This is a genomic window from Acidovorax sp. WCS2018Noco2-16 (assembly GCF_031843945.1).
Taxonomy (GTDB): Bacteria; Pseudomonadota; Gammaproteobacteria; order Burkholderiales; family Burkholderiaceae_C; genus Paracidovorax.
Map to the genome: position 1 here is coordinate 113871 of NZ_JAVTJJ010000005.1, position 56721 is coordinate 170591.

The window sequence follows — 56721 nt, forward strand, 5'->3', positions numbered from 1 at the left end:
GCTCGGGCACGATGGCGGCGAACACCGGCCAGCGCATGGCCAGCCCGATGCCGTTGGCGAAGGTCAGCGCCAGCAGCAGCGGCGCCGTCATGCCGCCCGCCAGAATCGCCACGCACAGCAGCAGCGCCACGACGGCCACCCAGAATTGCGTGGCGATGAAGTAGCGGCGCCGGTCCAGGATGTCCGCCAGCGCCCCGCTGGGCAGCCCCAGCAGGAAGACCGGCAACGTGGACGCCGTCTGCACCAGCGCCACCAGCACGGGCGAGGTGGTCAGCGTGGTCATCAGCCAGGCGGCCGCCACGTCGTTCATCCACATGCAGGTGTTGGCCGTGACCCAGGTCAGCCACAGCATGCGAAAGACTGGCACCGACAGCGGCCCGAAGGGCGAGAGCGACGCGCGCTGGGCGGCGCTGCGCTGCAGTTCGGCGGCGGCACTGGCCTCGGCGGCAGAGGCGGTGCGAGCTGCTGCAGAGGGTGCAGTGGGGGCCGGTTCGGTGATCGGAGGCGTGGGGCTGGGGTGGTGCGGGGGCAGGGGCATGTCTGCCCGATTCTGCGGGAGAGTGCGCGCGGGCGCCACCCATCGCCGTGACGACCCGCGCTACGGCTCGGGTTTCATGGCGTGCGTGGGCACCTCTGTTTTCAGAAGTCCACCGTGGCCGACACCAGCACGCTGCGCGGCGCGCCCTGCAGCAGGGTGCCATAGGTGGACGAGCCCGCCCAGTAGTCGCGGCCGGTGGCGTTGCGCACGGTGGCGCGCCAGGTGGTGGTGCGGCCGGCCAGGGCGGTGCGCCAGCGCAGGCCCACGTCCACCGTGGTCCAGCCGGGCAGGCGCTGCAGGTTGGCCTGGTCGGCGAATTGCGAGCGGGTGTGGGTCAGTGCGCCGGTCAGCGTCAGGCCCGGTGCGGCGCCCAGGTCGTGTTCGGCATTCAGCGCGAACTGCGCGCGCGGCACGCCCACGACGGTGCGGCCCTGAGTTGCGGCGCTGGCGGTGCGGGTCAGTTCCGCGTCGATCCAGGTGGCGCCGCCGTACAGGCGCCAGCCGGGCACGGGCTCGCCCTGGGCCGTCAGCTCCAGGCCGCGGTTGCGCTGCTCGCCGTCCACGCTGAAGCGGTTGTCCACCAGCACGCCGCTGGGGCGGCGAATCTGGAACACGCTGGCGGTGGTGATGAGGCGGCCGTGGTCGAACTTCACGCCCACTTCCTGCTGGCGCGCGCGGTAGGGCGCGAACGCCTCGCCCGCGTTGACGGCGCTGCTGGGCGCGGTGTCGCCTTTGCTGAGGCCTTCGATGGAATTGGCGTAGATCGACACGCCCTGCCACGGCTTGACGACCACGCCGGCCATGGGCGTGGTGGCGCTTTGGCCGTAGGTGCCGGTGCGCAGGCCGGCGGTGTCGAAGTTGTCCGAATCGACCTGCTGGTGCCGCACGCCCAGGGTGACCAGCAAGCGGTCGTCCCACAGCGAGAGCGTGTCCGCCAGCGCCACGCCCTGCAGCACGTTGGCCGAGCGCAGCGGCACGGCGCCGGGCGCGGCCACGTCCTGCGCGGGCCGCTCGATGGGCGCGTACAGGTTCGATGTATAGGCCGAGCCGGCCACCGAGCCCATGCGGTAGCGGTCTTCGTAGCGGCTCCACTGCAGCGTGGCCTGGTGCGCCACGCCGCCGGTGGAAAAGCGCCCGCGCAGGCCGGCTTCGGCCACATGGCGGCGCACGTCGAAGCGGGCGCGGGTGGGCGTCACGCGCGTGTCGCCCGCCGCGTTGGTGATGGTGGGTGTGTTGAAGAGCCGGTCCACCTCGGAGCGCGCCGCGCCCAGGCTGCCGAACACCGACCACTGCGCGTTCAGGTCGTGCCGGGCCTTCAGCAGGGCCGATTGCTCGGTGCTGTCGTACCACTCCCAGCGCTGGGTGGTGTTGCGGCGCGCGTCAGGTGCGGGCGGCACCGCCAGCCCGGCGGCCAGCGACGGCCGGCGCGTGGGCGCGTCGACGTCTTCGCGCTGGTCGATCAAGTCCAGCGTGACCTGGGTGCGGTCGCTGGTGTAGTCCAGCGCCAGCGCACCCAGCGTGGCTTCGCGGCGCTGGTGGTCCATGGGCGTGCGGCCGTCGCGCCAGCTGCCGTTGAAGCGCACGCCGAAGCGCCGGTCGTCGCCCAGGCGGCGTGCCACGTCAATGTGCCCGCCGGCCTGCGACCGGGTGCCGTAGTCGGCGCGCAGGCGCGTCAGGTCTTCGGTCGCGCGCTTGGGCACCACGTTGATGCCGCCGCCCACGCCGCTGTTGGGCGACATGCCGTACACCATGGCGGCCGGGCCTTTGAGCACTTCCACGCGCTCGGCGTAGTCGGTCAGCAGCCGGTAGTTGGGCGCCACGCCGTAGAGGCCGTCGAACGCCACCTCGCCGATGTTGTTGTCGCCGATGGCAAAGCCGCGAATGAAGAACGCGTCGGCCACGTCGCCGCTGGGCGCCACGCTGCGCACCGACGGGTCGGCCGACAGCGCCTCGCCCAGCGTGGTCACTTGCCGGTCGGCCAGCGCCTGGGCGGTGTAGCTGGTGATGTGCAGGGGCGCGTCCATCACGTCCGTCTGGCCCAGCAGGCCCAGCCGGCCGCCGCGCGCGACCTGGCCGCCGGCATAGGGCGCGGGCAGGTCGTCGGGCGTGAGCGGGGCGCTGGCGGTCACGCGCACTTCGCCCAGCGCGGTTGCGGCGGCGGGGCGTTCGGTGGCGGTGGCCGTCGGGCGCAGGGTGTAGCTGCCGTCGGCCGCCGGCACGGCCTGCAGCGGCGCGCCGGCCAGCAGCGCGGCCAGCGCCTGCGCCACCGTGTGTTCGCCAGATACGCCGGGCGACGACAGGCCGTCGGTGAGCTGCGGGCTGAAGCTGATCAGCGTGCCTGATTCGCGCCCCAAACGGCTCAGCGCCGCGCCCAGCGGGCCGGGCGCAATGGCGTAGCGCTGGCGCGGTGCATCGGGGCTGGCCGTGCTGCCCGGCTGGCCTTGGGCCTGGGCAGCAGGCGCGACCAGGGCGGTGCCCAGCGCCAAGCCGGCGCACAGCAGGGGCGCGGCCAACCACGGGGCGGTGGTGTGCAGAGTGTGGGGAGCGATGGAGGTGGCGGTGGCGGGCGCGGTCATGGCAAAGGCATCTTTCAGGCAGGCGGTAGAAAAGCACTGGGGCCGGGCGGTAGCGGCGGGACGGGTTTGCGCCTTCCGCTCTGGCCTTGCTTTCCTTGACACGCACCGCTGCGCGTTTGGCCGTCTTTTTTTTCAGGATTTGAGTGAAAAAGGCCTGTAGCGCTTATCCATCAAGCGCTGATAGCTATTAAGTTAGTAGCAAACGCTGCAGGCGACAGGGATCAGCCACCGCGCGCCGCCACCGTCACCCACCAGCGCGTGCGCAGCTGCACCTGCACCGGCAGCGCGCGGGTCAGGGCGGCCAGCACGCGGTCGGTGTCCCCCAGCGGGTAGGCGCCGGACACGCGCAGCGCGGCCACCTCCGGCGCGCAGCGCAGCACGCCGGTGCGGTGGCGCGACAGCTCGGCGATGAAGTCGGCCAGCGGCATCGCGTCGGCCACCAGCATGCCCTCGCTCCAGGCGGCCGCGCCTTCGGGCAGCGGCGCAGGCGGGCTGGCGGCGGCCGCAGTCAACTGCGCCTGCTGGCCCGCCTGCAGCCGCAGCGTGGCGGTGGGCGCGGCGGCGGGGGTCAGTTCCACGGCGCCTTCCAGCACGGCAATCACGGCGATGGGGGCGATGGCAGTGCTTGCGGCGCCGCGTTCCAGCTGTCGCACCGTGAAGCGTGTGCCGATGGCGCGCACCGTGCCCGCCGCCGTGCGCACGCGCAGCGGCCGGCCGGTGGCGTCGGGCGCGCTGTGCACCAGGATCTCGCCGGCGCGCAGCACGATCAGCCGCTCGGCGCTGCTGTAGCGCACGTCCACGGCGGAGGCGGTGTTGAGCAGCAGCCGCGTGCCGTCGGCCAGCACCGTTTCATGGCGCTCGCCAGTGGCGGTGGACAGGTCGGCCGCCAGCTGCTGCCAGGGCGTGGTCTGCCGCGCCGCCAGCAGGCCGCCGGCGCCGGCCGTCAGCAGCGCGGCCAGCTGCACGGTGCGGCGGCGGCTCAGGCCGGGCGCGGCCAGGGTGGGCAGGGCGACGGCGGCGGGCACGCCGCGCAGCTGGCCGTCTACCTCGGCAATGCGCTGCCACGCGCGGACATGGGCCGGGTCGGCTGCCATCCAGGCCTGCCACTGCTGGCGTGCGCGGCGCGCCTCGGGGCTGTCGCCGGGGTGCAGCTCCAGCAGCCAGTGCACAGCCTCGCGCGCCACCCGGGGTGAAACGGCGAAGTCGCAGGCGTCGTCGTCGTGGGCGACGGGGTAGGCGGCGGTCATGCCTTGCCACGCGACGGGGCGTGAAAGTAGCACCGCGCGGCAGCTGCGGCCAAGTGCCGCCGCACGCTGGTGCGCGAAATGTCCAGCTGCGCGGCGATATCGTCCTGCGTCAGCTCTTCCAGCCGCCACAGCAAAAAGGCGCGGCGGGCGACGGTGGGCAGGCCGTCCAGCAGCCGGTCGATGGCGAGCAGCGTTTCCAGCACCATCAGGCGCGTGTCGGGCGGCGGCGCTGCGGGCTCAGGGAGCAGCACCAGCGCGTCGAGGTAGGCGCGTTCGATCTGACGGCGCCGCAGGTGGTTGGACAAGAGGCGCTGGGCGATGGTGGTCAGGTAGGCGCGGGGTTCGGCCCACTGCGCCGGCGGCGCGGCGCCGCGCGCGGCAAGCACGCGCACGAAGGTGCCCTGCGCCAGATCCGCCGCGTCCCAGGCGCAGCCCAGCTTGCGGCGCAGCCGCGCCACCAGCCAGCCGTGGTGCTGCAGGTACAGGGCCTGTACCGGGTCTGTGGAGGCGCCGGAAAGAACGCCCGAACCAGCGCCGTCGAGAGCGGACATGCGGAGCACCTCGGAAAGCAGTGAATGCGAATGGATCGCATTTTATGGGGTGGCCGTGAGGTCGCTTCTGGTTGGGCGCGATGGCCGGCGTGGTGATGTCGGGTTTCAGCGTGTCAGGACACTGGCCCCGACACCTCGCGCAGCGCGCGCAGCATGCTGGCCACGGCCGTGCGGTCGGCGGTGTTCTCGCGCCAATACATCGACACCGAGCCGAACCCCGAGAGGCGCACCGGCAGCACGCGCAGCGCCCCCATGTGCGAAAAACGCAGCGCCGCGCGGTGCGAGGCCATGCCGATCATGTCGCTGTGCCCCAGCAGGGTGAGGTTGAGCGTGACGGAGTTCGATTCCACGCTGCCCGGCGGCAGCGCCTGCCCGACCGTGGCGAGCGCATTCTCCAGCGCGTTGCGGATGGGCGTGCCGCGCGGCCAGACGAGCCAGCGGTAGGCCATGAGCTCGCTCCATTCCAGCGCCCGCTCCAGCCGCAGCAGCGGGTGCTGCGGGCGGGCCACCAGGTGGATGGGCTCCATGTAGAGCATCTCGGCGTGGATGTGGGTGTCGTGCAGCTCGGGCGCCGAGCGGCCCACCACCACGTCCAGCTCGCCGTGGGCCAGTTGCTGCATCAGCACGTTCATGGTGCTTTCGGCCAGCCGGATCTGCGCGCGCGGCAGACCCTCCAGCAGGCGCAGCACGGCCATGGGCACCACGTCGGAGGCCGATGCACCCGAGGTGCCCACCACCACCAGGCCGCTGCCGCCGTCGCGCAGGGCCTGCATGTCGTCGCGCGCGCTGTCCAGGTGGGCCTCGATGCGCCGGGCATGGGCGATGAGCGCCTCGCCCTGGGGCGTGGGCCTCAAGCCCCGCGCATGGCGCTCGAACAGCACCATCCCGAGGTCGTCCTCCAGCTCCTTGAGCCACTTGGAGAGCGCGGGCTGCGCAGTGTGCAGCTGCTGCGCCGACTGGCTCATGTTGCCGGTCTGCGCCAGGCTCAGCAGCATGTGCAGCTGGCGCAGCCGCAGTCGGTGGGTCCAGTCCATTGCGGTCCTCAAATGCGGGCTAGGTATATGCAAAAGATTATGGATGAGACCAATAAATGATTTTACGGACTATCGCTGTCTTCGAATAATCCGCTCCATGGCCTGCCGCCAAGCCCTTGTCAGGGCGGTGCGCAGGGCCGCTGCAAAGGAGACAACGCATGGACACCACCACTCTGGCCCGGCCCGCTGCGAAGGGCGCCCCCTCGTTGGAACGCCAGGCCTACTACGAACGCATCGCTCGCCAGGGCATGGCGCCTCTTTGGGAATCGCTGCACAGCCTGGTGCCGCGCGAGCCGCGCCCGCAGGCCATGCCGGCCTTCTGGAAGTACGAAGACATACGCCCGCTCGTCATGCAGGCGGGCGAGGTCATCAGCGCCGAGGAGGCCGTGCGCCGCGTGCTCATCCTGGAAAACCCCGGCCTGCCCGGCAGTTCCAGCATCACCTCCACGCTCTATGCGGGGCTGCAGCTCATCCTGCCCGGCGAAGTGGCGCCCAGCCACCGCCACACGCAGTCGGCGCTGCGCTTCATCGTGGAAGGGCAGGGTGCCTACACGGCCGTCAACGGCGAGCGCACCACCATGCACCCGGGCGACTTCATCATCACCCCGTCGTGGACCTGGCACGACCACGGCAACCCCTCGGCGCAAGAGGGCGGCGAGCCCGTGGTGTGGCTCGACGGCCTGGACATTCCACTCATCCGCCACCTGGACGCGGGCTTCGCCGAGAACTACCCCGAGGCCGCGCAGCCCGTGAACCGCGCCGAAGGCCACAGCTTCGCCGCCTTCGGCCACAACATGGCGCCCGTGCGGCACCGCGCGGCGGAGGACCCGACCTCGCCGATCTTCAGCTACCCCTACGACCGCAGCCGCGAGGCGCTGGAGCAGCTCTTTCGCCAGGGCGAGCTCGATGCCTGGGACGGTGTGAAGCTGCGCTACGTAAACCCCGCGACCGGCGGCTGGCCCATGCCCACCATGGCCACGTTCCTGCAGCTGTTGCCGGCGGGGTTTCAGGGCCGCACCTACCGCAGCACCGACGCCACCGTGTTCAGCGTGGTCGAAGGCCAGGGCTCGGCGCGCATCGGCGACAGCACCTTCCAGTTCGGCCCGCGCGACACCTTCGTCGCGCCCTCGTGGGCACCCGTACAGCTGGCCGCCACGCAGGACGCGGTGCTGTTCAGCTATTCCGATCGCCCGGTGCAGGCGGCGCTCAACCTCCTGCGCGAACAGCGCTCCTGAGCGGGGCGCGGCCCACAGAGCCCTGCTGGCGGCGTTGCCGCATCTTGCCGTGGCGCCGCCACTGTTTGCGATGCGGCGCCTGGCCAGAAGGGCTCTGTGAACCGCTCGCGAACGTGACCCTCCTTCCCTTTTGAACGACCCATTTCTCCGAAAGAAAAATCACCATGGCCTTCGTGTTCCCCGCGTGCCCCACTGTTTCCGTGCCCGTCGTCGGCACCCCTGATGCCTTCGCCGTGCGCCGTGTCTACTGCGTGGGCCGCAACTACGCGGCCCACGCCCGCGAGATGGGGTTCGACCCCGACCGCGAGCCGCCCTTCTTCTTCTGCAAGCCGGCCGATGCGGTGATTCCCGTGGCGTACGGCGAGACGCTGCGCCTTCCGTACCCGTCCCGCACCGACAACTTTCACTACGAGGCCGAACTGGTGGTCGCCATCGGCAAAGCCGGCAGCGACATCGCCCGCGAAAACGCGCTGGAACATGCCTGGGGTTACGCCGTAGGCCTGGATATGACCCGCCGCGATCGGCAGATGGAAATGCGCCAGATGGGCCGGCCGTGGGAGATCGGCAAGGCCTTCGATGCCTCCGCGCCCATCGGCCCGATCCACCGCGCCAGCGACGTGGGCCACTTCGAGCAGGCCGGCATCTGGCTCACCGTGAACGGTGCGGACCGCCAGCGCAGTGATGTGTCGCACCTGATCTGGTCGGTGGCCGAGACCATCGCCGACCTCTCCACCTGGTTCCGCCTGGAGGCGGGCGACCTGATCTACACCGGCACTCCCGAGGGCGTGGGCCCGGTGGTGCGCGGCGACCGCATGGCGGTGGGCGTGGATCGACTGGGTGAGCTGGCGGTGGACGTGGTCTGACGGAGCCTTGCATGCAGCTCTACAGCTTCTTCAACAGCTCCACCTCATACAGGGTGCGCATCGCCCTGGCACTGAAGGGGCTGCCCGCCGACCACCACGGGGTGAACATCCGTACCGGTGAGCACCGCGCGCCGGACTATGCCGAACTGAACGCCTCGCGCGTCGTGCCCACGCTGGTGGACGGCGACTTCGCCCTGGGCCAGTCCATGGCCATCCTCGACTACCTGGACCAGCGCCACCCCGAGCCGCGCCTGATCCCGCTGGAGCCCCGGCTGCGTGCCCGCGTGCTGGAGCTGGCCCATGTCATCGCCTGCGACATGCACCCGGTCAACAACCTGCGCATCCTGAAGTACCTGCAAGGGCCGCTGGGTTTGAGCGCAGCGCAGAAGGACGCCTGGTACGCCCACTGGGCGGCCGAGGGCTTCGAGGCTGTGGAGCGGCTGCTTGCCAGGCACGGTGACGGCGGCGGACCCTGGTGCTTTGGCGACCAGCCCACGCTGGCCGACGTGTGCCTGGTGCCCCAGGTCGCCAACGCGCTGCGCGCAGGCTGCGACCTCCAACCCCATGCGCGTGCCATGGCCGTGTACGCGCACGCCGAACGGCACCCCGCCTTCATCGCGGCCCGACCGCAGGAGCAGCCCGACTACCAGCCTTGATTTTTTCTGTGGTCCCCGGCCCATGAGCCACCCCCATCCCTACAAGACGGAGAGAGACAAAATGACCCCATCCATGACCGCCGGCATTCCGGCGGCAGACCGTGCCGCCTTCGGGCCGCTGCAGCTGCGCGTGACGCTGCTGTGCGCCATCGTCGCCATGCTCGACGGCTTCGACACCCAATCCATCGCCTACGTGGCCCCGCGCATCGCGGAAGACTGGGGGCTCAAGCCCTCGGAGTTCGGGCCCATCTTCGCGGCCGGCCTCTTCGGCCTCATGGCCGGCGCCTTCCTGCTCAGCCCGGCCGCCGACCGCTGGGGCCGCAAGAAGATCATCCTGCTGTCCACCTTCATCTTCGGCCTGTTCGCGCTGCTCACGGCCTGGGCCACCAACATGAACGAGCTGCTGGCCTACCGCTTCATCACCGGCGTGGGCCTGGGTGCGGCCATGCCCAACATCATTGCCCTGACCAGCGAATACGCGCCGCAGCGCCTGCGCGCCACGCTGGTCACGGTGATGTTCTGCGGCTTTCCGCTGGGCTCCACACTGGGCGGGCTGATCTCCAGCTGGCTCATCGCGCATTTCGACTGGCACTCGGTGTTCGTGCTGGGCGGTGTGCTGCCCCTGCTGCTGCTGCCCGTGCTGGCCGCGCTGCTGCCCGAATCACTGCGCTACCTGGCCGCCAGCGGCGCCGCGCCCGCGCGCTACGAGCCCATCGTCAAGAGCGCCTACCCGGGCGAAGACCCGGCCACGGTGATGGCCGGGCTGCGCGACGAGGCTGCTGGGGTGCAGGCGGGCTTCTCGGTGTTCGAGCTGTTTCGTCACGGCCGCCTGCACACCACCATGCTGCTGTGGCTGGCGTTCTTCATGAACCTGCTGGTCATGTACTTCCTGGTCAATTGGCTGCCCACGCTGCTCAAAAGCGCCGGCCTGCCGCTGGAGAAAGCCATTCTTTCCACCGCCATGCTCAACCTGGGCGGCGTGGTGGGCGCGCTCGCGCTGGGCCGGCTCATCGACCGCTTCAGCGCCTACACCGTGCTGGGCGCGGCCTATGCCGCCTCGGCCGGCTTCATCGCGCTGATCGCCTTCAGCGGGCAGAACCTCACGGGCCTGCTGGCTGGCGCGGCGCTCTCGGGCTTCGGCGTGGTGGGCGCGCAGATCGGCTGCAACGCGCTGGCCGCCGCCATCTACCCAACCCACATCCGTGCCACCGGCGTGGGCTGGGCGCTGGGCGTGGGCCGCATCGGCGCCATCGTCGGCCCGTTGGCAGGCGGCGCCCTGCTGGCCGCGGCGTGGACGCCTTCGTCCATCATCCTGGTGGCCGCCGTGCCGGCGGTGCTGGCGGCGGCAGCGGTGGTGCTGCTTGGGCGCGTGCGCAGGGGCGCCTGAATCAAGCACCTATTCAAGTCAAAACGGCCTGTAGCGCTTGTGGGTCAAGCGCTGTGGAATCAAAAAGCATAGCAAAATGGTCGCAGGCAACCGACGAAAGGCACGCATATGGAATGCGCCATCCGCATGTGGACTACCGATGCCGTTCCTGCCGCGCAGCGGGCGGCGCATGTTCTTGGGGGCAGTTACCACGACAGGTCGAAGCAAGGCCGCATTTCAGTTCTCAGGAGTTTGCCTGCTCCGAGCTTGGCTGAGCTCCATCTCCTTGCGGCGCTGACTCAGCCCAAATGTGCGCGGGCTCCATCTCAAGGTCGACCGAGTAGCAAGCGTACTGAGCGTCCAACAACACCTCAGCAACAGGCGTTAACTTCTGCCTGAAAAATCCCAGCTGCGACTCGAGAAGTTCTTCAGGCTGCTCGACAGCTAACGCAACAAGCGTGTCTGTCATCTCGCGAAGGAGAGGCGGCAAAGTCTTGTCAATTCCTGCTTTACTAGCCACCAAGCGGGCGACCACATCAGCCTTGGACGTTCGCTCCAATACCGGTCGGTCATCGAGTCCCAAGCCTTGTGCGGCAAAGACTGCAAAGTCCATTGCTGCTTCGCAGAAGGTGCGCCACCTAGTTGTCGCGGCCTCGGGCATTGGCAGGAGGCCCGCCTGCTCAATCCATTCACGCGCCCGCTCTTCCGCCGGAAACGGTCTATCGGACCCGCCTAAGGCACACATTGGCACATGCATGCCTTTTACGACAGGCATGACCGTCAGATGCATCGACGCGTCGACTAGCTTGCGCCAACTGGTCCATGCACCGTCAACCCTTGCAAGCCAGTGATGGATGCGGTCTAGCTCAACGGTGACCAAGACTTCCAGCATCGGCCAAACTAACGTCTCATCGGTCGAACTCTTCACATGCACTTGAGTGCCGGGGTGCATGCGCCAAAAAGCGTGGCGCAAATCTTTCTCAATACTGCTCCTGAGCGTTCGCTTCTTCTTCCTTGCCGAAGCACATGCGTCGGATAGAGCTCGACCAGAGGGCGCTCTAAACTTGCGGTGTAGCACGAGTGGATTTTTCTGTCGCTGCACAGCCTCACCGGCTAACGCAAGCAGATCCCGCACCACCTCGGAGAGTTCCACTAATGGCTTGCTCGCGCTACTTCCATGCGGCATCAAGTGCCAAGGCTCTCGGGTTATTGCGTCACGGATTCGCTTTAGAACATCTCCTAGCCACATGATGTAGGGCATAGCGTCCCGTGGTAGGACAGCAAATCTGCGAAGCAGATCGGCGCTGCAGTCGAAAAGAATCGATTGCAGTTGGGAGTCCTTCTGAGCTTGCCTTTTCCCATCCGCGAACCACGGAATGCGCGGCGTTGGCAGGGTTCGGCTTTGAATGTGTACTTCGCCCAAAGATTCAAGCGCAGTCGCGTTTTGGGCCCCTCTCAGTTCGCCGTCTAGTGTTTCGCGTAGGGCCGAGTTCATCTTCTCAACCTGGCCAACCGCTTCAATAAGAAAAGCGCCATAGCTGGCAGGTGCAAGCCTGTGCTTGATAGCTTCACTCCATCGGCGGTTCCATGCCGGAAGGGAACTAGGCGGAAGCTTGCCTCTGGGGATTCGCTTGTCGGCCACATTGAAACCATCGAATCCAGCGACCACACCAGGGCCGGCAACCGCTCGGGAAACAGCCAAATCCGCAGTCGGACATAGCGCCAGCAGAAGCTCACACAGCGTCACCACGTCGTCATGCTGCGCGGGTTGATAGCGTCTTGAAACCATTCGAATGTCGCTGGCAACAGCAAGTCCCTCCGGTTCCTGACGTGTGGCTGCAGCCGTCGCCCACGGAACCTCAGCACCGACTCGAGCCAAGAGTTCTACGGCGCCGGCGCTCTCGACCCAACGGCGCGCTATTTCCGGCTCCAGTAAATACACGGTGCCCAGCAACTCGCCGACTTGCGCCAGATCGTTCGACACCAAGTCCGGAGACATTTGCAAGAGCGCGTCTCTGAGCCCCGGCGTAAGTGCGTGCCCCACGTGCGCTACCAAGAGGGCATTAAGCGAAGCCAAGTCCGAAGCACCGCTCACCAAGGTTTGCACACTACTTGACGACATGCGTTGAAGGAGTCTGCCTCGCAAATGGTTTTCTGTGGACCGCGATTTGATTTCAGTGAGGAGTCTGGCCGCCGGAGCAGTCGGCGATGTAGCAAACACGTCAGGCATTTCTATCCCCGAAATGCCGAAGAGCGCGGCCGCAAGCAGAGTGTTTTGCGGAGCGGAAGCGACCTCCGACGACCTCAGCCACATGTCGATGGCCTGTTGAATTTGCTGCTCACCCAGCCCCGTCAGAATGGTAGTCATGAGCTGTATCGAAGGCTTTTCGTTCAACCTTCCGGATAGCGTCTCTAAGAATGACTCCTCCAGCGATGGATAGCGTCCCAACGATCTGGCGAGAAATACTCCCAGGTCCGACTCCAGAACAGCATCAAGCGCTTGAATGAAGGTCTGCTGCTCGGTTTCTATGGATACGTGATTCGTCTCGCTGAGAAGATGCAGCGACCTGAGTTCATGTGTACCACCCATTGAACCGTCACCGAGGTCTCGCAGAAGATGTTCGTTCACGATCCGAGGAAGAGCACTTCCAACCTCCATTGCACTTCGATGAAGTACCCTGGGGAGCTTCGCGACATCAACACGTGCCCCAAGGCAGGTGATTGCGGCGCAGACGCGCAGTACCTCAAGCTCCGCATGCCTCGCGTGGTCACTCACGCGAACGGCGACCTGCTGTCGCAGAGTCTCAGAGAGCCGACTCCCTTGTGTGAGGATGTGGGCGTATTCCAGCAGCAGTTCGTTGGATTGGTCCCAAGGCTCCTGCCAGTTAGTCCACGAGGTGATGCCCTGATCTCGTAGTTCACGCCAGAACTGTTCGGCGAACTCGCGTTCGGCACGCACAGGAACTTCAATTGCGTGGCGTCGTTCTGCCAACTGGCATATGTCCTCCTCGCGAATGGAAGCGAGAAGAGCGAGGCCGGGTTTGGTAGCAACCTCACGTGCCAGTGCGTCCCAACCATCCATCAACCCGGCGCTTAGGTTATCGAGCAAGAAGCCCACAGGAGCTTCCGCTGCAGCGCCACAGCTGTTAGCCAAAATAACTAGTTCACCAATGTCTTCAATGGTCAAGTGCCGCACTCGGAACCAACGCACTGCATGCCGGAGCGAGTACGCGGCATCCCACTGAAGCGCGGACTTCCCCGCGCCAGAAGGACCTCTCAGAAGCACGTTACGGCGCTCGGCCAGCGCGCCGATGATCCCATCTCTTAAAGCGGCGCGCTTCACAACCAGCCCGGCGACCACATGACCGGGCTGGACGTCAACACCCGCGAAGAAGTTTGGGTCCTCCATCGGTGTTGCGAAGTCGACTGCCTCACATAGCCCTCGCGAAAGTGCCGCCAGGATGCGTTCCGAAGTGAACAACGGAGCACGCTTGTTGACCTCAAGCTCCACGTCACTCAGCGATAGGCCAAGGAAGCTGCCTGACTGCTTCATACCGTTCTCATCAGCAAGCTGAGCAGCCTTTCGCAAAACCGTGCCGTAGTAGGTATCGGCCTCGAGGACACTGCATCCGCGCCGCGCCGCAATTGCCTCATGAGCCGCACCGCGCGGGTTTGGCAGTACCAACATGCTCGTTCTGGCCAGCAAGTCTGGCTGAGTGCTGACCGACAGCGCCTGAACAATAGCCGTCAAATCGCTGAGTGGAAACGCCCCGTCCAGCGCTGGCCCGCCGACGAAAGTTCGCTCAATGATGAGCATGTAGGATTCTGTGGGCTGCTTCGCACTATTAGCCCAGAGCTTTGTAAGGAAGTTCACCACGTCAGCCACAGGGAAAGGTCCCCGCTTTTCGCGTCTCGACTTCACCTGCACAAGGACCCTACCGGCCGTCGTTCCTAGCTCGATGTCGTCATCGCCTTCAGGTATGACTAATCCATACGGAAGCCGCCCCGCCCAACCCCCAAGCGCGAGGCTTGCCGCCACAGCATCCTGATATCGGAATCCCCGTCCCGCATGGGACCCTGCACGCGAAGTCACTGGATCAACTCCCTACATTTGTTTGCGCTTCCCATCTGGGCTGCGGATTTTCGTGGGCCGAGCGCTCATTAGGTTCAGTCTATGCGAGACCGTCCAGAGAGGCTTCAAACGCGCCTTGCGCGATACCGGCTTCATCCAGCCAGCCACGCCGCACAAGCTGTGGAACAGCTTCGCGACGCATCTGCTTCAGTCAGGTGCGACTCCACACGGGTCGGAAACTCCGGAGCCACGCCGATGTGAACGAACATACTGAAGGAGGCGGATGGGGCGCCCCTTAAATTCACTGCCCAGCGCCGGGCCGCCTCAAAGCCGACGCTGGTGGACTTCCGCTCTCAGCCTGTAGGCGACATTGCGCCGCTCCGCTCCAGGTAGACAAGCGTTGCCACAGCAATCTGTCCATAAACGTAGTAGCTAAGTCATGAGGACGTGCCATGCACGCCCTCACTCCCCTTCCGCAAACATCTCCACCAACACCCCCCGCAGCCACTGGTTCCCCGGATCCCGGTGGTACTTCGTATGCCAGAACAGGTTGATCGCCACCTGCGGCAATTTGGCCGGGTGGGGCGCATAGGCCAGGCCGAAGGGCTCGGCCATGCTCTGAGCCATTTTTTCGGGCACGGTGGCGACCATCTGCGTGGCCTGCAGGATGTGGCCGATGGCGACGAAATGCGGCACGGTGAGCCGCACGTCGCGCGCCACGCCCATGCGCTCCAGCAGTTCGTCCACCTTGCCGTGGCCCGTGCCTTCGGAGACGACGACCACGTGCTCCGCCTTGGAAAAATCCGCCAGTGCGATGCTGCGGCGCTTGTGCAGCGGGTGGCCTTCGCGGAACAGGCACACGTAGGGCTGGCGGAACAGGCGGCGCTGGAAGAAGCCGGCCTTGAGCTGAGGCAGAAGGCCTACGGCCAGGTCCACCTTGCCGGCTTCCATGGCGTCCTTCAGGTCGGTGGCTGAATTGCGCACGGTGGTCAGGCGCACGCCCGGTGCCACCTGGGCCAGCCGCTCCAGCAGGCGGGGCAGGAAGTAGATCTCGCCGATGTCCGTCATGCCCACCTTGAACACGCGCCGGCTGGTGGCAGGATCGAACCCCAGCTTGTGGTTGAGGGCGCCGTGGATCATGGCCAGCGCGTACGACACCGACTCCGCCAACTGGTCGGCATAAGGCGTGGGCTGCATGCCCTGGGCGGTGCGCAAGAAAAGCTCGTCACCCAGCAGGCGGCGCAACCGAGCCAGTGCGTTGCTCACTGCGGGTTGCGTCAGGCCCAGGTTTTCCGCGGCCTGCGACACCTTGCGTGTGACGAGCAGCTGCTGAAAGACCACCAGCAAATTCAGATCAATGTCTTCCAGTTCCACGGGGCACCTTTATTCATCAGGGTGATGCGGTGTATTCACGCCATTCTATTGGCTGATTATCAGATCACAGGAATGATCGGGGCCATAACAACGACATTGAGTGAGACAACCCGATGGAACTGCATATCGAGCCGCTGGGCCGCGTGCTGCCCGTGGCACCGGGCGCCAACCTGCTGGAAGTGCTGCGCGAGTACCAGATCCCCGTTTCCTACAGCTGCATGGCCGGGCGCTGCGGCACCTGCCGCTGCAAGGTGCTTTCGGGCGAGGTGATCGATGCGGGCCAGGCGCTGCGCATGCCGCCGCTGGGCGGCGGTGAGGCGCAATACGTGATGGCCTGCCAGACGGTGCTGAGCGAGTCCTGCACCATCGAGATCCCCGAGCCCGACGAGGTGGTGGTGCACACCGCCCGCACGCTCAAGGCCACGGTGACGGCGGTGGAAACGCTAACGCACGACATCCGCCGCCTGCGCCTCAAGCCGGCCAAGCCGCTGGACTTCTCGCCGGGGCAGTACGCGCAGTTGCAGTTCGGCCCGGGCCTGGTTCGGCCGTATTCGATGGCCGGGTTGCCGGACGATGACGAACTCGAATTCCACGTGCGGCTGGTCGAGTGCGGGCGGGTGTCCACCCATGTGGCCCAGGTGCTGGCCGTGGGCGATGCGGTGCGCGTGAGCGGGCCGCTGGGCTCGGCCTACCTGCGCCGCAAGTACGAAGGTCCCATGCTTTGCGTGGCGGGCGGCACGGGCCTGGCGCCGATCCTCTCCATCGTGCGCGGCGCGCTGGAATCGGGCATGCCCAACCCCATTCACGTCTATGCCGGCGCCCGATCGGCGCGCGATGTCTACGGCCTGCAGTGGCTGAAAGATCTGCAGCAGCGGCACCCGCAATTGCAGGTGCATGCCGTGGTGGCCGCAGCCGATGCGGCGCCGGGCCAACGCACGGGCCTGGTCACCGACGCTATCGCGCAGGACTGGCCCACGCTGGAAGGCTGGCGCGCCTACCTGTGCGGATCGCCGCCCATGGTGGAGGCCGTGTCGCTGCTGGCGCGCCAGCGCGGTGTCGTCGCCGAACACCTCTACGCGGATGCCTTCTACGCCAGCACGCCGTGAGGCAGGGGCCAGGGCCCCTTCCTGCGCACCCTTACTTCTTTTGATTCGCAACACCCCATAACAAGTCCCAAGGAGACAACGCCATGAGTACGCCCCATCCCGTCTTCCCACTGCATCCGACCTGGGAAAGCCCCGGCACGCACCGCGTGCCCTTCGCGGCCTACACCAGCGAGGACATCTACCGCCGCGAACTGGAGCGGTTCTTCTACCGCGGCCACTGGTGCTACGTGGGCCTGGAGGCGGAGGTGCCGAACCCGGGCGACTTCAAGCGCACGGCCATCGGCGAGCGCTCGGTCATCCTGGTGCGTGGCGAGGACCTGCAACTGCACGTGGTGGAGAACGTGTGCGCGCACCGCGGCATGCGTTTTTGCCGGGAGCGCCATGGCAACCGCAAGGAGTTCGTCTGCCCCTACCACCAGTGGAACTACAAGCTCGACGGTGCGTTGCAGGGCGTGCCCTTCCGGCGCGGCGTCAAGCAGGACGGCAAGATCCACGGCGGCATGCCGGCGGATTTCAAGCTGGAGGAACACGGCCTGACGCGGCTCAAGGTGGCCACGCGCGGCGGCGTGGTTTTTGCCTCGTTCGACCACGGCGTGGAGTCGCTGGAGGATTTCCTCGGGCCGGTGATCCTGGGGTACTTCGACCGCCTGTTCAACGGCCGCAAGCTCAAGATCCTGGGCTACAACCGCCAGCGCATTCCGGGCAACTGGAAGCTGATGCAGGAGAACATCAAGGACCCCTACCACCCCGGTCTGCTGCACACCTGGTTCGTGACCTTCGGACTCTGGCGGGCCGACAACAAGTCGGAGCTGAAGATGGATGGGCGCCACCGCCACGCGGCCATGGTGTCCACGCGCGGCGAGGCCAAGAAGCAGTCCGACGTGTCCAACGTCTCCAGCTTCAAGGCTGGCATGCAGCTGGAAGACCCGCGCTTTCTCGACATCGTGCCCGAGCCCTGGTGGGGCGGGCCCACGGCGGTGATGACCACGCTGTTCCCCAGCGTGATCCTGCAGCAGCAGGTCAACAGCGTCTCCACGCGCCACATCCAGCCCGTGGGCCACGATGCCTTCGATTTCGAATGGACGCATTTCGGCTTCGAGAACGACACCGACGAGATGACCGAGCGCCGGTTGCGCCAGGCCAATCTGTTCGGTCCGGCGGGCTTCGTCTCGGCCGACGATGGCGAGGTGATCGAGTTCTCGCAACAGGGCTTCGAGCAAAAGCCCTTCCATCGCGCGCTGGTGGAGCTCGGCGGCCGGGAGGTGGGAGACACCGACCACATGGTCACCGAGACGCTGATCCGCGGCATGTACGAGTACTGGCGCAGCGTGATGGAAAAGAAGGACTGAACCATGAGCGCTCAATCCACCGCGATCGAATTCGCCGACTACTTCGCCCTGCAGCAGCTCTATGCCGACTACGCCGCCACGCTCGATGCAGCGCAGTGGGACCGGTGGCCGGGCTTCTTCACCGAAGACTGCCTCTACCGCCTGCAGCCGCGCGAGAACCATGAGCGCGGCCTGCCGCTGGCCACGCTGTCGTTCGACAGCCAAGGCATGCTGAAGGACCGGGTCTACGGCATCCGCGAGACGCTGTTCCACGACCCTTACTACCAGCGCCACGTGATCGGCGCGCCGATCGTGCGCCAGGCCGGGGAAGGCCGCTGGGCGTGCGAGGCGAACTACGCCGTCTTTCGCACCAAGCTCTCGGAGCCCTCAACGGTCTTCAACGTTGGGCGCTACCTGGATGTGGTGGTGCGCACGCCCGAAGGCATGCGCTTCGCCCGCAAGGAATGCATCTACGACAGCGAAATGATCCCGAATTCCATCATCTACCCGATCTGAGGAGACCCCCATGCCGGCAATCGACACCGAATGGACCGAGGCGGCCGCGCGCGCCGACCTGCCCGAGGACGACGTGGTGGGAGTGACCGTCGAGGGACGCGATGTGGCGCTCTACACCGTGGACGGCGAGGTGTTCGCCACCGACAACCTGTGCACCCATGGCAATGCACGGCTGTGCGACGGCTTCCTGGAAGGGCACGAGATCGAATGCCCACTTCACCAGGGGCGCTTTGACGTGCGGGACGGCAGCGCGCTGTGCTCACCGCTCACCCAGGGTGTGCGCACCTACCCCGTTCGTATAGAGCAGGGATCGGTGTACCTCAAGCTGGCATGAGACGACCCAAGGCGGGGTGGACGCGGTATGGCGGTCTCACCCCTGCACCAGCGCACCGCGCGGCGTCTGGAACTGAAAACCTTCCACCAGGCTCTTCAGCCGGCCCGCCTGTTCCAGCAGGCTGGCTGCCGCTGCGGACGACTGCTCGACCAGCGCCGCGTTCTGCTGCGTCATGTGGTCCAGCTCGGTGACCGAGGTGCTCACGCGGCCCAGGTCGCCGGACTGGCCTTCCACTGACGAGCTGATGGTGCCCACCACCTGCGAGGCGCGCCGTGCGCAATCGACCACGTTCTGCATGTTGCGGCCGGCGTCGGCTGCCAGCGTGCTGCCGTGCTGCGCCTGTGCCACGGATGCGGCGATGAGCGTGCGCACCTCGCTGGCCACCACGGCGAAGCCTCGGCCTTGCTCGCCAGCGCGGGCGGCTTCCACGGCGGCGTTGAGCGCCAATAGGTTGGTCTGGAAAGCAATGCCGTCGATTACGCCCACGATGTCGGCAATGCGGCCGGCGCTGGAATGAATGCCCTCCATGGTCGTCACCACCTCGGTCACCACGCCGCCGCACTGCTCGGCCAGCTGCGTGGCCTCTTGCGTCAGCCGGCGCGCTGCCACGGCCTCCTGCACGCTGTGGCGCACCACGCCGTCCAACTGCTCCATCGACGCCGCGGCCTCCTGCAGGTGCGATGCGGTGCGCTCGGTGCGCTGACTCAGGTCACGGTTGCCCGATGCGATCTCGCCCGAGGCCGATGCGAGGCCGGCCGCGGCTTGGTGCACGTCGGCCACCACGCCGTTCAGGCGCAGCAGCGCGCCCTGCAGCGCCTGAGCAGCCGCGCTGCGCACGGTGACGTGGCCCACGTCCAGCGACAACTGGCCGTTGGCCTGCAGGCGGCACAGCTGCTGCAGCTCGGCCGACTCGACGGCGTCGGCCCGCGTGCGCAGGGCAATGCCCACTTCGACGGCGGTCTGCACCACCACGAAGCTGGCGTGAACGAGGATGCGGCCGAAGTCCGGCTCGGTCAGGCAGTAGATGGGCAGCCCGGCCAGCTGCAGCCGGTCGAACGCAATGTGGTGCACGGCGATCAGCCCCGCTGCGAAGACGATGGGCCGCCAGTCTCGGTAGGCCAGCAGAAAGGCCAGGAACACGAACACGCCGAAGTGCATTTCGGTCGCGCCCAAGCTCAGCTGGATGTGCAGCGCCACCATGCCCATGCCGGCCACCACCATCGCCAGGCGGCTGGTCAGCGTGCCGCGCGCCAGCCACCAGGCCAGCGCTGCCAGGCCGGTGAGCGCCGCGCCCCACAGCACTGCGGTGCCGGGGCGGCCGTGCACGGTGCCCGTCCACAGGGCCACCGCCCAGCCCAGCGCGACCACGCCCAGCAGCAGCGCGTCGGCCCGCCGGCCGATGGCGGTCAGCGCGTCATGCGCGCCGGGAGACAGGGGTGGATGGATGCCATTGCCTTGTGCCATGCGGAAGACTCCCTGCGGTGTGGGTAGAACATGCGGCCGCACGGTGCAACGCAGCAGGTTGCCCTGGAAAGGCTGGATGCGCCGGATGCAATCCGGCCTGGGAGTGGGTCTGCGTGGGGCTGAAAACATGTTGTAACGCAGCGCCTTTGACCTGCGTCAACCCTCGCGACCGAGCATTCCAGATTCAGCGCAGCACGCGGCAGTTCCCGAATTCGCAGCGCACGGCCAGAGCGTCGCCGTTGGCGCAGGGCACGCTGTAGGTCTCGAACCCTGGCCCCTTGGCCACCAGCGTGGCCAGCGGTTGGGCGCTGCACGATTGTTCGCGCGCCAGCCGCTCGGCGTTGAAGGTGTCCACACCGGTGGCTCGCGGCGGCACGAAAGGCGGTGGCGGTGCGGGTGCCGGGGCGGGCGGCCAGGCCGGCAGCGCCTGTGCGGACAGCGTGTGGCCTTTTTGCGCCATGCAGGCCACGGTGATGCGGCGGCGCCGCTCCACCACGCTCGCGCCTCGCTGGCCGGCGCCCAGCAGCGCGCCGCCTATCGCCCAGTCCTGCACCGCGTCGCTGCTGCGGCCCAGGCCCCAGACCAGCGCGGCCGCCACCAGCGCGCCTTCGACCATGCTGTCCAGCGTTTCTTGCACCGCATCGATCTGGCCGGCATAGGCGAGGCAGGCCTGCAGATCCGCCGGGTAGCGGGCGCTCAGTGCTTCATCTTGCGCACTGGGGCTGCCGGCGGGTGGCTGATCCGGCATGACCGGGCCTGTGGTGGTGCAGCCGGTGAGCCAAAGCGCCAGGGCGGCAGCGCACGCGATGGCCAACCGTGGAGCTTGGTGAAGAGGGTGCGAGCGTGGGTGGGGCATGGGGCTGGTTTCCTCAACCCCGATGGTGCCCGCTTGCGGGCGCCAACGCCAGCACCCGCGCTGTGTCGATCAAGCAGGTGCTGCGACGAGCGCCTGCGGTGCGTGCGGCCGCCCGGCGGGCCGCTGCGCCAGTCAGAAAGTCGGCACGGCCAGCACCGCGCAACCCGCCAGCACGGCAAATGCCAGCCCGAAATGGCCTTGCGCGCCCACCAGAGTCTTGGCGACGGCCGGGCTCAGCGCCGCGCCTACGTCCTGCATCGTCATCACCAGCCCCAGCGCGGTGTTGTAGCGTCCGCTGCCGCGCACGTAGCGGTCCACCAACAGCGGCGTGGCCAGGGCGCCGGCGGCCAGGCCGTCGAGCACCTGCACGGGAATGTTGGCCCAGGCTTCGGGGATGGCCCAGGCGATCACGCCGCGCACCGGAAGCGCCAGGATGGCGCCGTACACGAACCTGCAGACCCCACCGCAGGCTGCGTGACAACCGCAGCGCCACGGGCACAGCAGCGGGGAGGCATCGGGCACCGTGGCCGCAAGGCGCTGGTTCAGCAGCGGCAGCGTGGAGGCGTTGCCCAGGGTGAAACAGCGCGCAAGTCAGCCCGAAGCACCACAGCGCGCGGTGGCCCAGGAATGCGCGAAAGCCCTCGGGAACCACGGCCCATCGGGGTGAGGACGGGGCGCATGGTAAGGGCCGCTGTACAGCGCTCCGATAGGAGGGCGGCCCGTCGGCAGGCGCTCTGTAACGGACCCAGCGGTGCTGTGGGGCTCCATTCCAGAGCCCCAGCGCACCGCCCGCGCAGGGCGTCAGGCCGCTTCGGGGTAGAACAGCTGGCGTGTCGCCACGGGGGCCACGGCCCGGCCAATGGCTGCAATGTGGTCCGGCGTGGTGCCGCAGCAGCCGCCCACGATGTTGACCAGCCCTTCGGCGGCGAATTCATGCACCAGGCGGCTGGTGACCTCGGGGGTCTCGTCAAACCCGGTGTCGCTCATCGGGTTGGGCAGGCCGGCGTTGGGGTAGCAGCTGATGAAGGTGTCTCCAGCCACCCGGTTCAGCTCCTGGATGTAGGGACGCATCAAGGTGGCGCCCAAAGCGCAGTTCAGGCCGATGGCCAGCGGCCGGGCGTGGCGCACGCTGTGCCAGAAGGCCGTCACCGTCTGGCCCGAGAGAATGCGGCCGGACGCGTCGGTCACCGTGCCGCTGATGATGAGCGGCAGGCGCTCGCCGCTGTTCTCGAAGTATTCGTCGATGGCGAAGAGGGCCGCCTTGGCGTTCAGCGTGTCGAAGATGGTCTCGACCAGCAGCACGTCGGAGCCGCCTTCGACCAGCGCCTCGGTCTGCTCGTAGTAGGCCGCGCGCAGTTGCTCGAAATCGACGTTGCGCGCGCCCGGGTCGTTCACGTCGGGGCTGATGCTGGCCGTCTTTGGGGTCGGGCCCAGGGCGCCGGCCACGAAGCGGGGTTTGTCCGGCGTCGAATATTTGTCGCACGCGGCGCGGGCCAGCTGGGCGGACTTGAGGTTCATCTCGCGCGCCAGGTCCGCCATCTTGTAGTCCTCCTGCGCGATGGTGGTCGCGCCGAAGGTGTTGGTCTCGATCAGGTCGGCGCCGGCAGCCAGATAGCGCTCGTGGATGTCGCGGATCACGTCCGGCCGGGTGAGGCTCAGCAACTCGTTGTTGCCTTTCACGTCGCGTGGAAAGTCCTTGAACCGGTCCCCGGTGCCGTCCGGGCCGCCACCCTCGCCCCGGTACTGCGCCTCGCCCAGTTTGAAGCGCTGGATCATGGTGCCCATGGCGCCGTCCAAGATGGCGATGCGTTGGGCCAGGATGGCGGGCAACTGGGCGGCACGGGTGTAACGGGGCAGATTCTTCATCCCGCCATTGTAGAAAGCGGCGTCAGCCACTGCGCGCGGCAGCGACATCCAGGAACGTCTGCAGCGCAGGAACCATCGCCCCGCCGTTCCACGCCAGCACGCCGACGGTGGGGTGTTCCAGGTGGGCGATGGGCAGAAACCGCACGCCCTGCACGGCCGCCTGCGCCATGGAGGCGGGCACCAGCGCCACGCCCATGCGCATGGCCACCAGCGCCACCACGGTCAGCCACTGGCGCGTGGCGTGGCGGGTGTGCGGATGGATGCCCGCGCGGTGAAAGAGGGCGATCACGTTGCCGTGGTTGGCCGGCGCCACCTCGCGCGAGAACATCACGAAGGTTTCGTCGGCCAGCGCCCGTAGGTCCACCACCGCATCGCCCGCCAGCGGGTGGCCTTGCGGCAGGCAGGCCACGAAATGGTCCTGCGCCAACGGCAGACTGCGCAGAGGCGCCGGCACCGCGCTGGCGTTGATGAACCCGGCGTGCAGCTGCCGGTGCAGCAGCGCTTCGATCTGCTCGCCCGAGGACATCTCGCGCAGGTTCACCTCGATGCCCGGCGCCTCGTCGCCGAAGGCGCGCACGATGGCCGGCATGTCGCGGTAGACCATGGAGCCGGTGAACCCGATGTCCAGCCGCCCGCGCTGGCCGGAGGCCACGGCGCGCGCCGCGTCGCCCGCCCGATCCACGCGGTCGAGCGCCACGCGCACCTCCACCTGGTAGGCCATGCCCGCAGGCGTGAGGGCGACGTGCTTGCTGGTGCGCTCGAAGAGCTTCACGCCCAGCTCGTCCTCCAGCGCCTTGATGCCCGAGCTGAGCGGCGGCTGGGTGATGGCCAGGCGCTCGGCCGCCCGGCCGAAGTGCAGTTCTTCGGCCAGCACGGCAAAGTAGCGAAGCAGATGCAGTTTCATGGCGGCGATGATGCCAGCGGGGCCCGCCGCCAGGAAGGCGCCGGCACAGCCCGCGCCGCATCCGTGGCCGCAGCCGTAGCCGTGGGGCTCAATACGACTTCGGCAAGCCCAGCACCTTCTCGGCGATGAAGCACAGGATGAGCTGCGGGCTCACCGGCGCCAGGCGAGGTATCCACGACTCGCGCAGGTAGCGCTCCACGTGGTATTCCTTGGCGTAGCCCATGCCGCCGTGGGTGAAGATGGCGCGTTCGCAGGCGTGGTAGCAGGCCTCTGCCGCCAGGTATTTGGCGGCATTGGCTTCGGCCGCGCACGGCAGGTGTTGGTCATAAAACCAGGCAGCTTTCTGCACCATCAGGTGCGCGGCCTCCAGCTCCATCCACGACTGCGCCAGTGGGTGCTGGATGCCCTGGTTCTGCCCGATGGGGCGGCCGAACACCTCGCGTTCGTTGGCATACCCTGCTGCCCGCGCCAGGGCTGCGCGGCCCAGGCCCACGGCCTCGCTGGCGATCAGGATGCGTTCGGGGTTCAGGCCATGCAGGATGTACTGGAAGCCCTTGCCTTCCTCGCCCACGCGGTCTTCCACTGGAATGCGCAGGCCGTCGATGAAAACCTGGTTCGAATCGACGCACTTGCGCCCCAGCTTGTCGATCTCGCGCACCTCCACCGTGCTGCGGTCCAGGTCGGTGTAGAACAGGCTCAGGCCCTCGGTGCCGCTGCATTCCTCCACCGGCGTGGTGCGCGCCAGCAGCAATATTTTGTTGGCCACCTGCGCGGTGCTGATCCAGACCTTCTGGCCGTGCACCACGTAGTGGTCCCCTTTGCCGCCTTCGCTGCGCACGGCGCGCGTCTTGAGCTTGAGCGTGTTCAGCCCGGTGTTGGGCTCGGTCACCGCAAAGCAGGCCTTGTCGGTGCCTGCGATCAGCGGCGGCAGCCAGCGTGCCTTCTGTTCCTCGGTGCCGAACACCACCACCGGGTGCAGGCCGAAGATGTTCATGTGTACGGCCGATGCGCCCGACAGCCCGGCGCCAGTGGCCGAGATCGTGTGCATCATCAGCGCAGCCTCGCTGATGCCCAGGCCCGCGCCACCGTAGGCCTCGGGCATGGCAATGCCCAGCCAGCCGGCGTCGGCCAGCGCGCTGTGAAAGTCGTCGGGAAAGCCGCCTTCGCGGTCGCGGCGCAGCCAGTAGTCGGCGTCGAAAGGCGCGCACACGCGCTCGATGGCGTCCTTGATCTGCGCGTGTTCGGGAGTGAGGGCGAAGTTCATGCGGCAGGCCGTATCACTTTGCCGGGCGACTCGCCGTAGGGCGGGCTGTAGATCACCAGCAGCTTCACGGGCGTGTTGCTGGTGACGGTGAAGACATGCATCTGGTCGGCCGGAAAGAAGCACATGTCGCCCGGCACCATGTCGAAGGCCTCGCCCGCCACTTCGGCGCGCGCCGTGCCTTCCAGCAGGTAGCACGATTGTTCGATGCCCGGGTGCGCGTGGGGCAGGGCGCCGCCGCCCTTGTGCAGCGTGCCCAGCAGCACTTCCATCTGCTGCGCGCCGACGGTTTCCGGGCCGATCAGGCGCTGGTTGAAGGTGTGGTGGTGGTTGGCGGGCTGGTAGCTGGGCACGTCTGCGGTGCGCACCAGGTAGCGGGGCGTGGATGTCATGCGGGTTCTCCGGTGGATGCGAGGCAGGCGCCTTGCGCCAGCAGGGCTTCGATGTGGGTGGCGCTGTAGCCGGCCTGGGCCAGCAGTGCGCGGGTGTGTTCGCCCAGCTGCGGTGCAGGGGCCTGTGTGCGTGCCGGTGGTGTGGCCGACCACCGCGTGGGGTGGGCCATGGCGTGCATCGGCCCTTCGGTGGGGTGCACGCTGTCGTGCAGAAAGCCGGTAGCGCGCAACTGCGCGTTGGTCAGCAGGTCGGCGGGCGAATTCATCGGCATGTTCGGCACGTCGGCCGCCCGCAGCAGCGCCTGCCATTCGGCCGTGGTGCGGGTGCGCAGCAGGCGTGCCACCTCGGCATAGACGGCGTCGATGTGCGCGGCGCGGGCGCTGTGCGTGGCAAAGCGCGGGTCGCGCGCCAGGCCTTCCGATTCACCGATGGCGGCGAAGAAGCTGCGCCAGTGCTTGTCGTTGTAGATCAGCACGCAGAGCATGCCGTCGGCCGTGGCGTAGGGTTTGCGGTGCGCGGTCAGCAGGCGCGCGTAGCCGGGCTCGCCGAGCGGGGGCTCGAAGGTCAGGCCCGCCATGTGGTCGCCCAGAATGAACTGCGCCATGGCTTCGAACATCGGCACCACGATGGCTTGGCCCAGCCCGGTCTTTTCGCGTGCATAGAGGGCCGTCGTCACGGCGTACACCGCATGCAGGCCGGTCACCCGGTCCGACAGCGTGGTGGGCGCATAGGAAGGCTCGGGCGCGCCGTACTGCTGCATCAGCCAGGGGATGCCGGTGGCGCCCTGGATCAGGTCGTCGTAGGCGGGCAGGGCGGCGTCGGGCCCTTCCTGGTCGAAGCCGCAGCAGCTCACGTGGATGATGCGCGGGTTGCGCGCGCTCACGCTCGCATGGTCCAGGCCCAGCCGTGCGAGCGCCTGCGGGCGCACGTTGCTGATGAGCACGTCGCAGCCTTCTGCCAGCCGCAGTGCGGCCTCGCGGCCCTCGGGGTGCTTCAGGTCCAGCGCGATGCTCTGCTTGCCCGCGTTGGCATGCAGAAAGATGTGGCCCATGCCCGCATGGCGCATGGGGCCCACGTGGCGCATGTTGTCGCCCTCGGGCGTTTCCACCTTCACCACGTCGGCGCCCAGCTGCGCCAGGATCTGCGTGGCAAACGGGCCCATGATCACCGAGGTGAGGTCGAGCACGCGCACGCCCGCCAGCGGGCCGGTGCGAGGAGCGCTCTGTGTGTTGTGGGTCATGCTGTTGTCCAGTGCGGCTGACATTGGCAGAAGCCGACGCAACCGGCGCGGCCCAAGCCAGCAGACGCCGCGCAAGGGCCGCCCCGCCGCGCTGGCGTCGTCCCCCTTCCCGCAGCGCGCAGCGTTGCGAGAGCAAGGGGGAAGCGGCAACGCCGCTCAGGGGGATGTCGTTTCATTCCGGTTTGATGCCAGCCTGCTGAATCAGCGTGCGCCAGTGCGCGAGCTGCTCTGCCACGTACTGGGTGAATTCCTCGGGCGTCTTGCTGGGCCACACCTGAAAACCGATCTGCGCGAGCTTGTCCTGCGTGTCCTTGTCGGCCAGCACCACTTGCAGTTCGGCATTGATGCGGTTCACAACGGCAGGCGGCATGCCCGCGGGGCCGAATATGCCGTTCCAGGATGTGAGGTCGAACCCCTTCACCGTCTGCCCGATGGGTGGCACGCCCGGCAGCAGCGGCGAGGGCTGGGTGGTGGTGATGCCCAGCGTGCGCACCTTGTCGGTCACCAGCATGCTCTTGCCCGATCCCAGGTCGGCCACGTACACCTGCACCTGCCCGCCGACCAGATCAGTCATGGCTTGGGGGCTCGACTTGTACGGAATGCTCACGATGTCCACCTTGGCGATGTGCTTGATGCTTTCCATCGCTACCAGGGAGGTGCTGTTGGGCGTGGCGTAGCTCAGCTTGCCAGGGTGAGCGCGGGCGTAGTCGATGAATTCGGCCAGCGTATTCGCCGGCACGCTCGGGTGCACGGCCAGTGCGAAGGGCAACTCGCCCACGCGGGCCACGGGGGTGAAGTCCTTGATGGGGTCGTACTTCAGGTTGCTGTAGAGCGCCGGGTTGGCCGAATGCGACGTGTTGGTCGTCATGAACAGCGTGTAGCCGTCGGGCTTGGCCCTGGCCACGATCTGCGCGGCCACCTGGGCGTTGGCGCCGGGCTTGTTGTCCACCAGCACCGGCTGCTTCAGGCGCTCGGCCAGCTTCTGGCTGACGGTGCGGGCCACCGCGTCGGTGCCGCTACCGGCGGCGAACGGAACCACCATCGTGATGGGTGTGCTGGGGTAGGGCTGCTGCGCCCAGGCGTGCAGGCTGGCCGCCGCCACGCCGCAGGCTACCAGCGTGGCGCGGAAAATTCGGTGCATGTCTTTGTCTCCTGATGTGGTGTCGATGCCCCTGTGCCGGGGTTCTGTGCATCTTGGTCGCGCCAGCCATTCGCGTCCAATTGAATAATCGGACTGATCCATTCGCGTTGCGAATCGTTGGGCGCCAGGGTTCGCTCGGGGGCGGCGACAATAGGCGCTGTTTCTGCCTGCGTTTCGGCGCGGCTATAAGCCAAATTAGCCTCCAGCGCTTATGTATCAAGCGCTGGTAGCTATCAAAAAGAGAGTATTCCGGTTTGTCTCCCGCGCATTTCGTCCTGCACGACGTCTTTGGCTATGACCAGTTCCGCGGCCCGCAGCAGGCCATCGTCGAGCATGTGATCTCCGGCGGCGACGCCCTGGTGCTCATGCCCACGGGCGGCGGCAAGTCGCTGTGCTACCAGGTGCCCGCCATCGTGCGGCGCGATGCGGGGCAGGGCGTGGCGATCGTGGTGTCGCCCTTGATCGCGCTCATGCATGACCAGGTGGGCGCGCTGCACGAGGCGGGGGTCGATGCCGCCTTTCTCAATTCAACGCTCGACTGGCAGCAGGCGCAGGAGCTGGAAAAGCGCGTGGCGCGCGGCGACATCACCATGCTGTATGCCGCGCCCGAGCGGCTGACCACGCCGCGCTTTCTGGAGCTGCTGGACGGCCTGCACCAGCGCGGCCAGCTGTCGATGTTCGCCATCGACGAGGCGCATTGCGTGAGCCAGTGGGGCCACGACTTCCGCCCTGAATACCGCGCACTCACCGTGCTGCACGAGCGCTATGCGGGCGTGCCGCGCATCGCGCTCACCGCCACGGCAGACGAGCTCACGCGCGCCGATATCGTCGAGCGGCTGCAGCTCGAAGGCGCGCAGCATTTCGTCAGCAGCTTCGACCGGCCGAACATCCGCTACCGCATCGAAGAGAAGAAAGAGCCGCTCGCCCAACTGCTGCGATTCATCGAGCGTGAGCACCCCGAAGACGCGGGCGTGGTCTATTGCCAGTCGCGCAAGCGGGTCGAAGAGATGTCTGCCGCGCTGGTCGATGCGGGCCTGAAGTCGCTGCCCTATCACGCCGGCCTGCCGTCTGAAGTGCGCCAGCAGAACCAGGATCGCTTCCTGCGCGAAGAAGGCATCGTGATGGTGGCGACCATCGCGTTCGGCATGGGCATCGACAAGCCCGACGTGCGCTTCGTCGCCCACGTGGACATGCCCAAGAACATCGAGGGCTACTACCAGGAAACCGGCCGCGCCGGCCGCGACGGCCTGCCCGCCGATGCCTGGATGGCCTACGGCCTGCAGGACGTGGTCAACCAGCGCCGCATGATCGACGAGAGCCCGGCGGGCGAGGAATTCAAGCAGGTGATGCGCGGCAAGCTCGATGCGCTGCTGGGCCTGGCCGAGGCCACCGACTGCCGCCGCGTGCGGCTGCTGGGCTACTTCGGCGAGCCGTCAGCGCCCTGCGGCAACTGCGACAACTGCATCAACCCGCCGGCTGTGTGGGACGGCACGGACGCGGCTCGCAAGCTGCTCTCGACCATCTACCGCGTGCACGCCGCCAGCGGCCTGACCTTTGGCACCGGCCACATCATGGACATCGTGCGCGGCAAGGACACCGAGAAGGTCAAGCAGTTCGGGCACGACAAGCTCTCCACCTTCGGCCTGGGCAAGGATTACTCCGAAACCCAGCTGCGCGGCGTGCTGCGCCAGTTGCTGGCGACCGGCGCGGTGGGCCTGCACAAGGTGATGCTGGAGAGCGGCCACAGCTTCGACACGCTGAGCCTCACCGATGGCTCGCGCCCCGTGCTCAAGGGCGAGATGCCCGTGCAGCTGCGCGAATCGACCGCTAGCGCGCCGGCCAAACGCACGCGCCGCAGCACGGCACCGCCGGCTGCCGCAGCCAACCTGGGGCCGGATGCGCAAGCCCGCTTCATCAACCTGAAGGCCTGGCGCGCAGAGGTGGCGCGCGAGCACAACCTGCCGGCCTACGTGATCTTTCACGACGCCACGCTGGCGGCGATTGCCGAGCGCAATCCGGCGTCGCTCGATGATCTGCAGGGCATTACCGGAATGGGCGCGAAGAAGCTGGAAGCCTACGGCGCCGATGTGGTGCGCGTGTGCGGCTCAAGCGCCTGACACGCCGCACAGCCATCGATTTCAGTCTTTGTCGGCCCGGATTCAGAACTGCACTTCGACCTGCACGCTGTCCTGGTACAGCCCGGGCGGCACTGCGGGCTGGTCCGGGTAGATGGTGGCGGTGTAGGGCAGCGTTTGCGCAGTGATGCCGTCGGCCACGCCCACGCCGGGCACGCGGTTCGCAGGGTCGGTGCCCCACACGCCTCCGCCGGGTTTGAACACGTCGTAGGCCAGCAGATTGCCTTCGGCAGACAGCATCCGCCGGCGCCCTGCACTGGGCCGCCCGCCCGCGGTGATGCCTACCGTGTAGAGCAGTCCCCGGGTGCAGGTCAGCGTGAGGTTCTGCGTGACGGAGCTGAATGCGCCGGGCAGCGGTGCGGAGCCGAAGTGGATATCAGGTGCAGTGATGGCGCAGTCGTTCGTCACCACCAACTGCACGGTCAGCGGCCGGTTCACGTTGCCGTTGCGCGGAACCCCCAAGCAGAGGTTGCCCAGGCCCAGCAGGCCTTCGCAGATGTTGGCGTACTCCCAGTTGACGGTGATGGTGTCGGTATAGGTGCCCGCCGGCACGTTGGCGCCGGCCGCCGTGGTGATGCGCACGGGCAGCGTGGCAGCGTTGTTGCTGAGCAGGCCCAGCACCGCCAGTCCCGACGCGTTGATGATCAGCAGTCCCTGCGTGTAAGAGGCGCCGCCCATGTCGGTGAGCTGATACGGGATCTGGTGGACTCCGTTCTTGAGCGTGAGGTTAGTGGTGCCGGAGACGATCTTCGTGCGCAGCGTAGGCGTGCCCAGCGCCGACAGCACGATGCCACCGCACGTCAGCGTGAAGTTGGCCGACGTGCCGATCACCGGCCCCTGCCGCACGCGGAACGACGACACCGTGCCCAGCGAGCCTCCGGTTTCCGCTGGCACGCAGTCGGCGCGAACGTCGGACAGGCCAGCCGCCAGGGCGATCAGGGCCAGCGCGGCTTTCATGTGCGCTGCCCCGGTGCGGCTGCTGGTTCCGGGTCATTGGCTCCAGGGGCAGCCTTGTCGGTGGAACACGTCACCAGCAGGTCGCGCGCGGCGGCATAGGCCGCCTCGTCGAATGCAGCGCGGCAAGCCGGCCCACCGCCGGGAGGCTGCACCACCAGCGTGTTGCGGGGGTGCAGTCGGGTGAGGTAGACCACGCCGTCCCAGCCCACCACCGAAGGCACCTGCCCTTGCTCGTGCAGCACCGCGCTGCCCGGTGGCAAAGGGCGGCCTTGCGTGTCCAAAAGGGTGATGGTGGCAGTGCGCATTTTCAGCACGGGCAGCGAGACGAAGGCGCCCATGCCGCGCGGTACCGCCACCTGTTTTTCCATCGCTGGGGCGTGCATTTCTGCCGGCATCTCGAGCGTGTTGAGGGCGTAGCGCCCGTTGTAGTACGAAGTCACGTCGGTCACCAGCAGGTAGCCGCGGTCGTCTGTGCGGCCGACGGGCTGATGGTCATACATCACCTCCACGTTCGGCACGCCCTCGGTGGACACCAGCGCGAAGCTGTCGGTGATGCGGTTGGCCGCAAACCCGTAGCCGTCCATCAACCCCAGCGAGCCGGCGACGCCCGCCCACTGCGACGGCGCCCCCGGTGTGCCGAACACACCGGCCTGCGCCAGCAGCTTGCGGCTGCGGTGCTGCACGGCCGCCTGGCTGTAGCGGGACTGGCGCTCGCTGGTGATCGACTGGCTGGCGTTCCAGCCCCAGCCGCCATCGGTCGGAATGCTCTGCTGGTAGCTGGCCTGTGCCTGGTTGCGGCCGCCGGCGCGGGCCATGGAAACCTGGGCCGACGAGTCGGCGCCGACCAGGTAGGTCAGCTGCAGGCGAAGCTGCGTATCGCCCGTCTCCAGCGTGCGGCCGGCCGTCACCGACACGAACATGTTGCGCTGCACGGACGTGCTGTAGCTGGCATAGGCCAGGCGGTTGCGGTCGTTCATGGCGCCACGCAGATCCACCCAGCCGAGGTTGAAAGTGCCGACGCTGGTGTTCAGGTGCGTGTTGATCTGGCGGGCGCGCCGTTGCAGGCGAAAGCCGTCGCGCGCGGCGGTGCTGGCGTCGCCATAGCCTGCGGTGCGGCTGAGTTGCTGCGCGGAGATGCCGCCCAGGCTGGAGTCGTATTGGTAGCCAAGGCTGTATTGCCAGCCCTGGCCCTGGCCGCGTACCTGCCCGCGCGTGGCCGATGCCGACGCCACGCCCCACTGGCCCAGCCGGTTCATGGTGCCGACGCCGAGCACGGCCAGATCCCGCCCTGCCTGCGCCTGGCCTTCCAGCGTCCAGCGGTCGCTCATGCCGCGCCGGTAGACGCCCGAGCCCAGCGTCTGCCCGTAGGCCAGGTTGCGCATACCGAAGTCGCGCCGCAGCGCCCCCAGCGAGAGTGAATAGTCTGTCCAGCCCGGCCGCAGCAACTGGCTGCTGACGTAGAACGGCACGTCGGTGCTTACGCGCCGGCCCAGCGCGTCGGTAGTGACGATGGACGCCACCCCGCTGCCCGACACGGTAGGCAGCCCGCCCAGCGTGAACGGCCCTGGCGCCACGTTTTGGCTGGTCGAGCGGAAACCGTTCACGAAGACGTCGACGGCAGAAGGCACGGCCGCCTGGCCGGCGAATTCGGGCAGCGGATAGGTCACCAGATCGGGCCGGGTGGCGAAGTTGCGTGACCATTGCACACCGCCAAGGCGCACCGAAGTGGACCAGGGCAGGGCGCCGGTCACCATGTCGCCCACAGTGACCTCCGTTGCGGTGACCGGGTCGGTACGTGTCCAGCGGGTGTCGTAGCGCAGGTAGCCCGACTGCCCCCCGCCATCGGTGCGGCGGTATAGCCCGCTGTGCGATGCGATGCCGAGCGGGCCGAAGTAGCGCTGCTCTGACCAGACGGCAGTCGATGTGGTGGTCGACGGGCGGCCTTGCGACCGCTGGGCGTAGACGTCGTAGTTCAGCAGCCACCCGCTGCCCGCAGACAGCTGCAGCGGCTCGCGTTCTTCCGGCTGCAACGACTGCGCGGGCAACCAGGCGGGCGGCACCTGCACGGCCAGGCGCTGGTTCGGGCCGTCGTAGCGTGCGGAAACACCGGGCAGGCTTTCCACGGCTACCCGCGTGCCCGCTGGCTGGTCGGTGTGGATGTAGAGCTGGCGCAGCATGGCGGCATCGATGGCGTGGTGGTCAGGGCCGTGCTGCGTCACTTCAACGACTTCGCCGTTGCGCTGGCCGTTGACGATGACCTCCAGGTACAGCGTGATCGGCCCATGCCCCGCCAGGCCCGCACCGGCCGGTGGCGCAGGGGGAAGGGCGGGCAGTGCTCCGGCGCCCAGCCAGTGCGGCAGGCAGGCGGCCAGCACCAGCCAGCGGCCGGCGCGCGTGACAGAGGTGGGCCGGTCATTGCGCTGCACGTCGCAGGATCGCCGCCCGTCCGTTGACGGCGGCTTTCAGCAGGAAGTTGCCAGAGGGCGCAGTGGGCAGATCCCACTGCCGTTCACTACCGGCCAGCACATAGCCGAGAAGTCCCGGGTTGACCGAGATTTCAGTGGCCGCATCCGCAGCCTGCCAGCCCACCGCCGTGATCCGGCCGTGGGCCGGTCCGTCGTTGCGCAGCACCAGGCGATGCACCTCGCCCTGACTGTTGATGCGCCAGGACACATCGGGCTCCAGCATGCGCGTGGGCTCCGATCCGACGGCGGCCATTGCGGCGGCCGACATGCGCGGGCCGATTGCGCCCGTCCCATAGATGAACAGCGGGATCGCATAGCGCACCTGCAATTGAACGCCGAGCGCGGCCTGCGGTGCGTCGCTGCCGTGCTGCGTGTCCGGGGGGCGCGGCAGTTCGTCGACGATCACGCGGTAGGCATCTTCCGAAAGCGGCGCAGCCGGCCCCATGGCCATCAACCGCACCATCTGCCGCGCGCCGGGGGCGATGTCGGTGATGGGTGGGCTGGCGATCACGTCCTTTTGAGAGGCGAACTGGTCGTCGCCCTGGTCCTGCGTCCATCCCATCACCCGCACCTGGACCGTGACCGGCTGCAGGCCGCGGTTCTCGATCCAGAGGGCCACGGCGCGCTGGCTGCCTGCAATGACCGGATCCACCGGCCAGATCATCAACGGCGCGGCGGCGCGCGCGGGGGCTGCGGCGATTGCTAGCAGGCAGGCCGCTGCCAGCAGGCACCAGCCCAGACCCGCCAGTCGATGCAAGGCGCCGTTCACCATGTGAGTGTCACCTGCACCGTATCGGTGTAGATGCCTGCAGTAAGGCCCGTACCGGGCAAATTGGCGGTACCGATGATGGGAAGGGCCGTGGCAGTGGCTCCCAGCGGCAGGTCAACTACGGCATTGGGTGCCAGCGGCACCGTGGCTGCGCTGACAAGTGCCAGCGAGTAGGGCACATACCGGCCTGCGTTGTTGGACATGCGCCGCTGCGCGCCCTGCGCGTGCAGTCCCGCATTGGTGCTGATATGGGCGGTAGTGCCAGGCGTGCATTCGATGCGCGCCTGCAATGTCATGCCGCCCCCCGCCATGGCGGTGGAGGTGACTGCGCCCACAGCCGGATGCGTGCCGAAATCCACGCCGCCGAAAGAAACGCCCGCCGTCTGCTGTGGTGCGCCCGACACCACGCAGCCGCGCACGACCGACGCCGACACCAGCACTGTGGCGGTGGTGGGAATGGAGGCCGGCACGACCCCGCTGCTGCCCGCAAGCAGAGCGAGCCCCAGCGAGCATCGCGCCGCTGCGGTGCGCGCGAGCGCACCCCTTCCACGGGTGGTGGTTGCGAACATGACGCCCTCCTGTTCAGAAGGTGAGCGTGATTTGCAATTGGTCGGTGTAGGTGCCTGCAGGCAGAGCTTCGGGCGTGGTCTTATTGACCAGCCCGAAGATGGGCAGCACGAATGCGGCGCCGGTGATCGGAATGGCGATGCCGGTCACGGCCGAAGACACCGGGTAGGGCGTGGAATGACCTGCGTCGCGGTAGATGTCGTAGGCCAAAAAGGCTGCACCATTGCTCATGGCGCGCTGGCCTACGCCCGAGGTCCCTTGCCCAGCATGATTGCCCCCGCTGACCGCGATGTTGATGGCTGTCAATTCGGGCGAGCACACGACCTGCGTGGTGCCACCGCCCTCGCCGCCGGTGGCCACTGCCGTGGCCGTGCCGATGAAGGTGGCCGGGCGCACCCCGAAGTCCAGCGTGCCGAAGTTAGCGCCGTTGATGGTGCCCGGGCCGCCAAAGATGATGCAGCCCGAGGTGAGCGTGATCTGGGAATTCAGCTGGCCCGTGATGGCGGCAGCCGGCGCAGCGAGGCCGAGGCTGAAGGCGCCGATAGCGATGACCGCTGCACAACGCCGCACGCGTGAGCGCACGCGATCGGCCGGTGGGAGTGTCGAGACACGGGGGGAATGGGAATCCGGGCTGGCTCGCATCGCTTTCTCCTGATGAAGGGAAGAAAAACCGGAAGGCACCGAGCAGACGGGCCGGATGGACAACCCAGCGCTGCTTACGAACCCAAAGGCCCGTGCCTTGCCGACGCTAACGACAACTGACCGCCTGGAGCATTGGCGCGGAGCGAGAAAACGAGGGGATTGCAGGCTTTAGCAGTTGCAGGCCCGAGTTTCATTCGCTCTCGCAGCCACTGCTTGCAGGGCTGGCAGGTTGCCACTCTTTGCACACTGCCGCACTCGCTGAATGCAGTCATTGCAAAACCAATGGAAATCCTTAACCCTGCCCCTTGCTTTATGACAAGTTTTTTGTCACCCCGACTTCGCGGGTAGTTCTTTATACATCAACGCCGCAGCAAAAGGGCTTGTCGCAGCAGCCGCGATGCACGGTCGCGGATCTGGAATGGACTGTGCCCTGGCGCCGGGCGCACCTTGGCCACGGAGCAGGCAGCCAGAAAATCCTGCAGGATCGGCGTGTCGTCCAGCGCCACTGCGTCCTTGGCGCGAAACTCTGGATGCCACTGCGTCGCCGCGATGTAGCCCTTGCCCCGGCTGGGCCGGCGGCGTATGGCCTCGGGCACGCCATCCGGGTGGCTCCACGCTTCCACGTCAAAGCCCGGAGCGAGATTCTTGATGCCCTGGTGGTGAATGCTGTTAACCACCACACGCTGCTGCTTGGGGTACATGGCCGACAGGCGCGTGCCTGGCACCATGTCGATCTCGTGAAAGTGCTGGTCGTAGGTGACGGCGTTGCGGTGCTGCTGCGCGCCCGGGTGTTGCGTCTCGATGTCCTGGTAGAGCGTGCCGCCGAAAGCCACGTTGATCAGTTGCAGGCCCCGGCATACGCCGAAGATGGGCTTGCCCGCCTGCTCGAATGCCTCCACCACCGCCAGGTCGTACAGGTCACGAATGCGGTCGCCCAGCCATGCATCTTTCAGCGGCTCCTCGCCGTAGCTGCCCGGCCACACGTCGGCGCCACCGTGCATCACCACCCCGTCCAGCCACTCGGCATAGTGCGCCAGCGTCACGTCGCCCCGCGCGGTTTCGCCTGTGGGGCAGGGCACCATCACCACCATGGCGCCAGCGGACATGATCCAGTGCGCGATGGTCTGCTCCACATACTGGAGCGTCTTGTTGGTGAAGAGAGAGCGTGCCGGGTCTGCATGAGAAAAGCAGGCCGACAGACCGATCTTGAGGCGTTTCGATGAAGTCATGAGGAGCGGATCGCATGCCGGCTGTTCCGACACAAGAACCGGGCTCGGGCGTCTGGGTGGTCGAAAGCAGGATTCCGCGAAGCTGAATACATCGGGCAGTTGTAACCGCAAAAGGCGCGTCCAGCTGTAGGAGCCGGCCCCTGGGGGGCGTCGGCTACTTGGTTCACGCCAGCCGCGCCATACTGCGCAGCTATGGCCCTTTCGCTGCGCTTTCCTGCCAACGTCGTTCGTCGGTGGTGGCCGAGCCGTCCCGACCGTCCCCTGCCGCCCTTCGCTGCGACGGTGGCGGTGGGTGCGCTCGCGTTGCTGCTGGTGTGGGCACTCAGTCTTACGCGGCCCTGGGCCGGGCTGGAGATGAAAGTGTTCGACGTCTTCACCACCCTGTCTGCCCCCGGCCGCAGCAGCGTGCCAGTGGTCGTGTTGGCTATCGACGAACCCACCTTTCGGCAAGTGCAGCATGCATGGCCGTTTCCGCGCAGCATGCATGCCCGCCTGCTCGATCGCCTGCACGCTGACGGCGCAGCGGCGGTGGGTTTCGACGTGCTGTTTTCCGAGCCTTCGACGGAAGCGGAAGATGCGGCTTTCGAGCGCGCCATCGCTGCAGCATCGTCCGTGGTGCTGGCGTCTGCACGCGAGCCCGTCGCCAGCGCAGGTGCTGCTGCGGCTGCCTGGGGCGAGGTGATGCCGCTGCCGCGCTTTCTGGCGGCCGGCGCGGTGCCGGGCGACTCGCTGGTGCAGCCCGATGACGACTTCGTCGTGCGCCGGGCCAATGCGCACGTGAACAGTTTTGCCGGCAAGCTCGCGGCGCTGGCCGACGCCCGCGCCGCGCGCGAAAATCGCGCGGCTGCCCCTTCCGAATTCGTGGTCTATCGCGGCCCCCGCGGCACCTTCGAGACACGGTCTTACTACGAGGCACTGTTGCCCGGGGTGCTGCCACCGGGCTTCTTTCGCGGCAAGATCGTGCTGATCGGTCGCTCTGCGCTGACGCCAGTCGAGCTGGGACATGCGCAGTCCGACCTGTTCAACGCACCCTTCGCATTGCTGGGCGGTGAGCGCCTTTTCCCGGGCGTGGAATTGCAGGCCACGCTGATCGACAACCAGCTTACCGGCGCACAGCTGCGCAGCGTGGACACCGGCTGGTCGCCTCTGGCGCTGATGCTGACCTTGCCGCTGCTGCTGGCCGCAGGCTGGCGCTGGCCTGCAGCTGCCGGCCCGCTGGCCGTGCTGCTGGCGGGGGCGATGGGCTTCGGGTCGTGGCTGCTGTTCCAGCGCGGGCTGTGGTGGCCGCCGCTCTTTCCCGCCGGGGCCGTGCTGGCGGCTTATGGCGCTGCGGCGCTGCTGGCTTATGCCGTGGCCCGGCGCCGCGCACGGCTGCTTCGGGCGCGCTTTGCGCAATACGTGCCGCCGGCCGTGGCAGCGCGCTTGGCCGCCGACCCCGGCCGGCTGCACCTGGGCGGCGAATCGCGCGAGATCACGCTCATGTTCACCGACCTGGCGGACTTCACCTCGCTGTCCGAGCGGTTGAGCCCGGAGCAGACAGTGGACGTGCTCACCGCCTGCTTCAACGCCATGGTGCCGCGTGTGCATGCGGCTGGCGGCACGGTGGACAAGTTCATCGGCGACGCGATGATGGCCTTCTGGGGAGCGCCATTAAATGATGACCGGCAGGCCGAGCGCGCGGTGCGTGTGGCCATCGAGCTGCAGCACGCCATGCCGCTACTGGCTGCGCAACTGGCCGCGCGCGATCTGCCGCCCGTACAGCTGCGCATCGGCCTGCACACCGGGCGCGCGGTGGTGGGCAACGTGGGGTCGGAGCAGCGTTTTGCCTACACCGCGGTAGGCGACGCGGTGAACCTGGCGGCGCGGCTGGAAGGCGCCAACAAGGCTTTCGACACGGGCATTCTGCTGTCGGCCGCCACAGCCGCGCAGTTGCCGGCCGACATCACGCTGCGTGTGCTGGGCGACATCACCGTGCGTGGCCGCACCGAGCCCGTGCGCGTGTTCACGCCCTGCGCTGACGAGGAGGTGTGCGTGCTCAGCGCTGCCGCGTTGCACAGCCTGGATGCGAGGCAGTGGGATGACGCCGAGATGCGGCTGCGCGCGCTGCTGGCCCGGCTACCGGGTGACGCTGCCGCGGAGCGCCTGCTGGAGCGGCTGGCGCACTTGCGCAGTTTGCCCGCTGATGCGACCGAGGCGCAGGGCATGTCGGCCTTCATCGTCAATGCGTGACGGCCAACGTGCACTGTGGCACAGGTACCCCATGATTCGAGTGAAGCGAAAAGCAACCGCGCGCAAGCAAACGCAAATACTGATTGAAGTGTGGGGGGGTGACCCCACTCTGCAGGTTCAAACAACAAGGAGCCGCTCATGCAAGTACAGGTACAGACCGACGATCACATCGATGGCAGCGAGGCGATGAACCGCTGGATCCAGGACGAGACGAATACCCGGCTGTTACGGTTCCGCGACCACCTCACGCGGGTGGAAATCCATCTGTCTGACCTGGACGCCGGCAAGTCGGGCGGCGCCGACAAGCGCTGCAGCATTGAGGCACGTGCCGCCGGCCGCCCCCCGCTGGCAGTCACCGCCGATGCGGAGAAGGTGCCTGAAGCCTTCACTGCCGCCATCGACAAGCTCGCCCGTGCCCTGGACAACGACTTGGGCCGCCTCAAGGACAAGGCAGGCCGCGAAACCATTCGCACCGCCGACGGCAGCGTCGTTTAGCCGACCTTGGGAATGCGCCGATGCGGCTCAGTGCCGCCGGCGTGAACCATGCGCGCACTGCGTTCATACGCGCCCCGGGCCAGTGAGTCGATCAACGCGGCCTCGGGCAGATTCTTCCAATAGCGCGTAGGCATCTCGCGCCGCATCATCGCCAGCTTCAACCGGGCCGGATTGAAGGTGTGCTGGTAATACGTCAACCAAAGCGCCTCGCCCGCATCGGGCGGCGGCGCGTCGGCGCGTGTGGCGCCGGGGCCGATTTGAAGCGCGTCGCCGTCCCAGCGCAGGCTGCACTCGGGCGTCAGGATGGCCCAGCGCATCTGCGTGAAGCGCTGAACGAAGAACGCGGCGTTGGCCTCCGCGATGTGGTGATCAGGCTCGAACCACGCCACGTGCAAAGGCTGTTCTTCTCCATCGTCCACCGCGCGAAAGCGCACGAAGGCGCGCATCTTGTGCATGTCGCGCCGCACGGCCGCCGCCATGCGCTGCATGCGCGACAGGTCGGCGTCCAGCGTGTCGTGCCGCAGCGCCGGGTCGTGCGCCAGGCGCCAGAGGGCGCGGTACAGCAGGGCATAGCGGTCGGGGTCGCTGTGCAGCGCCACGTGCCCACCCAGGGTGATGAAGGCGCGGGGTACGCGCGCGGCGCTGGTGGTATCCGCAGCGGTGGCGAAGGCATGCGCTGGCTCGCCTTCCTCATGGCTATCGCCGCCAAACAGATCGGTTTCCGCCGCACCTGCCACCTGCCAATGCACTTGCATGGGTTCCAGCCCGGCCTGCAGGCAGGTGCGGGCGGCGTCGCGAAAGCCGGCCCAGTCGGCAGCGTGGCGCAGCGTGACGGAATGCGGCATGCCTGGCGCACCTCAGGCGAATAGCGACGCTTGAACTGGCGGTGGCGCCAGGTGGGCACGCAGGCGCACCGGGTCGCGCAGCCGGTCGATGGGGCGATGGTCCACCACGGCGACGAAGGGCAGCACCTTGCCCAGCGGCACGTGCAACGTTCCTAAATCGGCATGGCGCAGGCGGCGCACGCGGCGCGCGGACAGCAGCTTGTCCACGGTGCGCACGCCCAGGCCGGGCACGCGCAGCAGGCGCTCGCGTGGGGCGGTGTTCAGGTCGACCGGAAACAGCTCGGGGTGGGCGATGGCCCAGGCGAGCTTCGGGTCCATGTCCAGCGACAGCATGCCCGCCGGTGCGTTCGCATCGCCAGGCGCGGCGGGCGGCACGATCTCGTCGTGTGTGAAGCCGTAAAAGCGCATCAGCCAGTCGGCCTGGTACAGCCGGTGTTCGCGCACCAGTGGCGGCGCGGTGAGCGGCAGCGCGCGCGATGCGTCCGGAATGGGGCTGAACGCCGAGTAGTACACGCGGCGCAGCCCGTAGCCGCCGTAGAGCCGGGCGCTGGTGGCCAGAATGGTACGGTCGTCGGCCGCGTCGGCGCCCACGATCATCTGCGTGCTCTGCCCACCGGGCGCAAAGCGTGGGGCTTCGGCGCGGCGCGTGCGCCCGGGCATCGATATGACTTGCGCCGCGCCGCCCCGCTGCTGCTGCGCACGGGCTTGCTTGGCTTCGTCGATGTGCGTGGCCAGCCGGCCCATCGAGCGTTGGATGGCCGCGCCGTCTTTCTCGGGCGCCAGCGCCGCCAGGCCTTGCTCGGTCGGCAGTTCGATGTTGATGCTCAGCCGGTCGGCATAACGGCCGGCGCGCAGCAGCAGCTCGGGCGACGCATCGGGAATGGTCTTCAGGTGGATGTAGCCGCGAAAATCGTGCTCTTCGCGCAGTACGCGGGCCACTTCCACCACGCGCTCCATGGTGTAGTCGGGCGTCTGGATGATGCCGCTGGAGAGAAACAGCCCCTCGATGCAGTTGCGCCGGTAGAAGTCGAGCGTGAGGTCGACCACCTCCTGCACCGCAAAGCGCGCGCGGGGCACGTTGCTGCTGATGCGGTTGACGCAATACAGGCAGTCGTACTGGCAGTAGTTGGTCAGCAGGATCTTCAGCAGCGAGATGCAGCGCCCGTCCGGCGCGTAGCTGTGGCAGATGCCCGCACCTTCGGTGGAGCCGATGCCCCGGCCGCCCACCGAGTTGCGCGATGACGTGCCGCTGGAGGCGCACGAGGCGTCGTACTTGGCGGCGTCGGCCAGGATGGCGAGTTTGGATTCGGTAAGCACTGTGATAATTTACAGTGTTTCCGCCAGACGTGGGCGCCAAGGCCCTTTGGCCGCCGTTGTCTATTTGCTATTGTTTTAATAGCTACTGGCGCTTGATAGATAAGCGCTAGAGGCCTATTTGACCTTGATTTCTTCAGGGCGGCGTTCAGAACCCGCTGCCGGGCTCTTGCAGAAAGGCGACTTCCTCCGGCGTCGATGCGCGCCCCAGCGTGGCGTTGCGGTGCGGAAAGCGCCCGAACCGGTCCACGATCACTTGGTGGCGACGGGCGAAGTCCAGATTGTTGGCATTGCCCAGGGCGGTGAAGAGCCGCACCGATTCCGCCTGCAGCCGCGCAGATTCGCTGTGCATGAAGGGCATGTACAAGAAGGCACGCTGCTCTGGCGGCAGCGCGGCGTCCAGCCCCTGCGCGATGGCTTCCTGCGCCAGCACCAGCGCCATGCCGTCCTGCGCAAAGGCCTCGGGCTGGTTACGCAGCAAGTTGCGCGAGAACTGGTCGAGCACGATGATTTCGGCCAGCCTGCCGGCGGCGTCGGTGCGCCAGGCCGCCAGCTCGCCTTGCGTTGCCTGCGCGTGCAGGGCGCTGAAGCGGTCGCGAATGGCGGCGTCGAAGGCGTCGTCCTTCTGAAACCACTGCGCGGGCGTGGATTGTTCGAACCAGAAGTGCAGAACGTCCTGGGCGGTGAGGGTCGTTGTCGTCGTATCGGTCATGGCGGCAGTATGGCGAAGACGTAAAAAACCCCGCGCCGGCATGGGGCCGGCGCGGGGTTGGGGGCGCAGTGGTGGTGGATCAGCGGCCGCGCAGATTGCCCTTGTCGTCGGCAATCACGATTTCCACGCGGCGGTTCATCGCACGGCCTTCAGCCGAGCCGTTCTCGGCCACGGGGTAAGTCTTGCCATAGCCACGGGCCGTGATGCGGTCGGGCGTCACGCCGCGTTGCACCAGCGCGCCTTGCACGGCCTGAGCGCGGCGCTCCGACAGTTCCTGGTTGTAGGCATCGCCGCCCACGCTGTCGGTGTGGCCTTCGATGATGAGCTTGCGGTCCGGGAACTGGCGCAGGAAGTTGGCCAGCTTGTCCAGACGCGGGCCGGCCTGGGCCGACAGTTCGGCCTTGTTGAAGGCGAACAGCACGTCACCCAGGGTGACCAGCAGGCCACGTTCGGTCTGCTGCGCTTCGATGTCGCGCAGTTGCGCTTCCAAAGCGCGCACACGGGCTTCGTTTTGGGCGGCGCGCTGCTCGGCGCTCATTGCCTGCATTTGCGCCTGCTGGGCGCTGCGGGCATTGGCGTCGGCCTGCAGGCGGGCTTGGGTCGCCTCGCGCGTCAGGCGCATGCGCTCGGCGTCGGTGCCGGCCTTCTTGATGTCGGCGTCCAGCTGGCGGGCGCGGGCGGTGTTGCTGGCGATTTCAGCGCGCTGCGTGGCCAGGTAGGCCAGGTGGTTCGCTTCGGCGGCGTCGTTGTCATCGGTCCAGACGCGGTCGGCGCGGGCCAGCGTGTCGGTGGCGGACTTCAGCTCCAGCGGGGCCAGGCGCACCACATCGGCATTGGTAGCGGTGCGGTTGACGGCCGTGCGGGCTTCTTCCACGGAGTTGAGCGGCGCGCGGTTGGCGCAGCCGGCCATCAAGCCGGCGGCGAGCAGAGCGGCGGCCAGGACAGGGGTGCGGCGAAGGATGGGGTGCATGGTGTTCCGTTCTTGAATGAGGGGGCGGGCAGAAAGCTGCCCGGTGAGTGCCAGGGTTAGGCCGTGGGTTTAGCGCACGGGAGCCATCGGCGCTGCGGGTGGCGCAGGCGGGGCCATCGGGGCTGGTGGTGCCATGCCTGGTGCCGGCGGCACGGGGCGCACGACTGGCGCGCGGCGTTCGATCTCGGTCTGCAGGCCGCGGATGCTGCCTTGCACCTGCTGCAGCGTATTGGCGTTGTTGGCAGCGTCGGCCTTGGTCTCGGCCACGCGGGCGTCGGCTTCGGCTTCGGCGGCATAGCGGCGGGCCATGTCGTAGTTCTTGTCGTTCATGGCCTTTTCCGCCATCGTGACCTTGTCGCGTGCGCGCTGCAGTTCCACCGGGGCGTTCGCCACCACGGTCGCTTCGGCACCCACGCGGTTCACGGTCGAGCGGCTCACAGCCAGTTGGTCGACAGGCGGGGGAGTGGACGAGCACGCTGCAAGCGCTGCCAGAGCCAATACGGCGGTAGAGGTTCGGAAAAAGGTGGCGGTCTGCATGGTGAAAAGGCTCCTGAATCGGTACAACAGGTTGCAACGCGGAACAAGAGGCGTGCGCTGCAACAGCGGTATCCGATTGTTGGTGACGTCTTGTTGCGGGGGCGTAGGCTCAGCGCAGCACCCTCCGTGGGCGTTGTCTTACGGTCGGCCCGATGAAAAGGAACGACTCGTTCCATCGCCCAAGCTCGGCAAACGAGTTTGTTTGCGCGATTTCTGCAAGTGCTGGCCGACCGGGTGGTGCAGGAGCGCCTGGCCTGCGTGGGGGTGGAGTCGGGCACGCTGCCCGTGGTGGAATTTCAGACGCTCTTGAAGGCCGATGCTGAGCTGGCTGGGCGCATCGTGCGCGGCGCGTGCGTGCAGATTGATTAATGATTTGCTATTAAATATATAGCTATCTGCGCTTGATGGATAAGCGCTAGAGGCCGAAAATACTTCAAATCCAGGTGTCGGGCCGTCAACCCGCTACACCGGGCAGATGGAGCGTCGCACACAGCCCGCCGTCGGGTCGGTTGGTCAGCACCAGCGTGCCGCCTTGCGCCTGCACGCATTCGCGGGCAATCGACAGGCCCAGGCCGACGCCGGGCCGATCCGGGCTGCGGGCGCTGTCGAGTTGGTGAAAAGGCTCAAAGACCTGTTCAAGCTGCGCCGCAGCAATGCCCGGGCCGCTGTCGATCACGCGGATCTGCAGCGTTTGCAGGCTCTCTTCAGCCTCGATCACCACCGCCGTGCCCGCGTGGTGCAGCGCGTTGTCGGTCAGGTTGACCAGCGCGCGCCGCAGGGCCAGGGGCTGGCACGCCCACGTCAGCGGGCCGGGGCTGGCGTGCACCGACACGGGCTGGCCCCGGCGCTGGTAGCGCGCGGCCAGCTCGTGCAGCAGCGCCGCGATGTCGATGCGCTCGGCCGTCTCGGCCTGGGCGTCGGCGCGGGCGAAGTCCAGGGTGGAGGAGACCAGCGCCTCCAGCTCGACCACGCTGGCCAGCAGGCCGTGCCGCAGGTCGGGCTCGCCCACCAGTTCGGATTGCAGCCGCAGCTCGGTCACGGGCGTGCGCAGGTCGTGGCTGATGGCGGCCAGCATGCGGGTGCGCGCATCGCGGTGCCGGGCGATGCGGCGCTGCATGGCGTTGAACTGGTGCGTGAGCTCGCGCGCCTCGCGCGGGCCGTGCATGGGCAGCGCGGGCTGCTCGCGGCCATATTCCACGCGGGCCGTGGCCTGGATCAGTTCGCGCAGCGGCCGCACCAGCCGCCAGGCCAGCCACAGCGCGGCCGCCAGCACCGGCAGGATGCTGGCGGGCAGGGTGTAGAGCAGCGTGGAAGACCAGTCGTAGCGGCCTTGCAGGCGCAGGTCGGCGTTGATCCAGCGCGGGGCGCCGAGGCGGTCGCTGCTGCTGTCATGGCTGCCGCCGGGCAACGCCAGGCTGGCGCGCAGGTGCAGCGGCTCCCAGGCCGCCAGGCTCAGCAGCCCTGCGCGGGCATTTTCACCCGAGGCGCGTTCCAGCTGCATCCATACGCCGGCCGCAGCCGGCAGCCCCAGGCGCTCGCGCAACTCGGCGGCCAGGCGCAGTTCTTCGGGCTGCATGGCAAAGGGCGCAAGGGTGGGTGCAGCGCTCAGCCACAGGCGCGCGGAGGGCGATGCTTGCAGCGCCAGCAACTCGGTGCGGCGGGCGTCGTCCGGCCCAGGTCTGCCTGCCAGTGCATGCGCCGTGGCCAGGGTGGCCAGCGCCTGTTCGCGCGAGATGGGGTGGATCAGCGCGCCGGTACGCTGCAGCAGCGCCATGGCGATGAAGTGCGACGCCAGCAGCGCGCCCACCAGCAGCAGGCCGAACTGCCAAGCCAGCCCCATCGCGCGCGGTGCCGGTCGGGCGTTGTGCGTGCCGCAGCCGGCCGGCAGATCAGCCACCCAGCGGCTCCGCCCGTTCTGCCCGCACCACCAGCGAATAGCCACCGCCACGCACCGTGCGCAGCAGGGTGTCTTCGGCGGTGCCGCCTTGCAGGCGCGTGCGCAGGCGGCTGATCTGCCGGTCGATGGTGCGGTCGAAGGCGGCCTCGCCCTGGCGGCCCTGGGTGCGCGTCAAGTCGAGCAATTGCTCGCGGCTGAGCACGGCGCCCGCGTGGTGCAGCAGCACTTCGAGCAGGCGCGCCTCGGCATCGCTCAACAGCCGCGCCGGGCCGGCGGGCGGCCGCAGGCTGCCGCGCGCCGCGTCGAAGTGCCAGCCGGCGAAAGCGAAGCAGCGGCTGTCTGGCGCGCGGCCTGGCCGGAGCTGGGGTGCCAGGGCGGCAGCTGCCGTTGCAGTGGCGCCGCGCCGCCGCAGCACGGCGCGAATGCGCGCCAGCAGCTCGCGCGGATCGAAGGGCTTGATCACGTAGTCGTCCGCGCCATGCTCCAGCCCGCGCACGCGGTCGTCCACTGCGGCGCGTGCGGTCAGCAGCAGCACGGGCACGCCGTGTTCGGCCTGCACGCGCGCACACAGCTGGCTGCCGTCGCCGTCGGGCAGCATCACGTCCAGCACCACGGCGTCGAAGCGGCGCAGCTCCAGCAGGCTGAGCAGGGTGCGCGCGTCGGCGGCGGTGTCCACCTCCATCCCTTCGCGGCGCAAAAAGGCCGCCAGCGGCTCGCGGATGCGCGGGTGGTCGTCCACCACCAGCACCCGCAGGCGCACGGGTGCCGCACCGGGATCGGCGGCGGTCGGCAGGGTGTCCGGGGCTGTCACAAGCTGTCCAAAAACGTCAGTTGCTGATGATTACGATTCTCATTTTCCAACAATAAAGAGGGAGGGTTGTCATGCGCAAGGCTTCAACCGGGCAGCAGGTGGTGTGGGCGGTTTTGATGGCGTTGTCGGGCACGGCCCAGGCGCAGGCCGCCGCAGGGGCGCCCAACGAGGGCGACATGGCCACGCTGGGCGGTGTGGTGGTCACGGCCACGGGCTTCGAGCAGCAGGTCGAACAGGCGCCGGCGTCCATCAGCGTGATTCAGGGCGAGGAGCTGCGCAAGCGGTCGTTCCGCGACCTGACCGATGCCTTGCGCGACGTGGAAGGCGTGGTGGTCAACGGCAACAGCAACGAGACGGACATCTCCATTCGCGGCATGCCGGCTGACTACACCCTCATTCTGGTGGACGGCAAGCGCCAGGGCCTGCGCGATGCGCGCGTGAACGGCAACCGCGGCTACGAGCAGAGCTTCATCCCGCCGGCCGAGGCCATCGAGCGCATCGAGGTCGTGCGCGGGCCGATGTCGTCGCTCTACGGCTCGGACGCGATCGGCGGCGTCATCAACGTCATCACTCGCAAGGTGCGCAAGGCGTGGGGCGGCTCGGTCGGGCTGGACTACACGGCGCAGCAGCACGGCAAATTCGGCAATGCCGCCCAGAGCCAGTTCTACCTGGCCGGCCCGGTGAAGACCGACGTGCTGGGCCTGCAGCTCTGGGGCCGCCAGCTCAACCGCCAGGCCGACGACGACGTGCAGACCACCGAGGGCTTCACCCGTGCGCGGCACCGCGACCTGACGGCGCGGCTGGCCATCACGCCCTCGGCCGCGCAGGACATCCTGATCCAGGGCGGCATCACGCGGCTGGACAACGGCGACGGCCCCAGCGCCAACTGGGCCACGCGCGAGCAGGAAAACGACCGCGACCACGCCTCCATCACCCACAAGGGCCGCTGGGGCTGGGCGTCGTCCGAGGTGTCGCTGGCGTGGGAACGCGGCTCGCGCTGGGGCCTGAGCGACGGCACGTCGGCCACGCAGGATGCGTTTTCGCAGCGCAAGCCCGAGGTCAGCAACCGCGTGTTCGACGCCAAGCTGGTGGCGCCCGTGGGCGCGCACATCGTGACCGGCGGCGTGCAGTGGAACAAGACAGAGCTGGAAGACTGGAACGAAGGCCTGGGCGACCGCGTGCGCAGCCGCTTCGGCGTGGCGCAGAAAGCGGTCTTCGTGGAAGACGAATGGTCGCTGACCGACGCATTGCGCCTGACCGGCGGCCTGCGGCTGGACCACCACGACCAGTACGGCACGCACGCCAGCCCGCGCCTGTATGCGAACTGGCAGGCGACGCAGCAGTGGACGCTCAAGGGCGGTGTCTCGCGCGGCTTCAAGACGCCCGAGATCCGTGCCGTGATTCCGGGCTACGCCTATCTGCGCCGCAACCGCTTCGTGATGCTGGGCAACCCCGACCTGAAGCCGGAAACGAGCACCAACTATGAAGTCGGCGCGCTGTGGTCCAACCGCGGCAACCTGTCGGCCGGCGCCACGGTGTTCTACAACGACTTCAAGAACAAGCTCTCCACGGTGACCACTACCAACCGCTGGAACGGCTTCATCGTGATGGACCGCGTGAACCTGGACAGCGCGCGCATCGCCGGGCTGGAGTTGCATGGCACCTGGCAGGCCACGCGGGCGCTGGCCTTCAAGGCCAACTACACCTACCTCGATTCAGAGCAGAAAAGCGGCGCTAACCGGGGCGCTCCGCTGAACCTGACGCCCCAGCACACGGCCAACCTGCGCGCCGACTGGAAGGCGTCGCCCCGCCTCAGCTTCTGGAGCGCCGCCAACTACTACGGCAAGGAATACGGCACCACGGTAAACACCGGCGCCGTGCCGGCCTACACCATGGTCGACCTGGGTGCGAGCTACCAGTGGAGCCGGGCGATGACGTTCAATGCTGCGCTCTACAACCTGGGCGACAAGCAACTGGACGCCGCCACCTACGACAAGACCAGCTACGGCCGCCGCCTGTGGCTGGGCGTGCACGCCACGTTCTGACGCCGGCGGTCCATGAAAAAAGCCCGGGGCCTGCAAAGGCTCCGGGCTTCTTTTTTGATAGCGCCTCACGCTTGCTGCATAAGCGCTAGAGGCCTATTTGCCTCAAATTAATGACTTTACTTGCCAGCGATCACGCGGACCATTTCCAGGCACTTGTTCGAATAGCCCCACTCGTTGTCGTACCAGGCGACGAGCTTGACGAAGGTCTTGTCCAGGGCGATGCCGGCGTCGGCGTCGAAGATCGAGGTGCGGGTGTCGCCGCGGAAGTCGGTGGCCACCACCTTGTCTTCCGTGTAGCCCAGCACGCCCTTCAGCGCGCCTTCGGACTGGGCCTTCATCTCGGCCTTGATTTCGTCGTAGCTGGCTTCCTTTTCCAGCTCCACCGTCAGGTCGACCACCGACACGTCGGAGGTCGGCACGCGGAACGACATGCCCGTCAGCTTCTTGTTCAGCTCAGGAATGACCACGCCCACGGCCTTGGCAGCGCCCGTGCTGGATGGAATGATGTTTTCCAGAATGCCGCGGCCGCCGCGCCAGTCCTTGTTGCTCGGGCCATCCACCGTCTTTTGCGTGGCGGTGGCCGCGTGCACGGTGGTCATCAGGCCGCGCTTGATGCCCCACTTGTCGTTGAGCACCTTGGCCAGCGGAGCCAGGCAGTTGGTGGTGCACGACGCGTTCGACACGATGGCCTGGCCGGCGTAGGTGGCGTGGTTCACGCCGAAGACAAACATCGGCGTGTCGTCTTTGGACGGGGCCGACAGCAGCACCTTCTTGGCGCCCGCGTCGATGTGCTTTTGCGCGGTGACCTTGTCGAGGAACAGGCCAGTGGATTCGATCACCACGTCGGCGCCGACTTCGTTCCACTTCAGGTTGGCCGGGTCGCGCTCCTGCGTCAGGCGAATCTTCTTGCCGTTGACGACCAGCGTGTTGCCTTCGACGGAGACTTCACCGTCGAAGCGGCCGTGCACGCTGTCGTACTGCAGCATGTACGCCAGGTAGTCCGGCTCCAGCAGGTCGTTGATGGCGACCACTTCGATGTCGGAAAAATTCTGCACGGCCGAGCGCAGCACGTTGCGGCCGATGCGGCCGAAGCCGTTGATGCCAATCTTGATCGTCATGGTTTGTCTCTCCAAAGTTGCAAAGTTGAAAAACTGGGAACCTGCCACGACGCGCCCGCTGACGGCGGGCGCAGCGGGCGGCAAGGATCAGGGGGCCTTCGTCTTGGCCGCGGGTTGCTTCTTCAGCCGGGCAGCGCCGATGGCCACCAGCACCGTGTCGGCCACGTTCTCGGGCGTGAAGCCGAAGTGCTTGAACAGCACGGGCGCCGGTGCCGATTCGCCGAAGGTGTCGATGCCAACCACGGCCGACACGCCGTACTTCCACCAGCCGTCGGTCGTGCCCATTTCCACAGCGATGCGCGGCACGCCGGCCGGCAGCACGCTGGCCTTGTACTTGGCGTCTTCACGGTCGAAGGTGGTGGTGCTGGGCATGGAGACCACGCGCACGGCGATCTTCTTGTCCGCCAGCAGCTTCTGCGCGGCCAGGGCCAGCTGCACTTCGGAGCCGGTGGCGATGATGACGGCTTGCGCTTTCTTCTTGATGCCCACGGCGGCGGGCTCGCTCAGCACGTAGGCGCCGCGCGAGATGTCGCCCAGGTCGCTCTTGGCCGCATAGGCCAGGTTCTGGCGCGACAGGGCCAGCACGGTGGGCTTGTCGCGGTTCGAGAGGGCCACGCTCCAGGCCACGGCGGTTTCGGCCGTGTCGCCCGGGCGCCAGACGTCCAGGTTCGGAATCAGGCGCAGGCTGGCAACGTGCTCGATCGACTGGTGCGTGGGGCCGTCTTCGCCCAGGCCGATGGAGTCGTGCGTGAACACGTGCACCACGCGCAGCTTCATCAGCGCGGCCATGCGGATGGCGTTGCGGCTGTAGTCGCTGAAGGTGAGGAAGGTGCCGCCGTAAGGGATGTAGCCGCCATGCAGCGCGATGCCGTTCATGATGGCCGCCATGCCGAATTCGCGCACGCCGTAATTGATGTGGCGCCCGCCGACCTTCACCGTCTCGGTGCCCACAGCCAACTCGGCCTGCACGACGTTACCGGCTTCGTCGAAGCGCAGCGCAGGCGTGCTTTTGGTGTTGGTGAGGTTCGAGCCGGTCAGGTCGGCCGAGCCGCCCAGCAGCTCGGGCAGTTGCGCGGTGAACGACTCCAGCGCCAGTTGCGATGCCTTGCGGCTGGCCACGGTTTCGGCCTTGGTGTGGGCGCCCACCACGGTGTCGACGGCGGTCTGCGCGAAGTGCTTGGGCAAATCGCCCGCCATGCGGCGCGTGAATTCGGCGGCCAGCTCGGGATAGGCGGCGGAGTAAGCGGCGAAGCGCTCGTTCCATTCGGCTTCGGCGGCAGTTCCAGCAGCCTTGGCGTCCCAGTCGGCATAGACCTCGGCAGGCACTTCGAACGGAGCGCTGCTCCAGCCGATGGCGTTGCGCGTCAGCGTGATCTCATCGGCGCCCAGCGGTTCGCCGTGGGCCTTGGAGGTGCCGGCGCGGTTGGGCGAGCCCTTGCCGATAGCGGTCTTGCATACGATCAGCGTGGGCTTGTCGGCGCTGGTCTTGGCGCTGGCGATGGCGGCAGCCACAGCGTCGGCATCATGGCCGTCCACTGGGCCGATCACGTTCCAGCCGCTGGCGCGCAGGCGGGCAGGCGTGTCGTCGATGAACCAGGGGGCGACCTGGCCGTCGATGGAGATGCCGTTGTCGTCGTACAGCGCGATCAGCTTGTTCAGCTTCCAGGCGCCGGCCAGCGAAATCGCTTCCTGGCTGATGCCTTCCATCAGGCAGCCGTCGCCCAAAAAGACGAAGGTGTGGTGGTCAACGATGGCGTGATCACCGCGGTTGAATTCGGTCGCCAGCAGCTTTTCAGCCAGCGCAAAGCCCACGGCATTGGTGATGCCCTGGCCCAGCGGGCCGGTGGTCGTTTCGACGCCGGGCGTGATGCCGTATTCGGGGTGGCCGGCCGTCTTGCTGTGCAACTGGCGGAAGTTCTTCAGCTCCTCGATGGGCAGCGGGTAGCCCGTCAGGTGCAGCAGCGCGTACAGCAACATCGAGCCGTGGCCGTTGGACAGCACGAAGCGGTCGCGGTCTGCCCACAGCGGGTTGGCGGGGTTGTGCTTCAGGTGCCGGCCCCACAGCGCGACGGCCATGTCGGCCATGCCCATGGGGGCGCCGGGGTGGCCGGAATTGGCCTGTTGAACTGCATCCATTGCGAGTGCGCGGATCGCATTCGCCATCTGTTGAGAATTGGCCATCGAGGGGCGGCTCCGGAAGGGGCGGTGGAAGGGGGAACCCGGCATTTTAACGGCCTGCTCCGTGGGCGCCCCGCAGCCCCTGGCGCGGGGTGCGGCATGCAGGTGCGATGCACTACAGTCCAGCCCCATGCAAGGCCTGCACCTCACCGCCGATCTTCAGGGCTGCCGCTGCGCGCCGCACTGGCTGCTGGACGCCGCAGCGCTGGCCAGCGCTTGCGCCGATGCCGTTGCCGCAGCCGGCCTGCAGGCCGTGGGGCAGCTGTTTCATACCTTTCCCGCCACCGAACACGGCCCGGGCGGCGTCACGGCCACCGTGCTGCTGGCCGAATCGCATCTGTGCGTGCACACCTGGCCCGAGCAGGGCGCCGTCACGCTGGATGTGTACGTGTGCAATTTCGGCGGCGACCATTCGCCCAAAGCCGAGGCGCTGATGGCCGCGCTGCTGGCGCTCTTCGATCCCGAACAGGTGCTGCGCCATGCCCTGCAGCGCGGCGCATTGGCATCGCACCCCGCCGCTTCATGAACCACACCGCCCAACCCCCCGCCATGCTGCTGGCCGCCGGCCGGGGCGAGCGCATGCGGCCGCTGACCGACACCACCCCGAAGCCGCTCTTGCCCGTGCAAGGCAGGCCGCTGCTGGAATGGCACCTGCGCGCGCTGCATGAGGCCGGGGTTTCACGCGCGGTGGTCAACACCGCCTGGCTGGGCGATCAGGTCAGCGAGCGGTTTTCAAGCGTTTTTGGCCTCCAGCGCTTACCAGATAAGCGCGAGCAGCTATCAATTTCATACTCGCATGAGGGCCGGGACTTCGGCGATGCGCTGGAAACCGCCGGCGGCATCGCCCGTGCGCTGCCGCTGCTGGGGCCAGTCTTCTGGCTGGCGGCGGGCGACGTGTTCGCGCCCGATTTCGTCTTTGCCGCCGAGGCCGCACAGCGCTTTGCCGCCAGCGACGCGCTGGCGCACCTGTGGCTGGTGCCCAACCCGGCGCACAACCTGCGCGGCGACTTCGGCCTGTCACAGGATGGCCTGGCGCTGAACCTGCCGGCCGACCACCCCGGGCCGCGCTACACCTACAGCACCATCGCGCTGCTGCGCGCCGACTTGTTCACCGCGCCCTGGTGCAGCATCGCGCCCGGCAACCCGCAGGGCGAGCGCGCTGCGCTGGCGCCGCTGCTGCGCCGGGCGATGGAGGCCGGCCGCGTCACCGCCGCGCTCTACACCGGCCGCTGGACGGACGTGGGCACGCCCGAACGGCTGGCCGAGCTCAACGGCTGAGCGGCCCTGGCGCACGCTCCCGGTGAGCGGAGAAGGGTCCGTTCGGGCTGAGCTTGTCGAAGCCTGGTCACGTTCTTACGAAGCCGGCTCCAGCGCGATCGGCGCGCCCGCCTCGCATTGCCGAAACAGCCACTGGCTGGGCAAGAACCGCGCGGCCGGCCCATCCGGCGGCGGCTTGCCCAGCTCGGCCTGCACGTCGTAGGCGATGTGCGGCACCTGGAACACCGCCATCTGCCCCTTCTTGCAGGCAAGGGCCGGCACCAGCCGGTTGACCACCCAGCGCTGGCCGGGCGCGTCGAAGCGGTGGATGGGGCCGATGCGCTGGTCCTGCGCCAGCTCCACCCGCAGCGGGTGCGTCTGCAGCGCGCTGGCCCACACGCCTGCCACCTGCACGGGCTGCGCAAACCGCACCGCCTCCAGCCCGTGCAGCGCCAGCGGCCGGTCGGGCTCGCCCTGGTCGAACGGGTCTTTGCGCAGGATGCGGCTGCCGGGGGGAATCACCAGTTCGCCGTATTGAAAGTCCTGCGCCAGCGTGAAACGTTCGCGGCTGGCGCGCAGCGCGGCGCTGTCTTGCCACGCCTGGCGGGCGCGCTGCGGCAGGTACAGGCGCACGGCCAGCCACACGTCGCACAGCAGCGCCAGCACGCACAGCACGGTCAACGCGCGGCGCGACAGCAGCACCTTCTGCGGCACATCCACCCAGCGCACGTAGGCGGCGTAGAGCAGCAGCGCCACGGTCAGCACCACGCCCAGCAGGGGCAGCAGCACGGCAAAGATCAGATGGAAGGTGGAAGAGATCAGGCTGGACATGGGCCAGGCAGCGTGAAGCCGTGAGTAGGTGTGCTGCGCACTGTAAGGAAATTCACCCCCGCGGTCCTGCCGTCGCCTGCATTCGGCTGAGAATAGCCGCATGACCCAGCCGACCACCGCGCCGACCACCGCGCTTTACGCCCAGCGCCGCGCCCGCCTCGCCTCCCAACTCGGTGAGGGCGGCATCGCCATCATTCCGACCGCGCCGGAGCGCTCGCGCAACCGCGACAGCGACTTTCTCTACCGGCACGACAGCTACTTCTATTACCTGACCGGCTTCACCGAACCCGGCGCCTGCCTGGTGCTGGCGGCCGACGGCACCAGCACGCTGTTCTGCCAGCCTAAAGACCTGGAACGCGAGATCTGGGATGGCTATCGCCTCGGGCCCGAGGCGGCGGTCGACACGCTGGGCGTGCAGGCCGCGCACTCCGCCGCCACGCTCGAATCTGAGCTGCCGCGCCTGCTGGAAAACCGCGCCCGCGTCTGGTACCCCTTCGCCACGCACACCGGGCTGGCCGCGCGGGTCGAAGGCTGGCTGAACCAGGTGCGCGCCCGCGTACGCTACGGCGCGCTGTGCCCGGCCGAGCAGGGCGACGTGTGCACGCTGCTCGACGAGATGCGCCTGGTGAAAGACGCGCACGAGCAGGACGTGATGCGCCGCGCCGCCGCCATCAGCGCCGAGGCGCACATCCGCGCCATGCAGTGCAGCGCCCGCATGCTGCGCGCCGGCCAGGACGTGCGTGAATACCACCTCGACGCCGAGCTGCTGCATGCTTTTCGCCGCCAGGGCTCGCAGGCCGTGGCGTACAACTCCATCGTCGCGGCGGGTGCCAACGCCTGCGTGCTGCACTACCGCGCCGACGCCGCCCCGGTGCGCGCGGGCGAGCTGGTGCTGATCGACGCCGGCTGCGAACTCGATGGCTACGCCAGCGACATCACCCGCACCTTTCCGGCGGACGGCCGCTTCACCGGCCCGCAGCGCGCGCTGTATGACCTGGTGCTGGCCAGCCAGGACGCGGCTGTTGCCGCCACCAAGGCCGGCGCGCGCTTCAACGACCCGCACGACGCCACGGTGGCCGTGCTGTCGCAGGGCCTGCTCGACCTGGGGTTGCTGGACCGCAACAAGGTCGGGTCGGCGCAGGACGTGATCGACAGCCGCGCCTACTTTCAGTTCTACATGCACCGCACCAGCCACTGGCTGGGCATGGATGTGCACGACTGCGGCAGCTATGTGGAGCCCACCGAAGTCGGCCAGACCAGCGAGCGCCGCGATCCGCTCTCGGGCGAAGCCATCACCAACCGGCCCAGCCGCATCCTGCACCCGGGCATGGTGCTGACCATCGAGCCGGGCCTCTATGTGCGGCCCGCGCCGGGCGTGCCCGAGGCGTTCCACCACATCGGCATCCGCATCGAGGACGACGCCATCGTGACCGACGCGGGTTGCGAGCTGATCACGCGCGGCGTGCCGGTGAAGGCGGATGAGATCGAAGCGTTGATGCGTTGATGCGTTGATGCGGCGCAGCGCTGGCGTGGCCCAGGCCCGCGCATCAGCGCATGCAGCTTCGCGCTATTGAATCAATAGCTGCTTGCGCTTATGGGACGGGCGCTAGAGGCCGATTTGGCTTGTATTCTGGGTGGGGCGGATCTAGCGGCTTGAATGCGCAGGCTCGTTGGGCGCCGACCAGCGCTGCGGCAGCGAGCCCCATGCGCATCAGCCGGCGAGCGTCGCGTAGTCCGTGTAGCCCTTGGCTCCGGGCGTGTAGAACGTGTCGGGTGACGGCGCGTTCAGCAGGGCATCCTTGCGCAGGCGCTCGACCAGGTCCGGGTTGGCGATGAAGCTCCGGCCGAAAGCGACGAGGTCGGCCAGGCCGTCGTCCAAAGCCTGCTGCGCACTGGCTTTGTTCTGCCCGCCCGCCAGGATGAACGGGCCATCGAATGCGGCGCGCAAGTCGGCCTTCAGCTGGGCCGGCACCGGCGGCGCGCCCAGGGCCGAATGGTCCAGCACGTGGATGTACATCAGGCCCAGCGCAGACAACTGCTTCACCAGGGCGAGGTACTGCGCCTCCACGCCCTCGAAGGCGCCAGCGCTGTTGACCACGCCGTGGGGCGACAGGCGAATGCCCACGCGTTCGGCGCCGATCTGCTGGGCGGCGGCCCGGGCGACTTCCAGCACCAGCCGGTTGCGCCCCTCGGGCGTGGCGCCATAGCCATCCGTGCGGCGATTGATGTTGGCGTTCAGGAATTGCTCGAGCAGGTAGCCGTTGGCCGCGTGCAGTTCGACGCCGTCGAAACCGGCTTCCATGGCCAGGCGCGCAGACGTGGCGTATTCGCCGGTCACTGCCTGCAGGTCGGCCTCGGTCATGGCGCGCGGTGGCGTGTGCGGCTGGGTGCCGTGCGCATCCGTCCAGATCTCGCCAGGGCAGACCTCGGCCGACGCGCTGACCACTTCGGCGCCGGCGGGCAGATTGGCCTGGTGAGACACGCGGCCGGTGTGCATGAGCTGCACGACGATCTTGCCGCCTTCAGCATGCACGGCGTCGGTCACGCGCTTCCAGCCCTGCACCTGCGCGTCGTTGAACAGGCCGGGAATGCGGGCGTAGCCCAGGCCGTTGGGCGAGGGCGATGTGCCCTCGGTGATGATCAGCCCGGCAGTGGCGCGCTGGCCGTAGTACGTGGCCATCAGGTCGTTGGGCGTGTTGGCATCGACCGCACGGTTGCGCGTGAGCGGCGACATCACCACCCGGTTCTGAAGGGGCGTGTTGCGCAGAGAGAAGGCGTCAAAAAGCATGGGCAAGTC

49 protein-coding genes (1 of these 49 cut by a window edge) are annotated in these 56721 nt (G+C 67.8%); 16 read left to right on the top strand and 33 right to left on the bottom strand.

The window, feature by feature from the left end:
* The 5 genes from RQI28_RS12770 to RQI28_RS12790 form a co-directional block, all read right to left on the bottom strand.
* A protein-coding gene (locus RQI28_RS12770) for an MFS transporter (protein WP_311222276.1) crosses the window boundary here: on the bottom strand, positions 1–538 show its start. 1175 nt of this gene lie to the left of the window's left edge; only the first 538 of its 1713 coding nucleotides appear in the window; its start codon is at positions 536–538; its stop codon lies off the left edge, out of view.
* A 101-nt stretch (positions 539–639) separates the two neighbouring features.
* On the bottom strand, positions 640–3114 hold the full coding sequence (locus RQI28_RS12775) for a TonB-dependent siderophore receptor (RefSeq protein WP_311222277.1): 2475 nt from the start codon (positions 3112–3114) through the stop codon (positions 640–642).
* Between the two features lie 221 nt (positions 3115–3335).
* Positions 3336–4361 (bottom strand): FecR domain-containing protein, encoded by a 1026-nt coding sequence (locus RQI28_RS12780; protein ID WP_311222278.1) that lies wholly within the window; start codon positions 4359–4361, stop codon positions 3336–3338.
* Positions 4358–4912: a sigma-70 family RNA polymerase sigma factor gene (locus RQI28_RS12785; protein ID WP_311222279.1), complete on the bottom strand. Its 555-nt coding sequence runs from the start codon at positions 4910–4912 to the stop codon at positions 4358–4360. Before RQI28_RS12785 ends, RQI28_RS12780 begins: the two co-directional genes overlap by 4 nt.
* Before the next feature lie 113 nt (positions 4913–5025).
* Positions 5026–5946: a LysR substrate-binding domain-containing protein gene (locus RQI28_RS12790; RefSeq protein ID WP_311222280.1), complete on the bottom strand. Its 921-nt coding sequence runs from the start codon at positions 5944–5946 to the stop codon at positions 5026–5028.
* Between the two features lie 158 nt (positions 5947–6104).
* Here RQI28_RS12790 and gtdA point away from each other — a divergent pair, with 158 nt between their 5' ends.
* From gtdA to RQI28_RS12810, 4 genes are all read left to right on the top strand, one after another.
* The gene (gene gtdA / locus RQI28_RS12795; protein WP_311222281.1) at positions 6105–7181 is read left to right on the top strand and encodes a gentisate 1,2-dioxygenase; all 1077 of its coding nucleotides are present in this window, start codon (positions 6105–6107) and stop codon (positions 7179–7181) included.
* A gap of 164 nt (positions 7182–7345) precedes the next feature.
* A complete protein-coding gene (locus tag RQI28_RS12800; RefSeq protein ID WP_311222282.1) occupies positions 7346–8044 on the top strand; it encodes a fumarylacetoacetate hydrolase family protein in 699 nt (232 codons plus the stop codon).
* 11 nt (positions 8045–8055) lie between these two features.
* A complete protein-coding gene (gene maiA / locus RQI28_RS12805) occupies positions 8056–8700 on the top strand; it encodes a maleylacetoacetate isomerase (RefSeq protein ID WP_311222283.1) in 645 nt (214 codons plus the stop codon).
* A gap of 61 nt (positions 8701–8761) precedes the next feature.
* Positions 8762–10087, top strand: coding sequence for an MFS transporter (locus RQI28_RS12810; RefSeq protein WP_311222284.1), 1326 nt, complete (start codon positions 8762–8764; stop codon positions 10085–10087).
* Positions 10088–10310: 223 nt separating this feature from the next.
* Here RQI28_RS12810 and RQI28_RS12815 read toward each other — a convergent pair whose 3' ends face one another.
* Together RQI28_RS12815 and RQI28_RS12820 are read right to left on the bottom strand one after the other, a co-directional pair.
* The gene (locus RQI28_RS12815; protein WP_311222285.1) at positions 10311–13883 is read right to left on the bottom strand and encodes a hypothetical protein; all 3573 of its coding nucleotides are present in this window, start codon (positions 13881–13883) and stop codon (positions 10311–10313) included.
* Between the two features lie 717 nt (positions 13884–14600).
* A complete protein-coding gene (locus RQI28_RS12820) occupies positions 14601–15512 on the bottom strand; it encodes a LysR family transcriptional regulator (protein ID WP_272549877.1) in 912 nt (303 codons plus the stop codon).
* A gap of 113 nt (positions 15513–15625) precedes the next feature.
* On the opposite strand from RQI28_RS12820, the gene RQI28_RS12825 reads away from it, so the two are divergent.
* From RQI28_RS12825 to RQI28_RS12840, 4 genes are all read left to right on the top strand, one after another.
* Positions 15626–16618 (top strand): 2Fe-2S iron-sulfur cluster-binding protein, encoded by a 993-nt coding sequence (locus RQI28_RS12825; protein ID WP_311222286.1) that lies wholly within the window; start codon positions 15626–15628, stop codon positions 16616–16618.
* An 83-nt stretch (positions 16619–16701) separates the two neighbouring features.
* On the top strand, positions 16702–17967 hold the full coding sequence (locus RQI28_RS12830) for an aromatic ring-hydroxylating dioxygenase subunit alpha (protein WP_311222287.1): 1266 nt from the start codon (positions 16702–16704) through the stop codon (positions 17965–17967).
* A 3-nt stretch (positions 17968–17970) separates the two neighbouring features.
* Positions 17971–18462 (top strand): aromatic-ring-hydroxylating dioxygenase subunit beta, encoded by a 492-nt coding sequence (locus RQI28_RS12835; RefSeq protein ID WP_311222288.1) that lies wholly within the window; start codon positions 17971–17973, stop codon positions 18460–18462.
* A 10-nt stretch (positions 18463–18472) separates the two neighbouring features.
* Complete coding sequence (locus tag RQI28_RS12840) at positions 18473–18796, top strand: non-heme iron oxygenase ferredoxin subunit (protein ID WP_311222289.1); 324 nt, start codon at positions 18473–18475, stop codon at positions 18794–18796.
* A gap of 36 nt (positions 18797–18832) precedes the next feature.
* On the opposite strand, the gene RQI28_RS12845 is transcribed toward RQI28_RS12840, so the two are convergent.
* From RQI28_RS12845 to RQI28_RS12885, 9 genes are all read right to left on the bottom strand, one after another.
* Positions 18833–20260, bottom strand: coding sequence for a methyl-accepting chemotaxis protein (locus RQI28_RS12845; protein WP_311222290.1), 1428 nt, complete (start codon positions 20258–20260; stop codon positions 18833–18835).
* Positions 20261–20444: 184 nt separating this feature from the next.
* Complete coding sequence (locus tag RQI28_RS12850) at positions 20445–21008, bottom strand: glycine zipper family protein (RefSeq protein WP_311230894.1); 564 nt, start codon at positions 21006–21008, stop codon at positions 20445–20447.
* Between the two features lie 240 nt (positions 21009–21248).
* Entirely contained in the window at positions 21249–21563 is a 315-nt protein-coding gene (locus tag RQI28_RS12855; protein WP_311222292.1) for a hypothetical protein, read from the bottom strand.
* A gap of 354 nt (positions 21564–21917) precedes the next feature.
* Positions 21918–22982 carry a homocysteine S-methyltransferase family protein gene (locus RQI28_RS12860; protein WP_311222293.1) on the bottom strand — a complete coding sequence of 355 codons (1065 nt, stop codon included), beginning with the start codon at positions 22980–22982 and terminating at the stop codon, positions 21918–21920.
* A 22-nt stretch (positions 22983–23004) separates the two neighbouring features.
* Positions 23005–23886 (bottom strand): LysR family transcriptional regulator, encoded by an 882-nt coding sequence (locus tag RQI28_RS12865; RefSeq protein ID WP_311222294.1) that lies wholly within the window; start codon positions 23884–23886, stop codon positions 23005–23007.
* 88 nt (positions 23887–23974) lie between these two features.
* Positions 23975–25150 (bottom strand): acyl-CoA dehydrogenase family protein, encoded by a 1176-nt coding sequence (locus RQI28_RS12870; RefSeq protein ID WP_311222295.1) that lies wholly within the window; start codon positions 25148–25150, stop codon positions 23975–23977.
* Positions 25147–25539 carry a cupin domain-containing protein gene (locus RQI28_RS12875; RefSeq protein ID WP_311222296.1) on the bottom strand — a complete coding sequence of 131 codons (393 nt, stop codon included), beginning with the start codon at positions 25537–25539 and terminating at the stop codon, positions 25147–25149. The genes RQI28_RS12870 and RQI28_RS12875 overlap by 4 nt, the downstream gene beginning before the upstream one ends.
* Positions 25536–26780 (bottom strand): CoA transferase, encoded by a 1245-nt coding sequence (locus tag RQI28_RS12880; protein WP_311222297.1) that lies wholly within the window; start codon positions 26778–26780, stop codon positions 25536–25538. Before RQI28_RS12880 ends, RQI28_RS12875 begins: the two co-directional genes overlap by 4 nt.
* Positions 26781–26952: 172 nt before the next feature.
* Positions 26953–27921, bottom strand: coding sequence for a tripartite tricarboxylate transporter substrate binding protein (locus RQI28_RS12885; RefSeq protein ID WP_311222298.1), 969 nt, complete (start codon positions 27919–27921; stop codon positions 26953–26955).
* A gap of 254 nt (positions 27922–28175) precedes the next feature.
* On the opposite strand from RQI28_RS12885, the gene recQ reads away from it, so the two are divergent.
* Complete coding sequence (recQ, locus tag RQI28_RS12890; RefSeq protein WP_311222299.1) at positions 28176–30038, top strand: DNA helicase RecQ; 1863 nt, start codon at positions 28176–28178, stop codon at positions 30036–30038.
* 42 nt (positions 30039–30080) lie between these two features.
* Here recQ and RQI28_RS12895 read toward each other — a convergent pair whose 3' ends face one another.
* The 6 genes from RQI28_RS12895 to RQI28_RS12920 form a co-directional block, all read right to left on the bottom strand.
* Positions 30081–31013 (bottom strand): spore coat protein U domain-containing protein, encoded by a 933-nt coding sequence (locus RQI28_RS12895; protein WP_311222300.1) that lies wholly within the window; start codon positions 31011–31013, stop codon positions 30081–30083.
* Complete coding sequence (locus RQI28_RS12900; protein ID WP_311222301.1) at positions 31010–33439, bottom strand: fimbria/pilus outer membrane usher protein; 2430 nt, start codon at positions 33437–33439, stop codon at positions 31010–31012. Before RQI28_RS12900 ends, RQI28_RS12895 begins: the two co-directional genes overlap by 4 nt.
* Positions 33426–34250 carry a molecular chaperone gene (locus tag RQI28_RS12905; protein WP_311222302.1) on the bottom strand — a complete coding sequence of 275 codons (825 nt, stop codon included), beginning with the start codon at positions 34248–34250 and terminating at the stop codon, positions 33426–33428. Before RQI28_RS12905 ends, RQI28_RS12900 begins: the two co-directional genes overlap by 14 nt.
* Positions 34244–34816: a spore coat protein U domain-containing protein gene (locus RQI28_RS12910; protein ID WP_311222303.1), complete on the bottom strand. Its 573-nt coding sequence runs from the start codon at positions 34814–34816 to the stop codon at positions 34244–34246. Before RQI28_RS12910 ends, RQI28_RS12905 begins: the two co-directional genes overlap by 7 nt.
* A 13-nt stretch (positions 34817–34829) precedes the next feature.
* Positions 34830–35396 carry a spore coat U domain-containing protein gene (locus RQI28_RS12915; protein WP_311222304.1) on the bottom strand — a complete coding sequence of 189 codons (567 nt, stop codon included), beginning with the start codon at positions 35394–35396 and terminating at the stop codon, positions 34830–34832.
* Between the two features lie 419 nt (positions 35397–35815).
* The gene (locus RQI28_RS12920; RefSeq protein WP_311222305.1) at positions 35816–36685 is read right to left on the bottom strand and encodes a gamma-glutamyl-gamma-aminobutyrate hydrolase family protein; all 870 of its coding nucleotides are present in this window, start codon (positions 36683–36685) and stop codon (positions 35816–35818) included.
* Positions 36686–36877: 192 nt separating this feature from the next.
* On the opposite strand from RQI28_RS12920, the gene RQI28_RS12925 reads away from it, so the two are divergent.
* On the top strand, positions 36878–38914 hold the full coding sequence (locus RQI28_RS12925; RefSeq protein ID WP_311222306.1) for an adenylate/guanylate cyclase domain-containing protein: 2037 nt from the start codon (positions 36878–36880) through the stop codon (positions 38912–38914).
* A gap of 138 nt (positions 38915–39052) precedes the next feature.
* The gene (locus RQI28_RS12930; RefSeq protein ID WP_311222307.1) at positions 39053–39409 is read left to right on the top strand and encodes an HPF/RaiA family ribosome-associated protein; all 357 of its coding nucleotides are present in this window, start codon (positions 39053–39055) and stop codon (positions 39407–39409) included.
* Here RQI28_RS12930 and RQI28_RS12935 read toward each other — a convergent pair.
* From RQI28_RS12935 to RQI28_RS12955, 5 genes are all read right to left on the bottom strand, one after another.
* A complete protein-coding gene (locus tag RQI28_RS12935; protein ID WP_311222308.1) occupies positions 39406–40254 on the bottom strand; it encodes a TIGR03915 family putative DNA repair protein in 849 nt (282 codons plus the stop codon). The genes RQI28_RS12930 and RQI28_RS12935 overlap by 4 nt on opposite strands.
* 12 nt (positions 40255–40266) lie before the next feature.
* Positions 40267–41571 (bottom strand): putative DNA modification/repair radical SAM protein, encoded by a 1305-nt coding sequence (locus tag RQI28_RS12940; RefSeq protein ID WP_311222309.1) that lies wholly within the window; start codon positions 41569–41571, stop codon positions 40267–40269.
* 145 nt (positions 41572–41716) lie between these two features.
* Positions 41717–42280 carry a DUF924 family protein gene (locus RQI28_RS12945; protein WP_311222310.1) on the bottom strand — a complete coding sequence of 188 codons (564 nt, stop codon included), beginning with the start codon at positions 42278–42280 and terminating at the stop codon, positions 41717–41719.
* Positions 42281–42359: 79 nt separating this feature from the next.
* The gene (locus RQI28_RS12950) at positions 42360–43250 is read right to left on the bottom strand and encodes an OmpA family protein (protein ID WP_311222311.1); all 891 of its coding nucleotides are present in this window, start codon (positions 43248–43250) and stop codon (positions 42360–42362) included.
* A gap of 69 nt (positions 43251–43319) precedes the next feature.
* Entirely contained in the window at positions 43320–43787 is a 468-nt protein-coding gene (locus RQI28_RS12955) for a DUF4398 domain-containing protein (protein ID WP_311222312.1), read from the bottom strand.
* Between the two features lie 198 nt (positions 43788–43985).
* Here RQI28_RS12955 and RQI28_RS12960 point away from each other — a divergent pair, with 198 nt between their 5' ends.
* A complete protein-coding gene (locus tag RQI28_RS12960) occupies positions 43986–44156 on the top strand; it encodes a hypothetical protein (RefSeq protein WP_311222313.1) in 171 nt (56 codons plus the stop codon).
* Between the two features lie 85 nt (positions 44157–44241).
* Here the strand turns inward: RQI28_RS12960 and RQI28_RS12965 are convergent, their stop codons facing one another.
* Both RQI28_RS12965 and RQI28_RS12970 read right to left on the bottom strand, forming a co-directional pair.
* Positions 44242–45684: an ATP-binding protein gene (locus RQI28_RS12965; RefSeq protein WP_311222314.1), complete on the bottom strand. Its 1443-nt coding sequence runs from the start codon at positions 45682–45684 to the stop codon at positions 44242–44244.
* Positions 45677–46495 (bottom strand): response regulator transcription factor, encoded by an 819-nt coding sequence (locus RQI28_RS12970; protein WP_311222315.1) that lies wholly within the window; start codon positions 46493–46495, stop codon positions 45677–45679. Before RQI28_RS12970 ends, RQI28_RS12965 begins: the two co-directional genes overlap by 8 nt.
* Positions 46496–46566: 71 nt before the next feature.
* Here RQI28_RS12970 and RQI28_RS12975 point away from each other — a divergent pair, with 71 nt between their 5' ends.
* Positions 46567–48540: a TonB-dependent receptor domain-containing protein gene (locus RQI28_RS12975; RefSeq protein WP_311222316.1), complete on the top strand. Its 1974-nt coding sequence runs from the start codon at positions 46567–46569 to the stop codon at positions 48538–48540.
* A gap of 116 nt (positions 48541–48656) precedes the next feature.
* Here the strand turns inward: RQI28_RS12975 and gap are convergent, their stop codons facing one another.
* Together gap and tkt are read right to left on the bottom strand one after the other, a co-directional pair.
* The gene (gene gap / locus RQI28_RS12980) at positions 48657–49658 is read right to left on the bottom strand and encodes a type I glyceraldehyde-3-phosphate dehydrogenase (protein WP_311222317.1); all 1002 of its coding nucleotides are present in this window, start codon (positions 49656–49658) and stop codon (positions 48657–48659) included.
* An 87-nt stretch (positions 49659–49745) separates the two neighbouring features.
* Positions 49746–51839, bottom strand: coding sequence for a transketolase (tkt, locus tag RQI28_RS12985; protein ID WP_311222318.1), 2094 nt, complete (start codon positions 51837–51839; stop codon positions 49746–49748).
* A 127-nt stretch (positions 51840–51966) separates the two neighbouring features.
* Between tkt and speD the strand changes: the two genes are divergently transcribed.
* Both speD and RQI28_RS12995 read left to right on the top strand, forming a co-directional pair.
* Entirely contained in the window at positions 51967–52362 is a 396-nt protein-coding gene (speD, locus tag RQI28_RS12990) for an adenosylmethionine decarboxylase (protein ID WP_311222319.1), read from the top strand.
* Positions 52359–53114 carry a nucleotidyltransferase family protein gene (locus RQI28_RS12995; protein ID WP_311222320.1) on the top strand — a complete coding sequence of 252 codons (756 nt, stop codon included), beginning with the start codon at positions 52359–52361 and terminating at the stop codon, positions 53112–53114. The genes speD and RQI28_RS12995 overlap by 4 nt, the downstream gene beginning before the upstream one ends.
* 75 nt (positions 53115–53189) lie before the next feature.
* On the opposite strand, the gene RQI28_RS13000 is transcribed toward RQI28_RS12995, so the two are convergent.
* Positions 53190–53924 (bottom strand): hypothetical protein, encoded by a 735-nt coding sequence (locus RQI28_RS13000; RefSeq protein WP_311222321.1) that lies wholly within the window; start codon positions 53922–53924, stop codon positions 53190–53192.
* 100 nt (positions 53925–54024) lie between these two features.
* Here RQI28_RS13000 and RQI28_RS13005 point away from each other — a divergent pair, with 100 nt between their 5' ends.
* Complete coding sequence (locus RQI28_RS13005; RefSeq protein WP_311222322.1) at positions 54025–55428, top strand: aminopeptidase P N-terminal domain-containing protein; 1404 nt, start codon at positions 54025–54027, stop codon at positions 55426–55428.
* 207 nt (positions 55429–55635) lie between these two features.
* Here RQI28_RS13005 and RQI28_RS13010 read toward each other — a convergent pair whose 3' ends face one another.
* Positions 55636–56712: an alkene reductase gene (locus tag RQI28_RS13010; RefSeq protein WP_311222323.1), complete on the bottom strand. Its 1077-nt coding sequence runs from the start codon at positions 56710–56712 to the stop codon at positions 55636–55638.
* Positions 56713–56721 lie beyond the last annotated feature (9 nt).

Coding starts and splice junctions, on each gene's coding strand:
- RQI28_RS12775 (WP_311222277.1), bottom strand. CDS start 3,114: ATGACCGCGCCCGCCACCGCCACCTCCATCGCTCCCCACACTCTGCAC.
- RQI28_RS12780 (WP_311222278.1), bottom strand. CDS start 4,361: ATGACCGCCGCCTACCCCGTCGCCCACGACGACGACGCCTGCGACTTC.
- RQI28_RS12785 (WP_311222279.1), bottom strand. CDS start 4,912: ATGTCCGCTCTCGACGGCGCTGGTTCGGGCGTTCTTTCCGGCGCCTCC.
- RQI28_RS12790 (WP_311222280.1), bottom strand. CDS start 5,946: ATGGACTGGACCCACCGACTGCGGCTGCGCCAGCTGCACATGCTGCTG.
- gtdA (WP_311222281.1), top strand. CDS start 6,105: ATGGACACCACCACTCTGGCCCGGCCCGCTGCGAAGGGCGCCCCCTCG.
- RQI28_RS12800 (WP_311222282.1), top strand. CDS start 7,346: ATGGCCTTCGTGTTCCCCGCGTGCCCCACTGTTTCCGTGCCCGTCGTC.
- maiA (WP_311222283.1), top strand. CDS start 8,056: ATGCAGCTCTACAGCTTCTTCAACAGCTCCACCTCATACAGGGTGCGC.
- RQI28_RS12810 (WP_311222284.1), top strand. CDS start 8,762: ATGACCCCATCCATGACCGCCGGCATTCCGGCGGCAGACCGTGCCGCC.
- RQI28_RS12815 (WP_311222285.1), bottom strand. CDS start 13,883: ATGCTCATCATTGAGCGAACTTTCGTCGGCGGGCCAGCGCTGGACGGG.
- RQI28_RS12825 (WP_311222286.1), top strand. CDS start 15,626: ATGGAACTGCATATCGAGCCGCTGGGCCGCGTGCTGCCCGTGGCACCG.
- RQI28_RS12830 (WP_311222287.1), top strand. CDS start 16,702: ATGAGTACGCCCCATCCCGTCTTCCCACTGCATCCGACCTGGGAAAGC.
- RQI28_RS12835 (WP_311222288.1), top strand. CDS start 17,971: ATGAGCGCTCAATCCACCGCGATCGAATTCGCCGACTACTTCGCCCTG.
- RQI28_RS12840 (WP_311222289.1), top strand. CDS start 18,473: ATGCCGGCAATCGACACCGAATGGACCGAGGCGGCCGCGCGCGCCGAC.
- RQI28_RS12845 (WP_311222290.1), bottom strand. CDS start 20,260: ATGGCACAAGGCAATGGCATCCATCCACCCCTGTCTCCCGGCGCGCAT.
- RQI28_RS12850 (WP_311230894.1), bottom strand. CDS start 21,008: ATGCCGGATCAGCCACCCGCCGGCAGCCCCAGTGCGCAAGATGAAGCA.
- RQI28_RS12860 (WP_311222293.1), bottom strand. CDS start 22,982: ATGAAGAATCTGCCCCGTTACACCCGTGCCGCCCAGTTGCCCGCCATC.
- RQI28_RS12865 (WP_311222294.1), bottom strand. CDS start 23,886: ATGAAACTGCATCTGCTTCGCTACTTTGCCGTGCTGGCCGAAGAACTG.
- RQI28_RS12870 (WP_311222295.1), bottom strand. CDS start 25,150: ATGAACTTCGCCCTCACTCCCGAACACGCGCAGATCAAGGACGCCATC.
- RQI28_RS12875 (WP_311222296.1), bottom strand. CDS start 25,539: ATGACATCCACGCCCCGCTACCTGGTGCGCACCGCAGACGTGCCCAGC.
- RQI28_RS12880 (WP_311222297.1), bottom strand. CDS start 26,780: ATGACCCACAACACACAGAGCGCTCCTCGCACCGGCCCGCTGGCGGGC.
- RQI28_RS12885 (WP_311222298.1), bottom strand. CDS start 27,921: ATGCACCGAATTTTCCGCGCCACGCTGGTAGCCTGCGGCGTGGCGGCG.
- RQI28_RS12895 (WP_311222300.1), bottom strand. CDS start 31,013: ATGAAAGCCGCGCTGGCCCTGATCGCCCTGGCGGCTGGCCTGTCCGAC.
- RQI28_RS12905 (WP_311222302.1), bottom strand. CDS start 34,250: ATGGTGAACGGCGCCTTGCATCGACTGGCGGGTCTGGGCTGGTGCCTG.
- RQI28_RS12910 (WP_311222303.1), bottom strand. CDS start 34,816: ATGTTCGCAACCACCACCCGTGGAAGGGGTGCGCTCGCGCGCACCGCA.
- RQI28_RS12920 (WP_311222305.1), bottom strand. CDS start 36,685: ATGACTTCATCGAAACGCCTCAAGATCGGTCTGTCGGCCTGCTTTTCT.
- RQI28_RS12925 (WP_311222306.1), top strand. CDS start 36,878: ATGGCCCTTTCGCTGCGCTTTCCTGCCAACGTCGTTCGTCGGTGGTGG.
- RQI28_RS12930 (WP_311222307.1), top strand. CDS start 39,053: ATGCAAGTACAGGTACAGACCGACGATCACATCGATGGCAGCGAGGCG.
- RQI28_RS12935 (WP_311222308.1), bottom strand. CDS start 40,254: ATGCCGCATTCCGTCACGCTGCGCCACGCTGCCGACTGGGCCGGCTTT.
- RQI28_RS12945 (WP_311222310.1), bottom strand. CDS start 42,280: ATGACCGATACGACGACAACGACCCTCACCGCCCAGGACGTTCTGCAC.
- RQI28_RS12950 (WP_311222311.1), bottom strand. CDS start 43,250: ATGCACCCCATCCTTCGCCGCACCCCTGTCCTGGCCGCCGCTCTGCTC.
- RQI28_RS12955 (WP_311222312.1), bottom strand. CDS start 43,787: ATGCAGACCGCCACCTTTTTCCGAACCTCTACCGCCGTATTGGCTCTG.
- RQI28_RS12975 (WP_311222316.1), top strand. CDS start 46,567: ATGCGCAAGGCTTCAACCGGGCAGCAGGTGGTGTGGGCGGTTTTGATG.
- gap (WP_311222317.1), bottom strand. CDS start 49,658: ATGACGATCAAGATTGGCATCAACGGCTTCGGCCGCATCGGCCGCAAC.
- tkt (WP_311222318.1), bottom strand. CDS start 51,839: ATGGCCAATTCTCAACAGATGGCGAATGCGATCCGCGCACTCGCAATG.
- speD (WP_311222319.1), top strand. CDS start 51,967: ATGCAAGGCCTGCACCTCACCGCCGATCTTCAGGGCTGCCGCTGCGCG.
- RQI28_RS12995 (WP_311222320.1), top strand. CDS start 52,359: ATGAACCACACCGCCCAACCCCCCGCCATGCTGCTGGCCGCCGGCCGG.
- RQI28_RS13000 (WP_311222321.1), bottom strand. CDS start 53,924: ATGTCCAGCCTGATCTCTTCCACCTTCCATCTGATCTTTGCCGTGCTG.
- RQI28_RS13005 (WP_311222322.1), top strand. CDS start 54,025: ATGACCCAGCCGACCACCGCGCCGACCACCGCGCTTTACGCCCAGCGC.
- RQI28_RS13010 (WP_311222323.1), bottom strand. CDS start 56,712: ATGCTTTTTGACGCCTTCTCTCTGCGCAACACGCCCCTTCAGAACCGG.